This is a genomic window from Ruegeria sp., assembly GCF_965199275.1.
In the GTDB taxonomy this organism is placed as follows: Bacteria; Pseudomonadota; Alphaproteobacteria; order Rhodobacterales; family Rhodobacteraceae; genus Ruegeria.
In genome coordinates, this window is sequence record NZ_CBDAQX010000024.1 from 169709 (window position 1) to 223584 (window position 53876).

The 53876-nt window shown below is 65.3% G+C and carries 66 protein-coding genes (2 of these 66 running past the window's edge); 34 read left to right on the forward strand and 32 right to left on the reverse strand.

All coding sequences use genetic code 11. The annotated features are described in order from the left end of the window. From ACOERD_RS25675 to ACOERD_RS25750, 16 genes are all read right to left on the reverse strand, one after another. Positions 1 to 4701, reverse strand: the 5' portion of a protein-coding gene (locus ACOERD_RS25675) for a host specificity factor TipJ family phage tail protein (RefSeq protein WP_419740923.1). Its footprint begins 924 nt before the window's first position; 4701 of the gene's 5625 nt are visible here — the first part of the coding sequence; its start codon is at positions 4699 to 4701; its stop codon lies off the left edge, out of view. Beyond that, positions 4698 to 5162: a hypothetical protein gene (locus ACOERD_RS25680; protein WP_419740846.1), complete on the reverse strand. Its 465-nt coding sequence runs from the start codon at positions 5160 to 5162 to the stop codon at positions 4698 to 4700. The genes ACOERD_RS25675 and ACOERD_RS25680 overlap by 4 nt, the downstream gene beginning before the upstream one ends. A gap of 13 nt (positions 5163 to 5175) precedes the next feature. Continuing rightward, complete coding sequence (locus ACOERD_RS25685; RefSeq protein WP_419740845.1) at positions 5176 to 5679, reverse strand: DUF1833 family protein; 504 nt, start codon at positions 5677 to 5679, stop codon at positions 5176 to 5178. Continuing rightward, positions 5676 to 6080 (reverse strand): hypothetical protein, encoded by a 405-nt coding sequence (locus tag ACOERD_RS25690; protein WP_419737943.1) that lies wholly within the window; start codon positions 6078 to 6080, stop codon positions 5676 to 5678. The genes ACOERD_RS25685 and ACOERD_RS25690 overlap by 4 nt, the downstream gene beginning before the upstream one ends. After that, positions 6080 to 7393 carry a phage tail tape measure C-terminal domain-containing protein gene (locus tag ACOERD_RS25695; protein WP_419740352.1) on the reverse strand — a complete coding sequence of 438 codons (1314 nt, stop codon included), beginning with the start codon at positions 7391 to 7393 and terminating at the stop codon, positions 6080 to 6082. The genes ACOERD_RS25690 and ACOERD_RS25695 overlap by 1 nt, the downstream gene beginning before the upstream one ends. Positions 7394 to 7935: 542 nt before the next feature. After that, entirely contained in the window at positions 7936 to 8706 is a 771-nt protein-coding gene (locus tag ACOERD_RS25700; protein WP_419740353.1) for a hypothetical protein, read from the reverse strand. A gap of 147 nt (positions 8707 to 8853) precedes the next feature. Next, the gene (locus ACOERD_RS25705) at positions 8854 to 9381 is read right to left on the reverse strand and encodes a DUF6631 family protein (protein ID WP_419740924.1); all 528 of its coding nucleotides are present in this window, start codon (positions 9379 to 9381) and stop codon (positions 8854 to 8856) included. Positions 9382 to 9385: 4 nt separating this feature from the next. After that, positions 9386 to 10168 carry a hypothetical protein gene (locus ACOERD_RS25710; protein ID WP_419740186.1) on the reverse strand — a complete coding sequence of 261 codons (783 nt, stop codon included), beginning with the start codon at positions 10166 to 10168 and terminating at the stop codon, positions 9386 to 9388. 24 nt (positions 10169 to 10192) lie between these two features. Continuing rightward, on the reverse strand, positions 10193 to 10624 hold the full coding sequence (locus tag ACOERD_RS25715; RefSeq protein ID WP_419740925.1) for a phage tail terminator protein: 432 nt from the start codon (positions 10622 to 10624) through the stop codon (positions 10193 to 10195). Further along, a complete protein-coding gene (locus ACOERD_RS25720; protein ID WP_419737936.1) occupies positions 10621 to 11190 on the reverse strand; it encodes a phage virion morphogenesis protein in 570 nt (189 codons plus the stop codon). The genes ACOERD_RS25715 and ACOERD_RS25720 overlap by 4 nt, the downstream gene beginning before the upstream one ends. Next, the gene (locus ACOERD_RS25725) at positions 11187 to 11627 is read right to left on the reverse strand and encodes a phage protein Gp36 family protein (RefSeq protein WP_419737935.1); all 441 of its coding nucleotides are present in this window, start codon (positions 11625 to 11627) and stop codon (positions 11187 to 11189) included. Before ACOERD_RS25725 ends, ACOERD_RS25720 begins: the two co-directional genes overlap by 4 nt. After that, on the reverse strand, positions 11624 to 12148 hold the full coding sequence (locus ACOERD_RS25730) for a hypothetical protein (protein WP_419740926.1): 525 nt from the start codon (positions 12146 to 12148) through the stop codon (positions 11624 to 11626). The genes ACOERD_RS25725 and ACOERD_RS25730 overlap by 4 nt, the downstream gene beginning before the upstream one ends. Positions 12149 to 12160: 12 nt before the next feature. After that, the gene (locus tag ACOERD_RS25735; protein ID WP_419737933.1) at positions 12161 to 13216 is read right to left on the reverse strand and encodes a hypothetical protein; all 1056 of its coding nucleotides are present in this window, start codon (positions 13214 to 13216) and stop codon (positions 12161 to 12163) included. 57 nt (positions 13217 to 13273) lie between these two features. Continuing rightward, entirely contained in the window at positions 13274 to 14305 is a 1032-nt protein-coding gene (locus tag ACOERD_RS25740) for an IS110 family transposase (RefSeq protein ID WP_419737613.1), read from the reverse strand. Positions 14306 to 14551: 246 nt separating this feature from the next. Continuing rightward, a complete protein-coding gene (locus ACOERD_RS25745) occupies positions 14552 to 15121 on the reverse strand; it encodes a hypothetical protein (RefSeq protein WP_419740181.1) in 570 nt (189 codons plus the stop codon). Then, on the reverse strand, positions 15118 to 16536 hold the full coding sequence (locus tag ACOERD_RS25750) for a hypothetical protein (protein ID WP_419740180.1): 1419 nt from the start codon (positions 16534 to 16536) through the stop codon (positions 15118 to 15120). Before ACOERD_RS25750 ends, ACOERD_RS25745 begins: the two co-directional genes overlap by 4 nt. Positions 16537 to 16726: 190 nt before the next feature. Here ACOERD_RS25750 and ACOERD_RS25755 point away from each other — a divergent pair, with 190 nt between their 5' ends. Together ACOERD_RS25755 and ACOERD_RS25760 are read left to right on the forward strand one after the other, a co-directional pair. Beyond that, positions 16727 to 17371, forward strand: coding sequence for a holin-associated N-acetylmuramidase (locus ACOERD_RS25755; RefSeq protein ID WP_419737930.1), 645 nt, complete (start codon positions 16727 to 16729; stop codon positions 17369 to 17371). A gap of 11 nt (positions 17372 to 17382) precedes the next feature. After that, positions 17383 to 18081: a 3TM-type holin gene (locus tag ACOERD_RS25760; RefSeq protein WP_419739128.1), complete on the forward strand. Its 699-nt coding sequence runs from the start codon at positions 17383 to 17385 to the stop codon at positions 18079 to 18081. Positions 18082 to 18151: 70 nt separating this feature from the next. Here the strand turns inward: ACOERD_RS25760 and ACOERD_RS25765 are convergent, their stop codons facing one another. Beyond that, a complete protein-coding gene (locus ACOERD_RS25765) occupies positions 18152 to 18697 on the reverse strand; it encodes a hypothetical protein (protein ID WP_419740177.1) in 546 nt (181 codons plus the stop codon). A 112-nt stretch (positions 18698 to 18809) separates the two neighbouring features. Between ACOERD_RS25765 and ACOERD_RS25770 the strand changes: the two genes are divergently transcribed. Beyond that, on the forward strand, positions 18810 to 19292 hold the full coding sequence (locus tag ACOERD_RS25770) for a DNA adenine methylase (protein WP_419739073.1): 483 nt from the start codon (positions 18810 to 18812) through the stop codon (positions 19290 to 19292). Positions 19293 to 19324: 32 nt separating this feature from the next. On the opposite strand, the gene ACOERD_RS25775 is transcribed toward ACOERD_RS25770, so the two are convergent. Then, entirely contained in the window at positions 19325 to 19720 is a 396-nt protein-coding gene (locus ACOERD_RS25775) for a hypothetical protein (RefSeq protein WP_419737810.1), read from the reverse strand. Between the two features lie 40 nt (positions 19721 to 19760). Further along, positions 19761 to 21059, reverse strand: a complete 1299-nt coding sequence (locus ACOERD_RS25780; RefSeq protein ID WP_419740927.1) for a S24 family peptidase — start codon at positions 21057 to 21059, stop codon at positions 19761 to 19763. 465 nt (positions 21060 to 21524) lie between these two features. Between ACOERD_RS25780 and ACOERD_RS25785 the strand changes: the two genes are divergently transcribed. Further along, positions 21525 to 21755 carry a hypothetical protein gene (locus ACOERD_RS25785; protein ID WP_419738680.1) on the forward strand — a complete coding sequence of 77 codons (231 nt, stop codon included), beginning with the start codon at positions 21525 to 21527 and terminating at the stop codon, positions 21753 to 21755. A 44-nt stretch (positions 21756 to 21799) separates the two neighbouring features. Next, positions 21800 to 22081 (forward strand): hypothetical protein, encoded by a 282-nt coding sequence (locus ACOERD_RS25790; protein ID WP_419738681.1) that lies wholly within the window; start codon positions 21800 to 21802, stop codon positions 22079 to 22081. Between the two features lie 400 nt (positions 22082 to 22481). Here the strand turns inward: ACOERD_RS25790 and ACOERD_RS25795 are convergent, their stop codons facing one another. Beyond that, a complete protein-coding gene (locus tag ACOERD_RS25795) occupies positions 22482 to 22751 on the reverse strand; it encodes a hypothetical protein (protein WP_419737805.1) in 270 nt (89 codons plus the stop codon). Between the two features lie 273 nt (positions 22752 to 23024). On the opposite strand from ACOERD_RS25795, the gene ACOERD_RS25800 reads away from it, so the two are divergent. From ACOERD_RS25800 to ACOERD_RS25900, 21 genes are all read left to right on the forward strand, one after another. After that, a complete protein-coding gene (locus tag ACOERD_RS25800) occupies positions 23025 to 23762 on the forward strand; it encodes a helix-turn-helix domain-containing protein (RefSeq protein ID WP_419737804.1) in 738 nt (245 codons plus the stop codon). Next, positions 23759 to 24082, forward strand: coding sequence for a hypothetical protein (locus tag ACOERD_RS25805; protein WP_419737803.1), 324 nt, complete (start codon positions 23759 to 23761; stop codon positions 24080 to 24082). The genes ACOERD_RS25800 and ACOERD_RS25805 overlap by 4 nt, the downstream gene beginning before the upstream one ends. Then, positions 24079 to 24888 carry a hypothetical protein gene (locus ACOERD_RS25810; RefSeq protein ID WP_419737802.1) on the forward strand — a complete coding sequence of 270 codons (810 nt, stop codon included), beginning with the start codon at positions 24079 to 24081 and terminating at the stop codon, positions 24886 to 24888. Before ACOERD_RS25805 ends, ACOERD_RS25810 begins: the two co-directional genes overlap by 4 nt. Next, the gene (locus tag ACOERD_RS25815; protein WP_419740928.1) at positions 24885 to 26771 is read left to right on the forward strand and encodes a Mu transposase C-terminal domain-containing protein; all 1887 of its coding nucleotides are present in this window, start codon (positions 24885 to 24887) and stop codon (positions 26769 to 26771) included. The genes ACOERD_RS25810 and ACOERD_RS25815 overlap by 4 nt, the downstream gene beginning before the upstream one ends. Positions 26772 to 26788: 17 nt before the next feature. Next, positions 26789 to 27796, forward strand: coding sequence for an AAA family ATPase (locus ACOERD_RS25820; protein ID WP_419738683.1), 1008 nt, complete (start codon positions 26789 to 26791; stop codon positions 27794 to 27796). Next, the gene (locus ACOERD_RS25825) at positions 27793 to 27960 is read left to right on the forward strand and encodes a hypothetical protein (protein ID WP_419737798.1); all 168 of its coding nucleotides are present in this window, start codon (positions 27793 to 27795) and stop codon (positions 27958 to 27960) included. The genes ACOERD_RS25820 and ACOERD_RS25825 overlap by 4 nt, the downstream gene beginning before the upstream one ends. Before the next feature lie 52 nt (positions 27961 to 28012). Beyond that, positions 28013 to 28759, forward strand: coding sequence for a DUF3164 family protein (locus tag ACOERD_RS25830; protein WP_419737797.1), 747 nt, complete (start codon positions 28013 to 28015; stop codon positions 28757 to 28759). A gap of 24 nt (positions 28760 to 28783) precedes the next feature. Then, the gene (locus ACOERD_RS25835) at positions 28784 to 29005 is read left to right on the forward strand and encodes a hypothetical protein (protein ID WP_419738334.1); all 222 of its coding nucleotides are present in this window, start codon (positions 28784 to 28786) and stop codon (positions 29003 to 29005) included. Next, on the forward strand, positions 29002 to 29673 hold the full coding sequence (locus tag ACOERD_RS25840) for a hypothetical protein (protein ID WP_419738333.1): 672 nt from the start codon (positions 29002 to 29004) through the stop codon (positions 29671 to 29673). The genes ACOERD_RS25835 and ACOERD_RS25840 overlap by 4 nt, the downstream gene beginning before the upstream one ends. Continuing rightward, positions 29670 to 29975 carry a hypothetical protein gene (locus ACOERD_RS25845; protein ID WP_419738332.1) on the forward strand — a complete coding sequence of 102 codons (306 nt, stop codon included), beginning with the start codon at positions 29670 to 29672 and terminating at the stop codon, positions 29973 to 29975. The genes ACOERD_RS25840 and ACOERD_RS25845 overlap by 4 nt, the downstream gene beginning before the upstream one ends. Then, positions 29972 to 30334 carry a hypothetical protein gene (locus ACOERD_RS25850; RefSeq protein ID WP_419738331.1) on the forward strand — a complete coding sequence of 121 codons (363 nt, stop codon included), beginning with the start codon at positions 29972 to 29974 and terminating at the stop codon, positions 30332 to 30334. Before ACOERD_RS25845 ends, ACOERD_RS25850 begins: the two co-directional genes overlap by 4 nt. Positions 30335 to 30369: 35 nt before the next feature. Next, positions 30370 to 31179, forward strand: a complete 810-nt coding sequence (locus ACOERD_RS25855) for a phosphoadenosine phosphosulfate reductase family protein (protein ID WP_419738330.1) — start codon at positions 30370 to 30372, stop codon at positions 31177 to 31179. Beyond that, the gene (locus tag ACOERD_RS25860) at positions 31180 to 31461 is read left to right on the forward strand and encodes a hypothetical protein (RefSeq protein ID WP_419737720.1); all 282 of its coding nucleotides are present in this window, start codon (positions 31180 to 31182) and stop codon (positions 31459 to 31461) included. Then, a complete protein-coding gene (locus ACOERD_RS25865; protein ID WP_419737721.1) occupies positions 31451 to 31705 on the forward strand; it encodes a hypothetical protein in 255 nt (84 codons plus the stop codon). The genes ACOERD_RS25860 and ACOERD_RS25865 overlap by 11 nt, the downstream gene beginning before the upstream one ends. Before the next feature lie 49 nt (positions 31706 to 31754). Beyond that, complete coding sequence (locus tag ACOERD_RS25870; protein WP_419737722.1) at positions 31755 to 32183, forward strand: DUF2730 family protein; 429 nt, start codon at positions 31755 to 31757, stop codon at positions 32181 to 32183. Further along, positions 32180 to 32479, forward strand: a complete 300-nt coding sequence (locus tag ACOERD_RS25875; protein WP_419738329.1) for a hypothetical protein — start codon at positions 32180 to 32182, stop codon at positions 32477 to 32479. Before ACOERD_RS25870 ends, ACOERD_RS25875 begins: the two co-directional genes overlap by 4 nt. A 1-nt stretch (position 32480) precedes the next feature. Next, positions 32481 to 33050, forward strand: coding sequence for a phage protein Gp27 family protein (locus ACOERD_RS25880; RefSeq protein WP_419737724.1), 570 nt, complete (start codon positions 32481 to 32483; stop codon positions 33048 to 33050). Then, on the forward strand, positions 33047 to 34474 hold the full coding sequence (locus tag ACOERD_RS25885) for a hypothetical protein (protein WP_419738328.1): 1428 nt from the start codon (positions 33047 to 33049) through the stop codon (positions 34472 to 34474). Before ACOERD_RS25880 ends, ACOERD_RS25885 begins: the two co-directional genes overlap by 4 nt. Positions 34475 to 34477: 3 nt before the next feature. Next, positions 34478 to 36049, forward strand: a complete 1572-nt coding sequence (locus tag ACOERD_RS25890; protein ID WP_419740929.1) for a phage portal protein family protein — start codon at positions 34478 to 34480, stop codon at positions 36047 to 36049. A 172-nt stretch (positions 36050 to 36221) separates the two neighbouring features. Next, entirely contained in the window at positions 36222 to 37448 is a 1227-nt protein-coding gene (locus tag ACOERD_RS25895; protein WP_419738687.1) for a phage minor head protein, read from the forward strand. Next, positions 37433 to 37903 carry a hypothetical protein gene (locus ACOERD_RS25900; RefSeq protein ID WP_419738326.1) on the forward strand — a complete coding sequence of 157 codons (471 nt, stop codon included), beginning with the start codon at positions 37433 to 37435 and terminating at the stop codon, positions 37901 to 37903. Before ACOERD_RS25895 ends, ACOERD_RS25900 begins: the two co-directional genes overlap by 16 nt. 278 nt (positions 37904 to 38181) lie before the next feature. On the opposite strand, the gene ACOERD_RS25905 is transcribed toward ACOERD_RS25900, so the two are convergent. Then, positions 38182 to 38388, reverse strand: coding sequence for a hypothetical protein (locus ACOERD_RS25905; RefSeq protein ID WP_419740930.1), 207 nt, complete (start codon positions 38386 to 38388; stop codon positions 38182 to 38184). Here ACOERD_RS25905 and ACOERD_RS25910 point away from each other — a divergent pair. From ACOERD_RS25910 to ACOERD_RS25920, 3 genes are all read left to right on the forward strand, one after another. Beyond that, entirely contained in the window at positions 38381 to 38740 is a 360-nt protein-coding gene (locus ACOERD_RS25910) for a hypothetical protein (RefSeq protein ID WP_419740931.1), read from the forward strand. The two genes, ACOERD_RS25905 and ACOERD_RS25910, sit on opposite strands and share 8 nt — an antisense overlap. Before the next feature lie 16 nt (positions 38741 to 38756). Then, positions 38757 to 40094 carry an IS1634 family transposase gene (locus ACOERD_RS25915; RefSeq protein WP_419740932.1) on the forward strand — a complete coding sequence of 446 codons (1338 nt, stop codon included), beginning with the start codon at positions 38757 to 38759 and terminating at the stop codon, positions 40092 to 40094. A 403-nt stretch (positions 40095 to 40497) separates the two neighbouring features. Beyond that, complete coding sequence (locus ACOERD_RS25920) at positions 40498 to 40854, forward strand: hypothetical protein (RefSeq protein ID WP_170377907.1); 357 nt, start codon at positions 40498 to 40500, stop codon at positions 40852 to 40854. On the opposite strand, the gene ACOERD_RS25925 is transcribed toward ACOERD_RS25920, so the two are convergent. The 6 genes from ACOERD_RS25925 to ACOERD_RS25950 all read right to left on the reverse strand — a co-directional run bounded on the left by ACOERD_RS25925 (position 40848) and on the right by ACOERD_RS25950 (position 45308). Continuing rightward, positions 40848 to 41486 (reverse strand): SDR family oxidoreductase, encoded by a 639-nt coding sequence (locus ACOERD_RS25925; RefSeq protein WP_419740933.1) that lies wholly within the window; start codon positions 41484 to 41486, stop codon positions 40848 to 40850. The genes ACOERD_RS25920 and ACOERD_RS25925 overlap by 7 nt on opposite strands. A gap of 3 nt (positions 41487 to 41489) precedes the next feature. Further along, positions 41490 to 41927 (reverse strand): DUF1178 family protein, encoded by a 438-nt coding sequence (locus ACOERD_RS25930; protein ID WP_419740934.1) that lies wholly within the window; start codon positions 41925 to 41927, stop codon positions 41490 to 41492. A gap of 127 nt (positions 41928 to 42054) precedes the next feature. Next, entirely contained in the window at positions 42055 to 43236 is a 1182-nt protein-coding gene (locus ACOERD_RS25935) for an ISNCY family transposase (RefSeq protein ID WP_419737631.1), read from the reverse strand. Between the two features lie 197 nt (positions 43237 to 43433). Continuing rightward, positions 43434 to 43895 carry an NUDIX hydrolase gene (locus ACOERD_RS25940; protein WP_419740935.1) on the reverse strand — a complete coding sequence of 154 codons (462 nt, stop codon included), beginning with the start codon at positions 43893 to 43895 and terminating at the stop codon, positions 43434 to 43436. A 121-nt stretch (positions 43896 to 44016) separates the two neighbouring features. Next, a complete protein-coding gene (locus ACOERD_RS25945; protein ID WP_419740936.1) occupies positions 44017 to 44760 on the reverse strand; it encodes an EcsC family protein in 744 nt (247 codons plus the stop codon). A gap of 53 nt (positions 44761 to 44813) precedes the next feature. After that, positions 44814 to 45308 carry a GNAT family N-acetyltransferase gene (locus ACOERD_RS25950; RefSeq protein ID WP_170554635.1) on the reverse strand — a complete coding sequence of 165 codons (495 nt, stop codon included), beginning with the start codon at positions 45306 to 45308 and terminating at the stop codon, positions 44814 to 44816. Between the two features lie 72 nt (positions 45309 to 45380). On the opposite strand from ACOERD_RS25950, the gene ACOERD_RS25955 reads away from it, so the two are divergent. Then, positions 45381 to 45986: a flavin reductase family protein gene (locus ACOERD_RS25955; protein ID WP_419740937.1), complete on the forward strand. Its 606-nt coding sequence runs from the start codon at positions 45381 to 45383 to the stop codon at positions 45984 to 45986. A 141-nt stretch (positions 45987 to 46127) separates the two neighbouring features. On the opposite strand, the gene ACOERD_RS25960 is transcribed toward ACOERD_RS25955, so the two are convergent. Then, positions 46128 to 47762: a SulP family inorganic anion transporter gene (locus ACOERD_RS25960; RefSeq protein ID WP_419740938.1), complete on the reverse strand. Its 1635-nt coding sequence runs from the start codon at positions 47760 to 47762 to the stop codon at positions 46128 to 46130. Between the two features lie 218 nt (positions 47763 to 47980). Between ACOERD_RS25960 and ACOERD_RS25965 the strand changes: the two genes are divergently transcribed. Then, the gene (locus ACOERD_RS25965; RefSeq protein ID WP_419740939.1) at positions 47981 to 48853 is read left to right on the forward strand and encodes an S-methyl-5'-thioadenosine phosphorylase; all 873 of its coding nucleotides are present in this window, start codon (positions 47981 to 47983) and stop codon (positions 48851 to 48853) included. Positions 48854 to 48855: 2 nt separating this feature from the next. On the opposite strand, the gene ACOERD_RS25970 is transcribed toward ACOERD_RS25965, so the two are convergent. Continuing rightward, positions 48856 to 49692 carry an alpha/beta hydrolase gene (locus ACOERD_RS25970; protein WP_419740940.1) on the reverse strand — a complete coding sequence of 279 codons (837 nt, stop codon included), beginning with the start codon at positions 49690 to 49692 and terminating at the stop codon, positions 48856 to 48858. Positions 49693 to 49859: 167 nt separating this feature from the next. Between ACOERD_RS25970 and ACOERD_RS25975 the strand changes: the two genes are divergently transcribed. Then, positions 49860 to 50489, forward strand: coding sequence for a LysE family translocator (locus ACOERD_RS25975; protein WP_419740941.1), 630 nt, complete (start codon positions 49860 to 49862; stop codon positions 50487 to 50489). Here the strand turns inward: ACOERD_RS25975 and ACOERD_RS25980 are convergent. Further along, complete coding sequence (locus ACOERD_RS25980) at positions 50486 to 50659, reverse strand: hypothetical protein (protein WP_170377890.1); 174 nt, start codon at positions 50657 to 50659, stop codon at positions 50486 to 50488. The two genes, ACOERD_RS25975 and ACOERD_RS25980, sit on opposite strands and share 4 nt — an antisense overlap. Before the next feature lie 324 nt (positions 50660 to 50983). Here ACOERD_RS25980 and ACOERD_RS25985 point away from each other — a divergent pair, with 324 nt between their 5' ends. After that, positions 50984 to 51523 carry an adenine phosphoribosyltransferase gene (locus ACOERD_RS25985; protein ID WP_170477435.1) on the forward strand — a complete coding sequence of 180 codons (540 nt, stop codon included), beginning with the start codon at positions 50984 to 50986 and terminating at the stop codon, positions 51521 to 51523. A 169-nt stretch (positions 51524 to 51692) separates the two neighbouring features. After that, positions 51693 to 52175, forward strand: coding sequence for a fasciclin domain-containing protein (locus tag ACOERD_RS25990; protein ID WP_419740942.1), 483 nt, complete (start codon positions 51693 to 51695; stop codon positions 52173 to 52175). Between the two features lie 36 nt (positions 52176 to 52211). Here ACOERD_RS25990 and ACOERD_RS25995 read toward each other — a convergent pair whose 3' ends face one another. Next, on the reverse strand, positions 52212 to 53627 hold the full coding sequence (locus tag ACOERD_RS25995) for an FAD-binding oxidoreductase (RefSeq protein ID WP_419740943.1): 1416 nt from the start codon (positions 53625 to 53627) through the stop codon (positions 52212 to 52214). Positions 53628 to 53665: 38 nt separating this feature from the next. Next, a protein-coding gene (locus tag ACOERD_RS26000) for an MBL fold metallo-hydrolase (protein WP_419740944.1) crosses the window boundary here: on the reverse strand, positions 53666 to 53876 show its 3' portion. It continues 626 nt past the right edge of the window; 211 of the gene's 837 nt are visible here — the last part of the coding sequence; the start codon falls outside the window, past its right edge — the gene reads right to left on this strand; its stop codon occupies positions 53666 to 53668.

Below are 53876 nucleotides of genomic sequence, written 5' to 3' on the forward strand. Positions count from 1 at the left end.
CCCGTCACGCCCGTTGCGGCCGGGGTCTCCCTTGTCCCCCCTGTCTCCCTTGCCGCCGGTATCGCCTTTCCTGCCCGGTCGCCCCTGCCGGCCGGTATCGCCGGTATCGCCCTTCCTGCCCGGCCGCCCCGGGGCGCCGTCGCGTGCATATCTGGTCCATTGCACCGGTCGGGAAAACGCCCCCCAGTTGCCGGAGGAGCCTTTGCGCTGGCTGGCCCAGAGATAGGGTCTGGCGGCGCTGACGTCAGGGGCATCATCAACCCAGCCCTCGGGCACATGATCGTCGAGGCGCCGCTGGGTGGCTGTTGTGCGCGGGGTGGCGGGGCGGATCGGGGTGCTGGTGGCGCGAAAGATGAACTCGACACCCGGACCATCAAGGCCCGGTCGCCCCTGCCGGCCGGTATCGCCGGTATCGCCCTTCCTGCCCGGTCGCCCCGGGGCGCCGTCGCGTGCATAGCGGGCCCAAAGCTCGGGTGGCGAAAACGCGCCCCAGTTGCCCGAAGAGCCGGTGCGGCGACTGGCCCAGAGATAGGGCGCGTCGCGCGTGATCCCGACGGGATCATCGGACCAGCCGGGGGGCACATGATCATTTGCCCTGGACTGCGCGGGCGTTGTCTGCGGTCTTGCGGGCGCCCGGCGGGTGGCGGTGCGCCGGAAGATCATCTCGACCCCAGCGCCATCCTGCCCGTCACGCCCATCCTGCCCGTCGCGTCCCGGCTGCCCGTCCTGGCCCGGGTCCCCGTCGGTGCCGTCGCGTCCCGGCTGACCGGCGGCCCCCGGGATGCCGTCGCGTGCATATCTGCCCAGGAGCGCGGGGCGCGAAAACGCCCCCCAGAGCCCCGCGCGCCCGCGCCGCTCGCTGATCCATTCATATGGCTGCTCCACGGTGACACCCAGGGGCGTGGCCGACCAGGGCGGGGGCGTGTAGCCGGGCATCTGGGCCGGATCTGCTGCCGCCCCTGTTGCCGCCACACCCGTTTGCGCGGGCGGGGTGAGGCTGAGGGTCATGGCGGTGACGGTGTCGCGGGAGCGCAGATTGTAGAAAAGCAGCCGGAAGGTGAAGCGCTCGCCGGCCCTCAGCGTGATGTCGAGATGATCATCTGCCCCGCGGCGCGCGGCATTGCCCTTGGCGCTGAAGATGGCCCAGTCGGTGCCCTGGTCGGGGGCGCCGTCCATGGTGATGCGCCAGGTGCCGGCGCGTCCCCGGGGTGCGGTGAAGCGGAACCATGTGGCGGTCCAGGCCGGGCCCGGCGGGTCGAGGCCCTTGAGGAGGGGGAAGATATCGAGCGCGCGGATGCCGAGCGGGGTGGTCAGGACATGGGGGTCCTCTTGCGTGCCTGAGCCGGTCAGTCCCGGCGGCGGTGGCGGGGTGGCATGGGCGGTGCGGGTGAAGAGCCGCTCGACGCTGGCGCCGTCCTGTCCATCCTGCCCGTCCTGTCCGTCCTGTCCGGGCCGGCCCTGCGCGCCCAGGGAGGACCAGAGCGCGGGGCTGCTCCAGCGGGTCCAGGGCCCGCCGCCGGTGCGGCCCTTGCGTTCGGTGATCCACTGGAAGGGGGCCTTGGATGTGAGGCTGACCGGTATGCGCTGCCATCCTGCGGGCAGATGGGTATCGCTGTCGCTGCCGCCAGGCCCCGGGCGGGCGGGTGGCGCGTTCTGCGTGGCGCTGGCGCGGAACGCATATTGGGTGACGGGCAGTTTGACCGCATCCGCCAGATCGACGGGGCCGGTGAAGGCGGCCTCTCCGGGCACGCCATCCCTGTTCAGGGCGGCGAGCGCAAAGCGCCAGCGCCCGGCGGGTGGCAGGCGTGTCTCGAGCGGCAGGGCGGTGATCCGGCCATGCAGGAGCGGGGTGAGCGCCTCCCATGTGGCCGCAGCGCGCGCGGGCCCGTAGCGCAGGGCGTAGCCGGCGACGCGCCCGTCAGGGGGCGGGGTGGCGGTAAAGCGGCGGGCGCCATCGCCCAGCATCTCGACCCCGAAGCCTTCGGGGGCGGCGATGGGGACGGTTTTGTCGCCGATGAGGGTATGGGTGGTGGTGAAGACGGGCCCGAGGGGGGCGGCGCGGGAGCCGGGGGTGATCTCGATGTCGATCTCGCGGCCGGAGGCATCATCGGTTGAGAAGATATATGTGGTGACGGCCTGCCGGTCGTCTGCCACGACGCGCCAGCCATGGCTGTCGCGGGCGCGGATGGTCGCGCCCTGCCAGGGGCCGGATGTGGTGAGCCGCAGGGTCACTTCGGTGGTTCCGTCGGCGCGCGCCCGATCGGTGATCGCGGCATCGAGCACGGCCGGGCTTTGGGGAGCGGGCAGCGGCAGGGGCGCGCTGAGATCGGCGGTGGCGGCGTTGTGATAGGCGGCCACCTCGTCGATGGCCTCGAGCCGGATGCGCGTGGCCGAGACCGGTTCAAAGCCCACGATGCGCAGGGGCGCGGGCGGGGCGTCACCGGGATAGACGCGCCAGAGCACATCCGACACCTCCGTCTCTTCGTGCTGCCAGTCATCGGGCAGGGCGCTGGCGGGGCGCACCAGGGCTCCGTCGGCGGTGATCGCGCGGGTGATGAGGCGACCATCGCCCAGGCGCAGCATCGCATACCAGCTCTCGTCTTGCGCGATCTCGAAGCTCTGGCCCAGGTCCCAGCGTTCGGGAAGGTTTCTGGCGGCGTCAGCCGGCAGGACCGTGACGAGCCGTCCGGTCTGGCCGCCATCGATGAGGGAATGGGTGAGGCGCACCACGTCGCCCCGGGCGATGGAGAGCCCTTCGGCGGCCATCTCCCATGTGAGACGGCGGCGGTGATAGAGCTGGCGGGCGGCCTGCAGATTGGCTTCGGTGGCGGCCTGAGCGGGCGTGGTGACGCCCGGCAGCGTGAGGGTTGCGGTGCGTTTGGGCGTGGTGACGCCCGGCATGGTGCGGCGCAGGGTCTGGAATTGCCAGTCGGCGTCCGGGTCGAGATAGCGCACGGCGATCTCATCGGCGGGTTTTTCGCCGGACCAGGTGATCTCGAGGCTGCCCGCTATGATATTGCCGGGGGTGATGAGCGCGGTGGCGGGGGTTGCGGGGTCGTCCCACACCACGCCCAGCTTGCCGCTGGCCCATGTGGGGCTGGCCCGCCCGCATTGGCAGATGGTGCGGATGATCCGGGCCGAGGGAACGGGGCGGTCGAGGCTGAGATTGCAGGTGAGGTTCTGCCTCTCGCACCAGGCGGCCCAGGCGGTGAAGGAGGGCAGGTCGATGCGCCGGTCAGCCAGTCCCAGCCCCCAGGCAAGGCGGCCCGAGACAAAGCCGCCGCGCAGGAAGGCGAGCAGGATCCAGGCCGGGTTGGAGGTGGCGCGGGGTTTGGCGCGGCGCGAGACCGAGCGGGGCAGTAGATGCCGGGTGATGGCGTGGATGGCGGGCAATTGGCCGGAGGCCTGGGCCGAGGCGGGCAGGCGCAGCCGCAGCCGGGTCTGGCCGCTATAGTCGGCGGTATCGGGCTGGAAGGAGCGCAGCGCGGCCCAGGCCAGCGCGTCGATCTCGTTATCCGCGCCCGAGGGCGCGGTGCGGCGGCGCACGCGGACCTCCCACTGCGCGGTCGCCCCGGGGTGGATGCGGATGGTGCGGCGCAGCCCGTCGCGGGGGCTGTCGCCATTTGCGCGCAGCGTGACGCGGCGGCGGGTCCAGCCCTCGCGCACGCCCACCCTGCGATAGCTGATCACGATCTCGCGGGAGAGAGCGTAGGGTTTGCCGGAGCGTTTGCGCAGACCGAAGAGCTGCCCGGTGATGTCGAGATCGAAGCGGTTGGTGCCGGGGCTTGTACGGCGCGAGATCAGGCGGCGGCCTTCGAGCTCTGCGCCCTGGATGGTGTCGACATTGGCAGGCCATGTGGGATCGGGCCCGCGCAGGATCTGCGCCTGTGCGCCTGGAAAGTCCGACAGCGGCTGGTTGCCGATGCGCAGGTCGGCGCGCTCCAGATGCAGGTTGCCCAGGCCGAATGTGAGGCTGAGATTAAGGAACTGCGCGTCATCCTCGAACTCGGTCCAGGGTTTTGCGCCGAGATCGGGAAAGACGCGGTGGCGTCCGAAGGTGAGCAGGAGCGGCGCGTAGGGCCGGGCCCGGTTGGCACCGCCGCTCAGCGAATAATCGCGGCGGGCGGGCGCGTCCTGGTCCAGCCCGTCCGCGTCGCGCACGGGCACCAGCGCGTTGATGATCAGCCCGCCGGCGGTGGAGATGGCGGCCCCGGCCAGGGCGCCGGCAACCTGTGCCCCCAGGCTGCCGGCCCCAAAACCAAGCGCGCCGCTTGAGGCGATGGCGGAGGCGGCCCAGCCGCCGATGGCGATGGTGGCGATGGTCAGGATGGCCGCAAGCGGGTTGGAATCATCGCCCTGAAGGGCTGCGCGCAATGTGAGGCGCTGGCCGGGGCGCAGGGCCGTGTGCGCCCAGGCCCCGGGCGGCAGGGCGATCCCGTCAAGGCTTACGTTTACCGGCAGGGACCCCCGCGCGGGCCAGGCGAGATCCAGCGCCTGGGCCACGCTCAAGGGTTCAGGTGGGGCGTCATGGGTGCGCGCGGGCAGGGGCAGGATGATCTCCGGCACCCGGGCCTGCGCGGTCAGCGGGTGCGGCCACAGATCGGCGCTTGCAAAGCCGACCTGAGAGGCCGTCACAGGGGGTTTGAAGGGCGTTTGCGAGGGTGTTTTTGAGGGTGTTTTTGAGGGTGTTTTTGAGGTCATGATCCTGTCTCCCAGCGATAGAGCCCGACCACCACAAGCCCGCGTGCGGGCAATATGCGCAACCGGTGCAGCACCGTGCCCAGCCCCGGTTGCCAGTGCAGGCAGGCCGGCTCGGTCATGTCGGCATAAAGCCCGATGTGATGGCCCAGCCCCGCGCGGCGTCCGCGCGCGCGCATCAGCACCCCGTCCCCGTCGCACGCCCTCTCGCGCGCACCCAGGCGCCGGGCGATCCCGCCTTCGGTTGCGCGCCCGGTTGTGCATCCGGTTTTGCGCCCGGCTTCACACATGAGCGCGTCCCGGATGGCCGCGTCATTGGCGCGGATGCCGCCCGGCGCGGCGGGCAGGGCGATGTCGGACCCGAACTCGACGCGCAGCACATGCGAGACCAGCGCGGCGCAATCTTCCGCCCGATGCCCGATCCAGCGCTCTGTCCAGTGCGTCTCCATCAGCTGAGCTTCCATCAGAACAGCCCCATCAGAACAGGCCGGGAGAGGTGGCGGGATCGTGGCGCAGGGTTACACCCGCGCGGCCCAGGAGCGGATCAAAGCCCAGCCGGGCGGTCACCTTGCGGCTGGTGGCGGTGATCTGCAGCACATCCATGGTGACGTCATAATCGGGGGTGGCAACGGGGGTATCCGCGCGCGCGGTGACGATCATGACCCGCACGGTGATGCCATGGATGCCGCTGGCGGTGGCGCGCGCCCCATCGATCCAGGCGGTGAGCTCGCGGCCCACATTGTCAATCGCCAGTTCCGCCGCCGGCACCCGGTCGGGTGCGTCCGTGGCGATGCGGGCCTCAAAGCCCAGGGCGATATATTTGCGCCCCCCGACCACCCGGTCGCGGCTCTGGCCGTCATTGATGATGCGCACCCGGGCGGAAAGCTCCGGGTGCGCGATTTCCAGCGCCGCCAACTGGCTGTCTTTCGGGCTTGCGGCAATGCGCGCGCGGGCGCGCGCGGCGTTTTCGGCTTTGCTCATGTGGTTTCCAGCTCCATCTCAAGTTCCCAGCTGCGCCGCCCGGCGGGCGCGACATGCGCGCGGTAGCTGATGCCGCCATCCCCGCCCACCACGCGCATCATGACCCGCGCCCCGGTCTCGTCGGGAAAGCGAAACGGGCGATGGGCATTGGCCCCGGCCCAGGCGCGGAACCGGATGAGGTCTTCATCGGGGCTGCGCGTGATACCTGCCTCCCGGCTGCCCAGGAGCCAGGCGCGGATCCGGCGGCGGGCGGGGGTGGCGGTAAAGCGGCGCACCTGGCGTATCGCGCCATCGTCGAACCCGGTGCGCTCGACCACGGTGACGGGCAGGATCTGCCGGGCCGGGTCGATCCGTGCATAGGCGGGCCATGCGGGCCTTGTGGGAGAGAGGGGGGCGGACATCAGTAGGGGCTCTCCCCGGTGGTGGTGCGGACGGCCTGGCCGATGGGGCCGTTTGTGAGGATGTCCTCGACGACGAGGCCGATCACCCAGCGATCGGGGCTGAAACTGGCGTGCGCCTCCACCGCCCGCTGCGCGGTGCCGCGATTGTCGATCGAGATATCAACGCGCGGTCCCGGCCCGGCCCCTGATGCCTCTGAACCGCTGCGCCCCGGCAGGCGCAGGCTGGGGATATCGTGGCCGCGCAGCCCCGGCACGCCCGGCACACCGGCCACGTCGCCGGCATGATAGCGCGCCGCCTCGCGCAGGATCTCCTGGGCCCGGGCCTGATCGGGGCCCTGGGCTACGCCGCCCAGGACCGCGCGCGATTGCGCCGGGGTCAGCACCGCCTCGCCCTCCATCAGCACCGCCGGCACCTCACCGGGAAGAAACGCGCCCGCAAGGCGGTCGGCGGGGGAGGCTTTCGGCACCCCGCCGATATGGAAGGGGCGGGCTTTGGGTCGCGGGGAGCTGCGGGGGGCTGCACCGCCCCCGAACACCCCGCCCAGGGCATCGGCCAGCGGCCCGGTGATGTTCCGGCGAATGGCAATGCGCGCCAGATCGGCGATGATGGAATTGGCCAGGTCGCCAAAAGACGCCTTGCCGGTGGTGACAAAGCGGGTGAGGGCGTCTTCCAGCCCCTCAAACCCCGCACCCCAGGCCCGTCCCACCTCGTCGCGGCTCTCGATGGCGTCTTTGGCATAGGTGCCCAGCGTCCGCGCCAGCGCGGTTTCCAGCTTGCGCGCCTCTTGCCGCGCCTTTTCCATCTCGCGGCGCAGTCTTGCCGCCGCGCGGGCGGCCGCGCGAGACCCCGCGCGCTCGGCGCTGCCTGCCGCACGCAACTGCGCCCCGAGCCGGGCGGTCTCGGCTGCCGCCTCCGCCGCAGCCTCCGCCGTCTCGCGCAAACCCCTTGTGCGCGCCCGCGCTTCCTCGGCCGTGAGGCCACCTGCCACATAGCCCTGTTCAACAGGCGCGATCTCGCGGTCAGATCTTTGCAGGCTGAGCGCGCGCGCCAGCGCCGCCGGATCGCCGCGATGCTGCAATCGCAGCCTGGCCTCGTCCAGGCGCGCATCGGCCGATCTGCCAAAGCGCTCCATCTCGCTTGCCGCCTGCCGCAACCGCTCGGCCAGGCGGTCGGCCACGAGAACCCCGCTTTCCAGCCCCGGCGCGATCTGCGCGCCGGCACCGGCCAGCGCGAGCACCTGGTCCTCGGCCTCCAGCACCTTGCGGATAAAGGCCTCAAGGGCGGCGCGCTGGGTCTCGCTCTGGCTCCGCACTGTCGCCCCCGTGGTGACGAGCGCTGCGCGCAGCGCCTCAAAGGCTGCCCTGCGCGCCGCGCCTCTTCCCCCTCACCCGCCCGCAAGCCCCGGAAGGCCTCGATCACCCGGGCGGCGGCCTCTTCGGTGAGACCGAAGGCCCGGGCCAGCTCTGTCTGTGCCGCGCGCGCCCGCGCGCCCAGATCGTCAATGTCGCGCGAGGCCCGCGCAAACGCCTCCGGTTGCGCCTGAAGGGCAATCTCCTCCAGCAACGCCTCCACCGTGACGCCGAAGCGCTGCGCCGCCGCGTCGAGCTCGGGCCCCTCAAAGATCTGCGCCAGTTCCGCCTGCGCCGCTTCCCGTGTCTCGGTGACCTGGCTAACCAGGTCCTCAAGCGGGCCGGAAAACGCCGCCCGGGCCCGGGCGGCCAGATCTGCCAGCAGCGCCTCTTCATCGGCTCGTGTCCGGCGCGTGGCCGCAAGAGAGGCCGGGCCAGCCGCATCCTCCAGCTCTCCGATCACCTCCGCAACGGCCCGCGCCGCATCGCGCCGCGCCAGTGCCTCCTAGGCGGCAATCAATCCGCGCGCCTGGTCGGCGGCGGCCCCGTATCTTTCCGCCAGCGCCTCGACGTCGCGCGCCAGGGCGCGCAGGGACCGCAGCCGCTCGGCGGCCTCCGCCAGCCGCTCGGAGGCCTCACCCGCCTCACCCGCCTCTTCGCCCAGGTCAAAAAGCGCTCCCGCCAGCGGCAGGCCCACCGCGACCACGGCCCCCAGAACCGCCCCCAGGGCGCCAAAGCCGCCCAAAAGCTGCGGCAGGTTCTGCGCCAGCGCCACGCTGGCGGCTGTCCCGGCGGCGGTCTGCACCGCGAAATCCTGTACCTGGAAAGCCACGTTCTGTATCGCCGCGCGGCTGGAGCGGCCTGCGCCCGCAAGCGCGCGGTTGGCATTGGCCGCGCGGCTGGCAGATGCGGCCTGCATGTCCATCGCGCCCGCCGCACGGGCCGCGGCGCGCGCCGCCGCCTGCGTGGCACCTGCGGCCTGAACATTCGCGCGGGCTGTGCGCAGGGCGGCGCGGGCCAGCCGGTCCTTTGCGCGCGCGTCCTCCAGCGCTGTGCGCGCGGCGTCGGAGTGTTCGCGTCCAACTTCTGCCTGGGCGCGTTCCAGTTCATGCGCGGCGCGCGCCGCCACAACCGCCGATTGCGCAGCGACCGCATTGGCGCGCGCCACCTCCCGGCTTGAGCGTTTGATCACCCCGCCCAGCCGTTGCACCTGCGTCGCGGCCGCTTTTGTATCCGCCGTGATGCGCAGGGCCAGCTCAAGCGTGTTACCCGCCATCTCCGCCCCCTCCTCCGCTCTCTCCTCCGCTCTCTCCTCCGCCCCCGCCCATGAGCGCCGCCGCCATCATCCTCTCAAGCCCGCGCATCCGCTGCCGCTCGGCGGCGCGCCCGTAAAGCACCATCTGCCGCCAGGTGAGGGTCGCCATCAGCTCGTCGGGGCGTCCATGTCCTGCGCTGGCAAGAAGGCTGAGGAGCTCAGCGAGGCCCAATATGCGCTCATCGTCTCCCGGCCCAGGTGCTGGCCCAGAAGACGCGCGGTAAAAAAATCGGTGTTGACCTGCCAGACCGCCATCGTGAGCATCCCCGCCCAGGGCTCGCGCAGCGCCGCGATCCAGCCCGTCTCGCGACCCGTCGAGATCGCACAGATATCCGCCCAGAGATCGGCATGTGTGCCCAGAACTTCCGCCACCCGCGCCGGCGTCATGCCCTCGGGCTCCCCCAGAAGCGAGGCCAGGTCCTCGATGAGCCCCCGCGCGCGGGCCTGCACGTTCAGCCCGTCCATAAAGCGGAACTCGCGCACGGTTACGCTCACCTCCGCGCCGGTTTCGGGGTCCTGCAGCACCAGTTCCATGTCCGGGAGCAGAACCGCCGCCTCACACTGGCGCGGATCGGGGGTCCCGGGTTCCGCTGTCCCGGGATCTGTCTCTGCGGTATGTTTGCGGGTTTTGCGCATCGGATCAGCCCTCCGGTCCGTAGATCACCAGCGCCGCGCCCGCATCTGGTTCGAGAATTTCCACCTGCAGCGGGATGCGCTGCGCCTGGGTCGGGTTTTTCAGGGCCATCTGCCCGTTGGGCGACACCGTGCAGCGCGGCGCAAAAAGGCGCTTGCCCACGCCCTCCACCGCATCCTCGATATAGCGCAGGCCGAACTCGCGCAGCTGTGCCTCCGAGGAGGTCGCGCGGGCCAGGGTCTGTGCCACCGGGGTGTAGCTCACGCGCACCGCCTTGGAGGCGCCGCTGATGGGCTCGAGATCGGTGAAGAGGATCCGGGCCCTGCCATGATCGATCCTGTAATGCGCCGCGTCCAGGGCGGTGTTGCCGCTCGCGCCTTGTTTGACCGTCACCGCCGGGGTGGCGGCGATGGCCGAGACCCCTTCGGGGCGCGCGCGGCTCACGCCCAGCTGGTACCAGACATCTTCGCGCAAGGCGGAGAGCAGCTCGCCTTCCACCACCTGCGCGGATTGCGCATCACGGCCGGTTTCGCCGAGGATGAAGAGCGCGAGGTTTTTTGCGCTCATATCCTCCAGTTCGATATCCATCCGCCGCGTCACGCTGCGGGGCTTGTGCACCAGGCGGCGGCGCACAGGCCCGTTGCTGCTTTCCACGGTGATATACTCGCTTGTCACGGTGACGGAACAGGAGGGCAGTTCGCCCAGGTACCGCTCACCGCCTTCCGGCTCGATCAGGTAGAGCCAGCCGGCCCCCACCACGATCTGGTTTTTATGGTGCTCCTCGCGCATCGCGTCTTTCCTTCCATGTGCTGTTCAGGTCTTCACCCACCAGATGAGATCAAACCCCTCCTCCCAGACCGCGCGCGACGGGGTCAGTTCCGCCAGGCGTCCCTCGCGCCAGATGAGCGGCTCTTTGGCGCCGGGCGGGCAAAACGCCGCAAGATGTGTGCGGATCGTCTCCAGGATCGGTGTCAGCTGCAATCTGGCCCTTGATCCTCCGGGATCGTTGCGCAGCGGGATGGCCACAACCACGGCCAGGCGGGTGATGATCCGGGCGGCAGCGCTCTGCCGGTTCACCGGATCGGCGCCGCTTTCGCGCAAGGTCAGCACCGCGATCACGGGTTTGCCCTTCATCTGCGGCACTCCGCGCAGGCTCTCGCAGATCTCGACACCCTCAAGCCCGCCCACCTCGGAAAGCCGCTCCACGATGGCCCGGGGCGCCTCATGTCCCGTCACCCGGCTCATGGCAGCGCGGCCTCAAGCCAGTCCTGCATCACCCCGGCAAGGCCCAGGCGATCCTCCGCGTCGATCCCGAGAAAGGGGCGCGCGGGCAGTGTGATGCGCCGCGCGCCGATCTGCGCGATCGCAATGGGCACACTGCCCGTCTTGCGCCGGCGCGTGCTCTTGCGCGCGGCAAACCGCCCCTGCCCATCGAAGGCCAGAACCTGGGTCCGCGCGCTCTGTTCGATCTCGCCGCCGAACTGGTGAATGGCGGCGTATTCCACATTGGTGCCCACCAGCACGCCATCGGCCTCAACCGACCAGGTGATCGAGTGCTGCAAACGCCCGGTATCGGTCAGTGTCCTGCCGCCGCGCGCCCCGGCTTTTGCCCGTTCGCTTTCGACCCAGGGGGTGCCGTCGGGGTCTTGCGCGGCAATGAAGCGCCGCTGCACCCCGTCGGCCAGCAGCGCCCCGATTGCGTCATGGAGATCGGCGCGCTCGGCAGGCTCTCCAAGCCGTCCGGCCAGAGTGCCCAGCGTGGCGCGCAGCGCGCTGCCTTCCAGCGCGATCTCGATCCGCGCCCCGCTCATCGCCCGCGCTCCGGGCAGGATGTGTCGCCAAAGCCGTCCGCGACCGGGCCCTGCGGGGCCGCGATGCGCGGGGTTTGCGCCCGCCGTCTCACCGCTTTGCCGTCCGCGCGCACCAGAACGGCCTGGCCCCCGGCCAGGGCGCCAAGCTGCGCCCGCGCCCGCCGGGCGGCGTGTTTGACCGTATCGGACATCTCGTCGTCATAAAGACGCGCGCGGGCCAGATCACAGGCGATGGCGCGCAAAAGCGGGTAATCGCCCTCCGGCAGGGGCAGATCATAGAGGCGGGCAAGGCGCGCATCGATCGCCGCCGCCGCATCCGCCAGCACCGCCTCAAGCCGGCCGTCATCGGGCCGGCCGTCAGCGTCCTGATCCAGAAGCTGGTCGATCTCGTCCGCGCCAAAGCGGGCGCGCAGATCCGCTGCCGCCGCGTAGCTCATGTGGTGTCTCGCCCCGTCTCTCGCCCTGTCTCTGCCCCCGTCTCCGCCCTGCCGCCTTCTGCGGCCTGCGCGGCCTCCCAGGCCGCATCGCGCTCCGCCGCGCGGATGTCGCGCAGCCCGGTGATCTGAGCCAGCGCGCGGACCTCGGGCTTGCCGCCCCGCGTCCAGTGATCGGGATGGCCCGGCTCCAGGGCGGCCATCGCGCGGATCAGGGCCGCCCTGCGCTGCGCGGGCTCTGTGCGCTCCGTGCGCTCCGGGTCGGCAGGGGGAGCAGGGGCATCCGGGCCGGGCGGGCCGGGCGGGGCATCCGGGTCAGGCAGGTCGGTGTCGGCCCCCGCGCCGGGCACCACCGCATCCCCGCCCGCGATGAGCAGCTCTGCGGCCGCGCGCGGCCAGGTCACGACCGCGCCCGCCGGGTAATGCAGCCCGTCATGTTTGACCGCGCTCAAAAGCCGGATCTCGAGATCACCTTTCTGAACGGCCGGGGTGGGATGTGCGCCTGCGTGTTTGGTCTGTGTCATGCGCCCCTCCTCTCACGCCACCGCGTTGCGGAAGAAATACCCCGCCAGTTTCGCAACCATCGCCTCGTCGCAACTGTCGACCACGCGCACCACATAGGTGCCGCGCACCCCGATGCGCGGATCGAACCCCACCATCACCTGGCGGCCCAGATAGGGGGCGGTGAAGCCCAGGCTGGGCGGGCCTTTATAGTCGGTGTTGGGATCGCGGCGATAAAGCAGCGCGTGCTTGCCCCAGCAGCGGGCCAGGTTGGCCGCCTGGCCGGGCCGGGCGGTGTTGACCCGGGCTGAGCCGACATGGATGCGCAGCATCAACACCCGCTCCATCGCCTCGCGGCTGGCAATGCCGGAATCCCCGTCATTGGCATGGGTGGCCTTGAGCATGCGCGGATGGGTGCGCAGGGCGGCAAAGACCTCCTCGCCCATGGCGATATCGGTGGGCTTGACGATCATGCCGGTCTGCGCCGCAACGATATCCCTGAGCGGGTTGCTGTCGGCATGGGTCCATTGCGAGCTGCCCGACAGGGTGATCTTGTTGGTGTCGGGGTAATGGGCCGGATTGAACACCAGTTCCGCCACGCGCAATTCGCGCGCGATCATCAGAAGATCGGTCAGCACCATCGACGCGCGGTCGATCGGGTTCATCGCGGTGGGGGCTGTGTTGGTCACGTCATCGGCCGGGATCGCGTCATCCAGCCCGTAATCCTCCACGGACCGGGTGTCCTCGGCCGAGCTCAGATGCACCATGGCAGGCGCGGAGCGGCGCCCCACCCGGGTGGGCGGCACCGTGAAATGCTCCTCAATGGGATAGCGGTTGAACCGGTATTCGCGGCGCATCAGGGCCGCGAGGCGCGGCAGGATCAGATCGGCGATATATTCATCATTGGCATAGCCCACGGCAATGCCCGAGCGATGAAAATCCACCGGATAGGGGCTGGGCGCGGGACCGGCGGCAAAGCGCGCGCCGGGCGGCAGGTTGCCCTGACCGGGCGGGGTCGCAAAGAGCGCGGGGCCCGGAAGGCCCCCGCCCTGAATGGGCTGCCCCTGCGCGCCCCCGGCCGCAACCGGCATCAGCTACGCCGGATCGGGATGTTGAAACTGGAACATGACTGCCTCCTATGATGATTGTCAAGCAGGGCATTGATTTTGTTTGATTTTAAATTCGGCAAAATCGTCGAAGACCCAGCCGTTCTTGAGCGTGTCATAGATGATCTTGAGCAGCTTGCGGGCCGTGGCTATGATCGCCTTGCCCGCGCCACGGCGTTCCTTGATGCGCCGATAATAACTGTTGAGATATCCCGAATAGCGGATCGCGATGAGCGTACATTGCACCAGCGTGGTGCGCATGAGCTTGTTGCCGCGCTTCGTGATCCGCCCGTGATGTTCGGTTTCGTTCGAGTTACTCACCTTGGGCACGATGCCGACATAGGCGGCCAGCTTGTCCGCGTCGGAGAAGTCTTCAACCCTGCCGATCCCCGCCAGCAGGACCGCGGCAGATCGCGCACCGATCCCCTTGATGCTGGTGAGCCCCTCAAAGCCTTTCATGGCCGAGGCGGCCTCCTCGATGGCCTTGTCGATACGGTTCAGGGTCTCGGTCAGGCCGAGCGCCTGGTCCCGCAATGCCGCCAGTTCGACCTGCTCAAGCGGTGTGAAGCGGCTGAGATCCAGGTCGCGCAGGCGCTTCTTGCTGGACAACCCTTCCTTCTTCAGCTTCATGCCGTGACGGACAAACATCGCGTGGATGCCGTTCAGCAGCATGGTGCGCTGTTTGACCAGCATGTCACGCGTCCGGGTCAGCGAGGCCAGTTCGCTTTCCTGAGTGGACTTGAGCCGGGTTTCCGGCAGCATGTCCTTCGACAGGAAGAAGGCCAAAGCGCGCGCATCGTTCTTGTCGGTCTTTTTCACCGATGTGCGGATCACTTTAAACTGGCGCGGGTTGACCACAACGATCCGGCCGACACAGGGTTCCACCTCACCGCAGAACCAGGCCGTGTTGCCGGTGGCCTCGACCGCCAGTTCGTCATCCGCATCAAGGCTCTGACAGAACCGCTCAAGCGCCTGCGCGGACAGATGAAAGGTTTGGAATGTTTCCGATCCGTCCGTCTCACGCCGACAGATCGTGAAGGAATTCGTATGAAGATCGACACCTATGTAAGCCATGGCTATACTCCCTGCTCAAGGAGGCGGAGCCCCCAATGGGGCGTGAACGGCCAAACCAAGCTCCTATGCAGGATCACCGGCCAAAACCGGGCCCTATGGGGGCTGTTCGGAAACAGGCGAAAGCTAAGCTCCTCAACAGGGTCACAATGCCCTAAGACACAATTCAGCCTGAGACCTATCCGCCTCCCCGAATCCTCTAACAGATTCAGGGCGTTTGGCCGATCACAAATCATTCATACCCCCTCCTCAGATCTGTTGCGGCACGATCAGAACCCGGATCAGGTCCCCCGGCGCGTGCGCGGCTTGCAGGGCGATGCCCACCGCATGCGCGCGGGCCTGCCAGCTCACCAGAAGCCGGTCCCCGGTGGTCGCCACCGATATGCTCAGGCCCGCATCATCCGTGAGGGTGGCCTGGCCCAGGCGGTCGGCATAGCCGTCTGCCAGTTCGATCACACCGACAAGCCTGTCAGAGGCCCCCAGACCCGGGACCGCAAGGGCTGCATTCGCCGCACCCCCGTCCACGACACGCTGATGCAGACCGCCGCGCGGGGCGCGAATGCCCCGGCCTTTCGCATCGCCGCTCACCAGGGTGCCGGCGCTGAACGCGCCCCCCGCCTCCAGCATCGCAATGCCCGCAAGATGAATGTCCACCGCCCCGCCGGTCCTGGCGCCAAGATCGGCGCTGATCCCGAGCGGCAGGAAGCCCGGACCTGCCGCCTGAACCGCTTCCGCGTCGGGATCGGTGATCCGGCAGACCCGGCGCGCGGCAACACCGGCACCGGCCTTGAAGCTCTTTGTGAGCAGATACTCCATCATTGCGCCGTCTCCCCGTTTGCGGCCCGGTGGATCGCTGTGGGCAGATCAAGCGCACCGCTCTTGTCCGCCGCCATCAGCGCCCGCGCCCGGTTGGCCAGATCCTGGGTGGCCGCCGTGAACTGTGCCTCCGGTGAAACCTGTGCACCCGGCCCGCCCACCTGCGCGAATGCGGGGGCAGGGACATGCGCGGGGTGCAGGGCTGTGCCCTGCCCCAGCGGCACCCGTTGCGGCAGGGCCGAGATCAGCCCATCCAGCACCTGGGACGGGCTGAGCGCCATCGGCCGCCCGTCCACACCCGCCATAGTGATCTGGCCGCCGCCCTGATCGAGCGCGCAGAACAGCGCCGCATAGGCCTGCGCTTCCGCCGGCAATACACGCCCGGCCTGCACATGCGCCGCCACACGCGCGCTTGCGCCCCGCTCGCGATCCATGCCTTCGCGCGCCAGGCGTTCGGCCGCGATCTGCTGGCGCTCGGCAAAAAGCAGCTGGCGTTCCGAGGCCAGCTCGGCCACTTCCGCCGCATCCCGGGTCTGGGGCCCCGTCACACCACTGGCCCCCGGCGGCAGCGCCCCGGCGGGCGGCGCGGCCGCAAAAAGCGGCGGGACCGCACCCTGCGGCTGTGAGACAGGCACAAACTGTAGAGCCGGCTGCCGGGCTTGCTGAGGGGTTTGTTGGGGGAGCTGGGCCGCCTGCACCGCAAATTGCGGCGCCACATCCTGTGAAAGGGGATGGGCCTCAAGCGCACCACCCGGCTGTGCTGGCATCTGTCCTGCGGGCTGTACTTGCATCTGTTCTGCAGGCTGGGCCGTGAACCGGGCCGCCCCCGGGTCCATCACGGGCTGCATCACGGGGCTGGGTTGCGCGTCAAGCGGCAGGGCCGCAGCCTGCGGCGGCACCCTTGCGCTGGTGAAAACGGGTTGGTTCATCACACCCTCCGGTTGGGGACAGGAAAAGACAAGCACGCCATCGGCGCGCGCGGAAAACTGCGAAGGTGACAGACCTTCAATGGCCGGGCGCGATGCGCCCAGAAAGCCCAGATGCCGCAGGCGCCAGCCCGTGGACAGGGGCGCAAGCGCCACCGAGCGCGGCCCATAACGCCCCGCCTCCACCGCCGCCCGAAACCCCGCATCCAGGCGGCTCAGACGCGCCTGCAGACGATCGCCTGTCACCCGCAACCCGCTGACCCAGCCCATGGCAGGCCCGTCCGTGTCCGGATGGCCCAGCACCACAGGGGCCGGGTCGGCCCCGGCATAATCACCCACGATCGCGGCCAGATCGCCTTGCGTCCAGGTCGCGCGCCGCCCATGGGCATCGGTATGGGTGCCCGCCCGGAAAATATCGATCCACCCGTCCAGCGCGGAAAAGGCGGCAGAGGCAGCGGATGGGGCTGCGGCAGGGGCGGCGGAAACTCTCATGAGGCCCAGGCTATCAGCCACAGCCCTGCGCGTCAGCGGACCATGGTCCGCTGACGCAAGAGCCCAAACCGCGCTACCCTGAAGCGCAGACACATATACCCCGAGCGCGCCCGCCGACAGGCGCGACCATATCGGGGGGGGGCCGCTCGCGGCGGGGCGGCCCCTCCCTCCCATGTGACGAAAGCGCGCCATGCAACACCCGGAGCAACACCCGGAGCAGACCACAGAGCAGACCCCGGAGGCCATCGCCCGCGAGATCGTGGCCCGCGAGGGCGGCTATGTGGATGACCCGGACGATCCCGGCGGGCCCACCAAATGGGGCGTGACGATCCACACCATGCGCACCCTCATGCTTGATCTTGACGGCGACGGCGATGTGGATGGCGAAGATGTCAGGTGCCTCACCCAGGAGATGGCCGTCGATATCTTCCTGCGGCACTATTTTCGCGCGCCCCGCATCGACTGGCTGCCGCAGGCGCTGCACGCCAGCGTCTTCGACATGCAGGTCAACGCGGGCTCAAACGCCATCAAGATCCTCCAGCGCCTGCTGCGGCTCTGCGGCCAGGACGTCAGCGTCGATGGCGCCATCGGACCCCAGACCGCGCGGGCAGCAGACGCGCTGGCCGCACAGGGCGCGCCGCTCGCGGACGCCTATGGCATCGCCCGGCGCGATTATTACTTCCGCCTCGCCGAGCGCCGGGCGCAGTTCCGCAAATACGTGCGCCGCCGCGATGGCGGCAAGGGCGGCTGGATCCGCCGCGCGGAAGACTTCATCGCCCCGCGCTTCCATCTCTCGCAGCGCCAGTTCGAAACCCGCATTGCCACCTGGACCTGAGGAGGCCCCACATGTTCCTGCGCATCCTCTCCGGCCTCTTCGGCGGCACCCGCAATGTCGCCACCGAGGTGATCGAAACCTTCCGCCCCAATGCGGAAAGTTCCGCACAGCGCGCCGCCGATGCCAAAGCCGCCGCCCTGGCGCAGTTTGCCGCCGAGTTCGCAAGCCCGCCCGCCGGAGCCTTCGACCGCGTCGTCAACGCGCTCAACCGCCTGCCACGCCCGGTCATGGCGCTCGGCACCATCGCGCTTTTTGCCTTCGCCATGTGGGACCCCCAGGGCTTTGCCATCCGCATGACCGCGCTCGAGCTTGTTCCCGACAATCTCTGGATCATCCTGGGCATGATCATGAGCTTTTATTTCGGGGCACGCACTTTTGAGAAAATGCGCAGGTCCCGCCCGCCAAAAGACGTCGCCCGCACCCTCGAGACCATGGCCGCCATCGAAGGGCTGAGACCGGCTCAGGATCATCCATCGGGCGAAACGGCATCAGGGAAAGTGGCAGGGGAAACAGGCGCACATCACGACACCCCGGCAGAGCCCGAAGGCCACGGCACGTCAGCGGGCACTCCCGAAGCGGACAGTCGAGGCGCGACCGCCGAACCGCGCGTACCCGGCACCGGGGCAGGCACCGCCAGGCGCGAGGCCCAACAGCCCCGCAAAACCACAGGCAATGCCGCCCTTGATGAATGGCTGGCCGGAACGGCGTGAGAAGACACGATTGAGGCGGCCGACCGGTTCCTCGATGTCCGAGCGGCGGTCTGTGATCTCGACGTGAAAATCAACTGTCCGATTCAGAAATGTGCGAACTGCTTTGTTCACTTTGCAGATCTGGAGCGGACCTTTCCTGTTCGACAGCGTCCATGGATAGCAATGAAAATGCTTCCAGCGCGATAACATCCTGTACTGTCTCGATATCCGTGCCGTTTTGATATGCAGTTTCCTTGATCGCCAATTCAGTTTCGCGCGGCGGCTCCCATTCCAACTTCACATAATCGAAGCACATTTGCTGAACGTCGTAGTTCGTCATTTCCTCCGTGATTTTGTCGCGGAGTTCGCCGAGAAGTTTGGTTGCGATCACGCTTGCCTCAATCTCCTTGAAAAGCCTCTCGCCAAATGGCGTCAACTGCAAAGGGCTTCCCGGTGCCACCCCTCGCGGCGGCGGCAGCCGTGACAGAATGTTGTCCAGCTTATCCCTGACCTCCGCCATAAAGGCTTTGAAGGACTTGCGGTCTGCATTCACGGAGCCGATCCATATGCCCGCGCCGCAAAGGAAGGCCAGTAATGTAACGCTGACAGCTATCCATGTCGGATCAAAATCGCCCATCAATTTCTCCTTCCGATTCAGATTCCCCCACGTTTACAGCTTATGTCCCCGTGAATCTCACCGCAACCATCGCCCGAAGGGGCCAACACTTCGCCGTGAATGTCAGCGGACCATGGTCCGCTGCAAGACGGGCGGCGCGCGCTTTCTCTACCTGCAGCGCACAAGCTTTGGCGGCAAGGTCACCGGGCGCAGCTTCGGGGTCAGCAAGGAGCGGCCCGCGCGCTTCAACCTCACAACGCTGGAGCCCCTGCTGGAAGACCTGCACACCCGCCTGGCAGGGGTCGTGATCGAATGCCTGGACTGGGAGGCCTTCATTGCCCGCTATGACGCGCCGGGCACGCTCTTCTATCTCGACCCGCCCTACCTGGGCCATGAGGGCGATTATGGCCCGCACATGTTCGCGCGCGCCGATTTTGCGCGCATGGCGGAATTGCTGAAAGGCATCAAGGGAAGGTTCATCCTGTCGATCAATGACCGGGCAGAGATCCGCGAGATCTTCGCATGGGCCGATTGCGAAGAGGTCGAGACGCGCTATTCGGCCAATGCAAAGGCCAGCAAGCGGGTCAGCGAGTTGCTGATCTCAGGCGGCGGGTGAGGCACTGCTGGAGTTCAAGCCATTGATGAAGGCTAATTCGCGCGGCACTCAAGACGCCATTGATACTTGCAACCGCCCGCACCATCGTCTGTGTCGTCGAGAAATATCTGCGTCCACGGGCCTTTTGCAGACGATGTGCTCCACCCGCTACAAGTTTCCGCTTCCGGATATTGAGGCTTGCACTGATTTGGTGATTTAGCCACCTCCCGAAAACACACCCTGCAAGCCTCAAGCTTCGGTGCGATCTTTTTGTCGAAATCGCTGATGACCTGTTTCATCTCTCGATCAGATACCGCGCCCAGGGCTTCAGCCATTTTGCCGTTGGACAATAAATTTGCGGCGGCGGTGAGCAGCCCAAAAAACACCGTTGCCAATACTGCACTTATCGCGCCGTTAATAGCGCCGTTAATAATTCGGTTGCTGTCCATATCCCCATCCTCATCACTGATTCGCCGTTTGATCCTATCATCACCCCCCCACCACAACGGCCTTCTCCGGCCCGAACCAGATCACCCGGCCCAGGATGTGATCCCCCGGCCCGACCGGGCGCGGCGGGTAGCCCTCAGGGTTGTCGCTGGTCATGATCCATTCCCCCGTGCCCCCGTGCCCCTTCTGTCTGAGCCGCTTGACCACAAGACCGGTCCCGGTGCGGATTACGAAAGCCGTGCCCTCGCGCGCCTCCCGGTCGCCGTGATCGATCACCAGGATATCGCCCGAGCGAATCGTGGGGTGCATTGATGTGCCCTCGGCGCGGAGCGCAATGGCGCGCTCGGGCTTCAGGCCCGGTGGCAGGGCCTCGCTCGGAATGCTTAAGTTCATTTCCGTTTCCTCGAACACCTCTTCGCCCGCACCCGCCGCCGCGCGCACGTCGCCGGCAAAGGGCAGACTGATTCGGGTCTCGTCCTCGTCCGGTGCGGGCGGCAGGCGGGCGGCAAGCGCATCCAGCTTGGCTTCCAGATCGTCCTTCAGGGACCGCGTCTCGGACTTGAGCGCGCGCGCCACCTTCCGCTCCAGCGCCGCCACGGGCGTGGCATGGGCCGTGCCCCGGGTGGCAATCTTTGCCTCCATCGCTTTCAGCACCGCATCCGCGCTTGCGCCCTCGGGCAGGCCCAGCATGTCGGTGATCGCCTTCGGCACCCGCTCCACAGGGGCGACATTTGATCCCTCGGGTGGCGCGGCGGGGGCAGGCGCTTTCGGGTCGGGGATATATTCGGCCCCTTCCGTACCCGGCTTGCCCCGGAACACCGCCACCACCGGGTAGACCTCGCGGATGCCCGCCGGCAGCCGCTCCTCGTCAAAGCTCTGCTGCTCGCCGTCGCGTTTGGGAAGCCAGCCCCGGAGCTTGAGGGAACCGGTTTCTGTCTTTTCCACCAGACGCTTGATCGCCGCGCGCCCCTGAAAATCCAGTATCCAGACCCGGTCCCCGTCCCGCACCTCACGGCCCGGCGAAACAAGACACACGCAGCCCCCGTCGATGCCTTCGGGGATCATCGACTGCCCCGTGGCCGAAACCCAGAAAGCGTCATCGTCCATGATATCCTCCGGTCTGGGCAGGGGGTCGCGCAAGGGCTGGCTCTTCGACCAGCCCTGCACCGAGCAGGTGGCCAGCCCCCGGTGCGGCAGGGTCGCCTCGGTGAAGGCGCTCCAGTTCGGCGCGCGCGGCAGGCCGACAGGCGCACCATCGCGCGGCGGGCCGATCTGAAACTGAATACCGAGAGCATTACAAATTTGTTCTACGCGTGTCAGCCCTGGGTCGCGCCCATCCAAAACATTCTGAAGGCTTCGCACTGGAAGACCGGCACGAAGAGCCGCGCCTCTAACTGATTCATCATTTTGGGTTAGCGCCCCTCGTATTTCTTCAATCAAAATCGTTCTTGCATCCATGAGTGCATTTTCTGGCACGGCTTTTATGAGTCGCCAATGTGCAATATATGGCCTATTGACATACTGGCCAAATTTAGCACATATAGGCCATATGTTGCACACAACGATATGCGAACTGATTGAGCGACTTGCCGCTCATCGAGATCTCAGCCCACACACTGTCGGGCGGTTAGCTTCTGGTTCCGGTGACTTCTACGATCGTCTGAAACGCGGCCACGATCTGACCACCCGCCGCGCCGCTCGCGTCACCCAGTGGTTTTCCGACCACTGGCCTGCGGACTTGGCCTGGCCCTCTGACATCCCGCGCCCCGCACCGACGCCGGGCTCGCCTGCTGCGGAGGCGGCTGCATGAGCGGGCGCTGCGATCACTGCGGCGGCGGCCCTGCGGGCGTCTACGAGCTGGCGCTGATCCGGGTGGATGATCACCTGATGGAGCCCGACGCCGTGGCCTGCGCGCGCATGACAGCACTTTGCGCACCGTGCCGGGACGCGCTGGCCACCCGCGTGGCGGGCCTCTTGCCGGTCTGGGAGGGCGGCGGGGACGGCACGCCCGGGCCGCAAGCGGAGGGCCTGTCATGATCTCCCCCACGCCCGCCTCCCGCTATGAACAAGGACAAGACTGCATGATCACCACACTCTTCGACAGGCAACAATACATCTGTGGCGTGGATGTTCTGGCAACCCGGAAAGACCCGGTGGAACGCCTTGCGACCCGCAAGGTCATCGCCGCCTTTGCCACCGCATCTTCGGACCTTGGCGTGTTCTGGATTGAGTACGATCTCTCCGGGGCGGGTATCGAGATAAACGACTATGATCGTGCGTTCATTCGCCGGATCGCGGGTTTGCCCACTGCTCAATCGTCCCGCGATCCTGATCCTCATTCCGGCCCGGGGGCAGCAGCTTAATGGCGTCATCAACAGAAATCGCGCCCGAAAGCAGGCCTGCCCTGACCACAGCCATGAGGGGGCGCATAATGCTCATGATCGTTTCAAAATCCCGATTGCCGGCCTCACTTATACGCCGGTCGATCTCCGTCATTAACATGTATTTTTCCGCATCCATTTATCTCTCCATCGGTTGGTTTGCATCTCCGATGGAACCGGCGGCGGGACCAGGCGTTACGCCCGGTCCTGCCAAAGCGGAGGGTCTGTCATGATCCGCCCGCCCGACACCCCTGCAGCAACGAGGTAACGGCCATGCATAACCATCCTACTCCGAATCTTGACGAGATTGCCGATCCGGCTGATCGGCTGATCAATGTGCTCGTCGACGAGATGGATTGCAGGGGGCCGATCGCCGCCGCGCTCAGGGTGACGTTTTCTCGCCGCCAGAAACAAGATCACGAATTTGATCAATGAGGCTGATCGTGACCCTCATCTCCAGTTCATCCCAGGCGTCTTCGGGGCTGACGCTCCGAATGGTGCGCTCCATATCGTTGAGTTTTTCCGCAAATACCTCCGCTGATAGCGCGCCGCTGTCGATCAGGGAGGCAATCAGCGCGATCAGTAAATGGTGTGTGCTTCGGGCTGAGCGGCTTGCGACCTTGGCGATTATTTCGGCGTTATCTGGATCCATCTTTTCCTCCATCGGTTGGTTTGCATCTCCGATGGTACCGGCGGCGGGGGAGGGCGTCACGCCTGACCCGGCCGCCACCCCTGACCGGTTACTCCCTGGCTCTGCGCGCCCGCCTGTAGCGCGCAGCACCTGCCCCCACGGCCCTGTCCGTGGAGGCCTTCTTGCCCGGCTCGTCCGCGCCCTGGACGATCACTGGCTGAGCGATCTCATTGGCGCGGTCTCGCTGTTCGGGGCACTCTGGGTTCTGCTGGTGCTTGCCTGGGCGGTGAGCCCATGAGCGCCGCCTCCGATTTCCGGCAATTGCGCCGCGCCCTTGCGGAGGCGGGCCGGTCGATCGGCCCGGCCGAACCCTGCGGCCGCATGGATGCCCGCACCGCCAAAGCCACCTTGGGCGGACTGCGCAAGGCGGCGGCCCTTGGCGCAGAGCTTGAAGCCTGCGGCGCGATGGCCCGCGCAGAGGCGGCGCTCACCGGCGTGATGGCGTTTGAGACGGGCGACAGGATCGGGCGCGAGGCGGACGACAAGACCGCCCCCGAAACACTCCCCGAGATAACCCCGGAAACATCCCCTGCGACGGGGCACGCACCCGTCCCGCAAAGCGACACACCGCCCCTTTCGCGCGCGGAGCTGCGCGCCCTGCTCAGCGAGCTTGCGCCGCTGCCGCATCTGCCGGGCGGGCAGGACCGCGCGCTGGCGCGGATTGTCCTGGTGAGCGCCCATGTGGCCGGGCTGGAGGCGGATGCGCTGCGCGGGGGTTTCAAGGATCGGGAGGTTGCACAGGCGCGGCAGATGGCCATGTGCCTGTGCGCTGCCCTCACGCAAGCCACGTATGGGCGCATCGGTGCGGCCCTTGGCGGGCGCGATCATAAGGCGGTGACCCGTGGCATTGCCCGGGCGCAGGCGCGCATCGAGGCCTGTGATGGGGCGGCGCTGATGGTGGCGGAGGTGCTTGCGCATCTCAACGAGACCCCTGCGGGTGGCGGTGCGCCCTGTGGGGGAGGGCGCTCATGATGCATGCGGCGCGCCTCTCCCGCTCCCCGCGCCTGCAGCGCCTGCACGCGTTTTTGCGCGACGGGCGGGAGCACTCGACGCGCGAGATCGTGACGGGGGCGGATGTCTGCGCCGTGAATGCGGCCGTGGCGGAATTGCGCGCCAACGGCGCGGAGATTGCCTGCCGCCAGGGTATCGATCCGATGACGATGGAGCGCATCTTTCTCTACCGGCTTGTGAGGCCGGTCCCGCCACCGGCTCAAGGGGCGCCCGAACGCGCCCCCGTGTTGCCGGAACCCGAAGATCAGCAAGGCCACACTGGAAAAGAGGACGCGCAATGATTGAGCCCCGCGAACAGATAGAGGCGCGCCTTGATGCCGAATGGGAAGAGAAGGGTCTTTCGATTGTGGCGCGCGAAAGGGCGTTCGACCGTGGCCTTGACGGCATTGCCTGGGAGATGGGTGACTGGGTTGCCGAGCGCCCGACGGCCTATGGCGACATGACGCGGCTGGCGGAAAAGCTGGACGTGCCTTTGGGCACATTGAAGAACCGCGCCTCGGTGGCGCGGCGGATCGAACCGTCCCGACGCCGGGACGAACTGAGCTGGTCGCATCATGCCGAAGTGGCGGGGCTGGAGCCGGAAGAGGGCGACGCGGTTCTGGCCGAGGCCTCGCTTTACAACTGGTCCGTGGACCGGCTGCGCGGCGTGATGGCGGAGCGCTCCGCAAGGGGCCGTGCCGAGCGTGAAAACGCGCGACTGAAGGCGGAGATCGAGGCGCTGAAGGCCGAGCGGGCGGGGCCCGATGCGGCGCGGCGCGTGGTTGATGGTGTGCGCGCCGATATCGAGGCAGGCCTTGATATGGTGGAGGAGGGTTATCGCCGCATTCTCGCTGCGACGGAATCGGAGGATCTTGCGGTCGCGGTTGCAAGTCTGCACGGCAATGCACGCCGCCGCCTGGCCCCGTCACTGGAGGCCCTGATCGGACGGGCGCTGGAGGAGAGGGTTACGAAGCTGGCCGGAAAAGTCAGCGCGTCGCTCACCCGCCTGGCGACGGATGCAAACCGTCACGACGCCATGACGGTTGATGACGCCACCCCGGAACAAGCCGGCCCCTTGCCGGCAGGGATTTCAGGCCATAGCCCATGACATTCGCACCACCCAAACCCGCCATATCGCCAAACCCGCCCCCTGCAGCACCCCTGCAAGGCGCCCGCACGACCCCCTGCCTGTCCAATTCAAAACCCGCTAAAGGGGCTCTCAAGGCCCCCTCAAAGACCCGTTCAGGCACGGTGCCTTCCGCCGGTCTTCCGTCTCGTTCAGACGCACCCCCGAGCGCACCCCGCTCGTCTGCCGCACTGGCGCAGGCGCGGATGCGGCTCGATGCGGTGGCGGCCTCCGAGCGATTGATAGCCACAGGGATAGCGCGGGCGGATGCGGATGCCCGGGCCGCGCGCGAGGCCGGGGTGACAGGTGACACCGTGCGCCGCTGGCGTTTGACCTGCCAGGGCCTGGCACCCGAGGCGCGGCTGGCGGTGCTGACCGACCGGCCCGGGCGCGGGCGCTGCGGGCCGCTCAGTGACGCGCAGATGCGCGACTGCGCCCTTGCGCTGATCCATGAGCACGGGGGACACCTGACCGCCTCCCATGTGCAGCGGGTGCTGAAGGCGCGCTATGGCAAGGCGCCGTCCTTGCGCGCGACACAACGCTGGCTGAAGGCCTGGCGGGGCGATGCGGAGAACGCCCGTGCGCTCTCGGCCGTCTCTGATCCTGACGGGCATCGCGCGCGGCTGGCCCCTGCGCTTGGGTGCGCGGCGGCGGAAGTGCGCGCGCCCAACGCGCTCTGGGAACTGGATTCGACGCCTGCGGATGTGATCTGCACCGACGGGCGGCATACGATCGTGGGGGCCATTGATGTCTGGGCGCGCCGGGCGAAGGTTCTGGTGGTGCCCACCAGCCGGGCAACGGCGATCTGCGCGCTCCTGCGGCGCTGCCTTGTCGACTGGGGCGTGCCGGAGGTGGCGCGCACCGATGAGGGCCGGGACTACACCTCGCGCCATCTCACCCGGGTGCTCTCGGACCTGGGCATCCAGCATGACATCTGCCCGCCCTATACGCCCGAGGCAAAACCTTATATCGAGCGCTTTTTCGGCACGATGACGCGCGATCTCTTTGCCTTCCTGCCGGGCTTTACCGGCCATGACGTGATGGACCGCAAGAAGCTTGAGGCAAAAAAGTCCATGTCCCAGAGACGCGGCACGGACGCGGCCGAGACCTTTGACATCGCGCTTTCCGGGGCGGAGCTGCAGCGCAAATGCGACATCTGGGTCGAGGCCATCTATGGGCGCCGCGCCCATGGCGGCACCGGCGGGAGCCCTTTTCAGCGCATGGCGGCTTGGGCGGAGCCGCTGAGAAAGATCAGCGATCCGCGCGCGCTTGATCCGCTGCTGGCCGAGCCGGTGAGCCGCTCGGGAGACGGGCCGCGCCGCACCATTTCCAAGCACGGCCTTTCGGTGGGGGGTATCTGGTACATGGCCCCGGAGATGGGCACCCGCGTGGGCGAGCGCGTGGAGCTGCGCTATGACCCTGCCGATCCCGCGCGTCTTTTCGTGTTTTCGCCTGAGGGGCGGTTTCTCTTCATGGCCGAGGACCCCGCGCGCACCGGGGCTGATCTGGCTCGTATTGCGGCGCAGGCGAAAACCCGGGCCCGCAAGGCCGACAGGGCCGCCCGCAAGGACGCCCGCGATCTGGCCCGCGCCCACAATCCCAAGGGGGCGATGGAGGATGTGCTCAGCGCGTCTGAGGAGGCGGCGGGCAAGGTGATCGCCTTTTCCAGCACCGGGGCACGGGCGGATCAACCCCACGAGACGCCGGCACTCAAGGAGGCCGGCAAGGCGGCCGAGGCGCGTGATGGCGCAGGCGCAGGCGGGTCTGCGGGCAGCGGCCCACCCAAAGCCTCCCGCCGGACGGCCGGGGGCGCCAGCCCCGCGCTGGAGGCGGCCGCGAAACTGTTTCTGGATGAAGACATCTGAGAGAGGAGAAGCCCCCGATGGAACCGGCAGAAAACATCACACCCCTTGCGCGTGAGGCGCGCGGGAAGTCTGCGAACCCCGATCCCGCTTCTGCCGCCCTCGATCCCGCCCCCGCCCCGGCGGAGCTGCGGGCGCGGGTGGAGGCGGAAATGGCCGCCTTTGGCCTGTCGCGCGCCAGGGCTGCGGCCGAGATCGGTCCCGGGGTCAGCGCCCCCACGCTCTCAAGCTGGCTGAACGGCAGCTATGGCGGCGACAATGACGCCGTGGAGGCGCGGATCGGGCGCTGGCTTGATACCCGCGCCGAGCGCGCCGCCCATGCCTTTGGCGGGGCCCGGCTCGATGCCCATGCCGAGACCTGTGCCACGCGGGCGGTCAGTGCCGCCCTGGCCTATGCGCAGGCCGCCGGCGATCTGGCGCTGATCCACGGCCCCTCGGGGCGCGGCAAGACCTGGGCGGCCGAGACCCATTGCGCGGGCCGGGCGCAGGCGATCTGGCTGCGCGCCTCGCCGACGCTCACGACCCTGCCCCGGCTGCTTTCGCGGCTCGGCACAGCCCTTGGCGCGGGGGCACGCCCGACCCATTCCATGGAGGCCGAGCAGGCGATTGTGGCCGGCCTTGAGGGGCGCGGCGCGCTCATCGTGGTCGATGAGGCGCATCATCTGCGCGCACCCCTGCTTGATGAGCTCCGCTGCATTCGCGACATGGCCGGCTGCGGGCTGGCGCTCATCGGCGATGACACCATCCGCATGACGCTGGCGCGCTGTCCGCAGGTGACGGGGCGGATCGGCATGCGGGTCGATCTCAAGGCGCTGGCCCGCGACGATGTGGCCGCCATTGCCGCAGGGCCCCTGGGACGCAAACCGGGCGCCCGCGAGATGAAACATCTGATCGCCGCCGCCGCAGGCCCCGGCGGGCTGCACGGGTTGCGCCGCCATCTGGCGCGGGCCTGGATGATCGCGCGCGGGGCCGGGCGCGAGGCGATCTCCGAGGCGGATATCGAAGCGGCGGCGGGAGAGCTGTCATGAGCGTAGAGGAGCTGATCGAACGGCTCTCTGAGCTGCCCGCCCATGAGGAGGTCTGGATCGCCGACATCCCGGGCGGCTTTCACGAGATCGAGGCGGTCGGGCTGGAAGACGGGCTGCCGGCGATCTTCGCGCATGTGGATTTTGAGGACGCGGCCGAGGGCTGACGGCGGATGCAAAAGACCCCCTGCAACAGTCAACACATCGAAAGGACATGTTATGGCACAGACAAACCCGCATCCCGACAGGGGCCCCGAGGCCCGGATCGACCAGGGCTGTGACCCGGAGAGCGAAGCCGGTCCCGTATCTCTGGGCCTGCCGCCGCTGAACTGGATCGATGCGGCCACGGTGGACATTGATGGTGCGCGCTACATGCGCGACGCACAAGGGCGCCTGACGCCGCTCGAGATGGTGCGCCCGCAGGACCAGTTGCAGGATGAGATGGTGCGCCGGGTCATTCATTTTGCCGGTGATCTCTCGGGGCAGATCGGGCGGTTCCGGTCCCATTGCTTTGATGAGATCGGCGGGTTTGATGCGATCCTGGAGGCCGAATATGGCGGCCATAGCCGCCGCTCGGTCAAGGGCAACCGCACCTATATGTCCTATGACGGCACGATGAAGGTGCAGGTGCAGATCGCCGATCGCATCGCCTTCGGCCCCGAATTGCAGGTGGCGCGCGACCTGGTGGAGGAATGCCTGGCCGAATGGGCCGAGGGCAGCCGCGCCGAGATCCGCACCATCGTCTCCCACGCCTTCCAGGTCGACAAGGAGGGCGAGATCGCGCGCGCCGGCATCTACAGCCTGCTGCGGCTCGATATCGCGGACGGGCGCTGGCGCAGGGCGATGGAAGCGATCCGCGATGCGATGCGGGTGGTGGGTTCGAAAACCTATATGCGCTGTTATCGCCGCGCCACCCCCGATGCGGCCTGGGAGCCGATCAGCATCGATCTGGCCAAGGCGGGCTGAGCGGTGGCGGTCTTTGGCACCCGCATGACGCGCGACCCGCTCTCCGCCGAGGCGCGCAGGCTCATCGACGCGGCGGTGGCGGCCGGGCGGATCAGGCATATCCCCGAGGGGGTCTCCGGTCTGCCCGTCACGCACCTGCCGATGAAGGCGCCCGAACACAAAGCGCAGCGGATGCGGATCGCGCGGCGGCAGAAGAGGTTCGAACGCGCGGCGCGCAAAGCGCAGGGCGGGGCGGCGGTGACATGACCCGCACCCGCCGATATGCCGAAGGGGACTGCGCCCGGCTGATGCGCGGGGCGCACGGGGCCTGCCGCGCCCTCGGGCTCGATGCGGACGCACGCCATGATGTGCAACTGGCTGTGACCGGCAAGGCGTCGATGCGGGACATGTCCGCCCGCGACCTGGTCCTGCTGCTGGCCCATCTCAACACGCTGCAGGGTGAGGCGCGGTCCGGTGCAACCGGTCATCCGTCCAGTGGACGGATGAAGCGCCGAACGGGCGGAGCCCCGGATGGCACAGGGGGCGGCCACAGGGGCGGAGCCCCGGATGGCACAGGGGGCGGCCACAGGGGCGGAGCCCCGGATGGCACAGGGGGCGGCCACAGGGGCGGTCAGAAGGGCGCCAGCGCGGCCCACCGGGACAGCCACAGCGGCGCAAACCCCCACCCCAAAGCCAAAAGGGGCGACGTGCGCCTCATTCACGCGCTCTGGGGCGAACTGGGGCGCCGGGGCGCGCTGAAACGCCCGGGCCGCGCCGGGCTCAACGCCTTCATCCGCGCGCGCTTCGGGGCGCATTGGGCCTTTGTGCCCCTCGATGTGGATGCGCTGACCGATACGGGCTGCATCACCGATGTGATCCGGTCGCTGCGCGCGATGCTGGCCCGCTCCGGGCCCGCACCGGAGGAGGGCGCATGACCGGGTCGCTGCATGTCACCGATCACGCGGTGCTGCGCTGGCTCGAGCGCAGCTGGGGTGTGGATGTGGAGGGGCTGAGGGCGCGGATTGCGGCGCAGGTGCCGGGCGCGGAGGCCGCCATGCGCACCTTTGGCGAGGGCGCGGTGATCCGCGAGGGCCTGCGGTTTCATCTGCGGCGCACGGCAGATGGCACGGTCGCACTCGTCACCATAACCAGCGCCCAGGCCGGGCCGATCTCGAACCGCGCCGAACGGCTGAGCCTGCGGCACCAAAGGAGCGCCCACCGGAGACCTGACCATTGACCCGCCCGCATCAGACTTGCGCATCCGCGCCCCTGCCGGCCTCCCTGGCCGAGATTGCCGATCACGCCGGGCGCGAGGCAGCACTTGCCATCGCGCTGGAACATGGCGGGCGGAGCTGGCGGGTGCCCGCGCGCGATCAAAGCCCCGAGGGCCAGGCCCTGATCGCCCTTCTGGGTCACGCACCTGCACAGGCGCTCATGCAGGGCTGTGGCGGTCATGTGCTGGAGGTGCCGCTGGCGCGCCGCGCGGTGGTGCTGTGGCTGACAGGGCGCGGCCTGGGAACAGGCGAGATCGCCCGCGCCTTGCGTATTGCAACCGGCACCGTGCGGCGCTACCGGCGCGAGGCGCGCGCGCGATGAATGCCCCCGATCCCTTCCGCCTGCCTGAAGGCCCGGTGCAGATCGCCTTTTCCGGCGGCCGCTCCTCGGCCCTGATGCTGCATCATATTCTTGAAAACAATGGCGGGCTTGACCCCGACCACGTGCGGGTGATCTTCACCAACACCGGCCGCGAGAGGGAAGAGACGCTGGATTTTGTCGCGACATGCGGCACCCGCTGGGGCGTGGAGATTGTCTGGCTGGAATACCGCTATGGCAATGGTCCTCGCGCGGTCGAGGTTGATCACGCAACCGCGTCGCAAAACGGCGAGCCTTTTGAGGCGCTCATTCGCCGCAAGCGGCATCTGCCCAATGTGGCCGCGCGCTACTGCACCGCCGAGCTCAAAGTGCGCACCGCCAAGCGCTGGCTGGTGGGTCAGGGCTGGAAAAACTGGACGACGGCATTGGGTATACGAGCGGATGAACAATCGCGCTTGAAATATGATCCCAAAGAAAGATGGCAAAATTGGTATCCGCTGGCCGGGGCCGGCATTGCCCGGCGCGACGTGGCCGCGTTCTGGGCCGCGCAGCCTTTCGATCTGGCGCTGGCAGGTGAGGACGGGCGCACACCCCTGGGCAATTGCGATGGCTGCTTTCTCAAGTCAGAGGCCGTGCGCGCCGCCCTGGCCCGCGATGACCCCGACCGCTTTGCCTGGTGGATAGAGATGGAAGCGCTGGCCTCGCGCCTCAGCAACACCCCCTCAGGCGCATACTGGCGCAAGGATGGAAGCTGCGCGGAGCTGGCCGATTTCGTGGCGCGCCAGGGGGACTGGATATTTGAGACCGAAGGCGCTCTGTGCCAGGCGGAAGCGGGAGAATGTACCTAGATGAAGGATATGGATATGGAAGAACAGGACAAAAACGCCGATCCCGGCACCACAGCCCGCACCGCCCTTCTGGAGCGGCTTTCGGGGATGGAGGATGTGGAGACGATCACCGAGGCGGTAACCACGGCGCTCATCGAGACCGGGGCAAAGGTGGAAATCCCCCAGCTCGCCTGCGGCATCGTGGAAATACAGCTTTACGGCCTCGTCGCCCACGGGGGCGATCTGGGTGCGGCCTGTCTGATGTGGCTGGAGGCGGCGCGGGCGGTTCACAGTGAAGACTGAACGCCGCCAGCCCTGGCTTCCGGGTTTGACGCCCCCACCCCGGATGCGCCGCGTGATGATGCATGCCGATGACCGGGGGCAGGCTCCGGGCCTGATGCCCGGCTGGCGCACCGCAAAGGGCGGGCATTTCACATGTGGCCGCTGCGGCCATGAGGCGGGCTGGCTTTTTGACATGACCGACAGTGAAGTGCGGCGCGGTGTGCCCTGTCCGGTCTGCAACGATCCCGCACCGCCCCGGGTATAACCAGAGCAGCGGACCATGGTCCGCTGACTGATGTGGCGCAAAGCCGCTAATGTGGGCAGGACCCTTTTGCCCGCATATCTTTCCCGGAGGCCTGCTGATGATGCCCACCCCTGAAGACTGGCAGAGCTTTGCCGCGCTCCTTGCGATCCTGGGCCTTCTGGGCGGCGCCGTGGTGGCCCTGCAGCGGCTGGGTCTTTTGCGGCGCAGCGCCTCCCCGCACCCATCCCGATCCGAACCCGGGGCAGATGTCACCGACCGGCTCGACCGCCACGCCGAACGGCTGACGCGGCTGGAAGGCGCGGTGGCCGGACTGGCCAGCCGCGAGGACATTCACGCGCTGCAGCTTGCCATCGAACGCCAGGCGGGCGCGGTCTCGGAGTTGCGCACCGCCATGGAGCGCGATGCCAGGGCCGTGGGCACCCTCTCGGCCGCCATCACCCGGATCGAGGACCATCTTCTGGGAGAGAGCCGCAGATGAGCTATGCCGCAACACTGGACGCCCACCGCCGCCTGGCCATCCTCACCCATCTTTCGGCCTGTCTCGAATATGCCTCCAACTCGGAGATCCTCATGGATGTCTGCAATTGGCTGGGCATTACCACCTCGCGCGACCGGCTGGTCTCGACGCTGGCCTGGCTCAGCGAACAGGAGCTTGTGACGCTGGAGGACCATGAGGGCTTCGTTCTGGCCTCGGCCACCGCGCGCGGCGTGGATATCGCGCAAGGCCGGGCCCTCCATCCCGGCGTGAGGCGGCCCGCACCAAAGGGGCCGTGACATGCCGCGACGGCGCAAGATCGATCTTCTGCCCTCGGCCATCCGTGACTGGCTGCGCGAAGAGCTCGCCGCGCAGGGGTTTGCCGACTATGACACGATCACCGACGCGCTCAATGACCGCCTGGCCGAGAAGGGGCTGCTGGTCACGATCGGGCGCTCAACGGTGCAGCGGTTCGGCCAGGAACACCGGGAGTTCTCGCGCCTTCAGCAGGAGGCCACCGGCTGGGCGGCGGGGTGGCTGGACGAGATCGGGCTGGAAGAGGAAGCCCGCCGCCAATCGGTGCTCTTCGAGATGATCACCACCGTGGCCTTCAAGGTGATGAAAGCGCAGATGACCCGGGAGGCCGGGGAGATCGATCCGCGTGATCTGCATTTCCTGGGCCGGATGATGAAGGATGTCATGAGCTCATCGGGCTTGCGCGAGGCAATGGCCGACAAGGAACGCAAACGCCTGGCCGAGGCCGAGCGCCGCGCCGGGGGAGAACGGGCCGGGGCGGCCGCGCGCGGGGCCGGTCTCAGCCCGGATGTTGCCGCCCTGATCCGGCAGGCGGTCGAGGGTGGTGATGCATGAGGACCCTTCTGCCCTATCAATCGGCCTGGGTGGGGGACCCCGCCCCGCTGGCCGTGATCGAGAAGTCCCGCCGCATCGGGATCAGCTGGGCCGAGGCCTATCACGCGGTGATGCATGCAGGCACGGGCCGGGGCGATATCTACTATCAGAGCTACGCACGCGACATGACGCGCGGCTTCATCGACGATTGCGCGGGCTGGGCCGAGGACCTCGACATCGCGGCCGGGGCGGCCGGCGAGGTTCTGATCCATGATGAGGGCCGCGACATCCAGGCCTTCCGGATCGCGCTGGCCTCGGGCAAACAGATCCTCGCCATGACCTCTTCCCCACGCGGGTTTCGGGGCAAGGGCCGTCCGGGCGATGTGGCGGTGATCGATGAGGCCGCCTTTGTCGACACGCTCGACGCGGTGCTGAAAGCGGCGCTTGCGTTTCTGACCTGGGGCGGCCGGGTGCGGATCATCTCCACCCATAACGGCGAGGCCAACCCGTTCAACACGCTGGTGCGCGATATCCGGGAGGCTCGCCAGCCGGGCACGCTCCACCGGGTGACACTGCGTGACGCGCTCGCTCAGGGGCTCTATGGGCGGATTGCACAGCTTACCGATCAACCGCTCACGCAGCCGGCCGAAACCGCCTGGGAGGCCGCCATCCGCGCCCAATATGGCCGCCACGGGCCGGAAGAGCTCGACTGCGTGCCTTCGGCGGGCGGCGGGGCCTGGCTGCTTTATGATCTCATCCGCGCCGCCTCACGCGACGCGCGCGCCGGAAACCCCGACCATCGCGGCTCCGGTCCCTGCTATATCGGTGTTGATGTGGCGCGCCGTCGCGACCTCTGGGTGGCCGCCGTGCTGGAAGATGATGGGGGCACGCTCTGGCTGCGCGAGATTGTCACACTGGACAACAAAACCTTTGCCGAACAGCGCGCCGAAATGCGCCGTCTTGCGCGCGCGCACCGCCCCTTGCGCATCCTGGTCGATCAGACCGGCATGGGCGAGGCGGTGGTCGAGCAGTACCAGGAAGACCATGGCGCGCTCACCGTGGAAGGGGTGCTCCTGTCGGCGGCCCGCAAGCTCGATGTGGCCGGCGCCCTGCGCGAGGCCTTCGAGGATCGCCGCATTCGCATTCCCGCCGATCCCGCGCTCTGGGATGATCTGCATTCCGTGCGCGCCGAACCCTCGGCCTCCGGGGCGCCGCGCCTTGTTGCCGACCGCAAGGACAGTGACGGGCATGCCGATCGCTTCTGGGCCCTGGCGCTCGCGGCCTTCGGAGCCGCCTCGGTGGCAGGACCCTTCGAGATGCGGCCGGGTCCGCAACTCAGCTCCGCCGGGCTGGGCGGCGGGCCAGGCGCGGGCGCGGGCTACCGCGCCGATCCCGATCTTGACATCATCCGCTCGCCGCTGGCGGGCCCTGTTGGCTGGAGGTAAGCCATGGATCCCCGTGACAGCGATGTGCCCAAGCGCCCCGATACCGCAGAGCGGGCCGCACCGGCCCAGACCGCCCGGCTGGGCGGAACCGGCATCTGGGGTCAGACCGCAGGCTGGCTGGAAGGTCTGGGCAGCGCGCTGGCCGGCGGGCCGGGCGGCTTTGGCGCTGTCCCGGGCGATGACGCCGGACTGGACGCCGCCGAGATCGCCCTGACCGACAGCAAGGCCACCGCCGTGCTGGGCCAGCGCATCGACGGGTTGCTGGCGGCCCCCCTGACAATCGAGCCCGGCGGGACGCGCGCGCGGGACGTGGCGGCCGCCGACGATCTGCGCTTGCAGTTGGGCGGCCTCGACATGAACCGGGTCAGCCGGGCGCTTCTGCACGCGATCTGGTATGGCTATGCGATCTCCGAATGCCTTTGGGCGGTGGAGGGGCACCGCGTCCGGCTGGTCGATATCCGCAGTCGCGATCCGCGCCTCATCCGCCATGACCGGACCACGCTCGAGCCGCTGCTGATCACCCGGAGCCATCCGGCCGGGATCCCGCTGCCGCCAGCAAAATACATCCTGCACCGCACCCCGCCGCGCCATGGCGGGCAACCCTTCGGGCTGGGGGCCGCGCATTGGTGCATCTGGCCGGTCTGGCTCAAGCGGCAGGTGCTGCGCATGTGGTCGGTGGCGCTGGAGAAGTTCGGGGCGCCGGTGCTGGTGGGCAAATACAGACAGGATGCACTGCAACCGGAGATCGATGCGCTGCTGGCAATCATGGGACAGGCGGTGACAGCCAGTTGCATCGCGCTGCCCGAGGGCCAGTCGGTGGAAACGCTGGCCGCCGCCCGCTCCGGCGGCTCGGGGGGCGGGGCCGGCTCGGGGGGCGGAGACTTCCGCTCCATGCTGTCCGCTCTGGACCGCATGATCGCCGAAGCGGTGGTGGGCCAGCACGCCACCTCCGAGATCGGCCAGCATGTGGGCACAGCCAGGGTCCAGAATGAAACCCTTCAGGCCCTCATCGCCAGTGACGAACATCGGCTTTCCGAATGCCTGCACGCCAGCGTGGCCACATGGCTCACCCACTGGAACTTTCCCGGGGCTGCCGTGCCCCGGCTTTACCGCGATACCGCGCCACCCGAGGACCTCGAGATCCGCGCAAAACGCGATTATTACATCACCCAGGCCTCCGGCCTGCGCCCCGCGCGCAGCTATATCGAAGAGACCTATGGTGGGGTCTGGGAAGAGCCGGCCCCCCGGCCCGACAGGCCGCCCGACATGTCTGATCCCACCGCAGAGTTTGCCGCGCCGCCCGGCGGCGCCCCGGGTGATGCCATCACCGGGCTGGTCGGCCATCTCATCGGCCCCGATATTGCCGCAGAGGCCGCCGCTGCCACGCTCATTCCCGTTCAGGGCGCACTGGATGAGGCGGAAACGCTTCAAGCGTTGCGCGACCGGCTGGCGGAACTGGCCACCCACCCAGCCGCCGAAGCGCTGGCCGGGCTTTACGCGCGCGCTGATTTTGCAGCCCAGCTCGCAGGCACCGCCGATGCGCCGGTGATGCCCGAAAGCGATCCGGAGGCGTGACCCCATGGCTGACCCGATCGATCTCACGCCACTGGCCACCGCCACAGCGCTTCAGCCCCGGGAAGCCATAGAGTTCTTTCGCGCCAAGGGCTACGCCCCGCCTGAAGGGCGCTATTCCTGGCGCGACTGGTGGGGCGCCTCCCATGCGCGCGGCTTCGTGGTCGCCAAGGCGATGCAGGACGATCTGCTGGCCACGATCCGCGAAGCCGTGGACGAGGCCATCGCCGGGGGCTGGACCATGGAGCAGTTCCGCGCGGCGCTGGAGCCAAAGCTCAAGGCCGCCGGATGGTGGGGCCGCAAGAGCATGACCGATCCGCTCACCGGCGAGACCCGCATCGTACAGCTTGGCTCGAAACGCCGCCTTGCCGTCATATTCGACACCAACCTGCGCACCGCATATGCCGCCGGACGCTGGATGCGCATCCAGCGCACCAAAGAGGTCTTTCCCTATCTCGAATATATCCAGCTCCAGCGCGCCAGCCGCCGCGCGGCGCATCAGCCTTTCCACGGGCTGGTTGTGCCGGTCGATCATATCTGGTGGGCCGCGCATTTCCCGCCCAACGGCTATTTCTGCGCCTGTACCACCCGCCAGCTCTCCGCCCGCGCGCTGGAACGCCGGGGCCTGACCGTCGCCACCGAGCCACCAATGGAAACCCGCAGCCTGACCGATCCCCGCACCGGGCGCAGCCTTGAGGTTCCCAAGGGCATCACGCCGGGCTTTGAGACCAACCCCGGGGCCACATTCCTCGCCGAGCAGGGCCGCCATGATGCCATCGCCGAGGGCCTGGACCCGGTGGCGCGCGGCATCGAACTGGGGCTGATCCACGAAGCCCGCGCACGCGGCCTCAGAACCGGCAATGAACATCTCGCCGCCATCGATCTCGACGCCGACACCCCCGTGCGTGGCGGCAATGCCGCACCCGTGGAATGGGTGGAGGGCGCGCGAGACCGGGTCGACTTGTCTCCGGAGATGCTCGACATATTGAGAGACCCGGCCCGCCGTATCGGCGTCGTGCACAATCATCCCGATTCCGCAGCCCTGTCATCTGTTGATCTTGAGCAGCTGGAAAAGCGACCCGGCCTCGTGCGCGTCGTCGCCGTGGGCCATGATGGCTCGCTCTTCCGCGCCACCGATCCCCGCCCCGGGCTTGGCCACACCGCCAATCGCCTCTGGCAACTGGCCACGCTGCGCATCAACGAGCAAGCGGCCGGTCTCGACATGAACGCCCCCGCCATGCAGCGGCTGGCCTCCCATGCCGCCGCCAGCGCACTGGACCGCGCAGGCTACGTCAACTATGCTCACGCCATCGCCGGGGGCAGCCGCGTCAACCTGATGCGCTTTGGCGAAGACCGCATGGAGCAACTGATCGCAGGACTTCTCGAATGGCTGGTTTCCTGACATGGGAAGACCTCGAAAGGCACGGTCTCACCGAGTGCGACCCACGCGATCGCGAAGAGCTCGATGATCGGCTGTTCGGTGATTTCCTCTACGATCATGAGCCAGGGCAATCCGTGGACTGGCTCCGTCAAACACTCAAATCCGGCAAACCGACCTGCGGCGCCGGATTCGCCGTGGAACTGAGATGCTCCATCGGGGCTGTCAGAAACGGCCTGCGGTTCCCCTGGGGTGCGGGCCTGCCCGAACCCGCAGAGATTCACCGATTGCGGGATTGCGTCCGCGAGGCCATTGCGCAGATCACCGCATGGGTCGAGGGTCACGGTATCGACCGCCTTGATACCCCTGAGGAAGAGGCCGCAGCCCGGCATGGATGGCCTGATGCCGTGGGCAAGGCCTGGACACCGCAATGGGACATCCTCGGGATCGAACCACCCAACTGGTGGGCCCGTTCCTGAACCGCCCCAACACAGGCCCTAAACGCATCTTCAAAGCCCCGTTAAACGCCAATGCCACGCGCTCTGACCGATCGGCGCAATCCGGGTGTTCTGGCCTGCGCAGATCGTGGAAAATACGCTCGATTCCGGGCCCTGAAATGCGAAGAAAAAACCAGCGTTTTCCGGCGATCTGAACCACTGAGCGGTCGAGATTGGGCAAATCACTGTCGCAAGCCCGATTTTGAGCCCTCATCGTCACGCCTCCTCAAGCACCCGAAAAACCCCTTATTCTGCGCGGTTTAACGCCCCTCATCCCAGATAGGCCCGGATAGGCCCGGATAGGCCCGATTGAGCATTAATTCCTGACTTCCGACCTTTTTGTTGATCTGACTGGGTTTTTGGTTTGTTTTCAGGTGTGGTTGCTCAGAGGCGCGTTGTAGTGCCCCATTATTATAAAAAGTATTGACATGGGCCTTCAGATGGCTAACCTCTTCGCCCATGTTCATCCGCACCAAACATGACGCAAAGCTCAACCGCACACGGATCCAGATCGTTGAATCCGTCCGCACCGGCTCCAAGGTACGCCAGAAGATCCTGCGCCATGTGGGTGTGGCCCATAACGACAGCGAGATTGAGGATATCAAGCGTCTGGCGGGCCGCTTGATGGAGCAATTACGCATTGATCGCTCGCCGCAAATGGAACTGTTCACGCCCACGGAATATGCCGATCTGCAGGCGCTGGTGCGCCGCGCTCCGCGGCCGGACAAGCTTGGCGTTGATCTTGCCGAGTGCCGTGAGGAGGCGCGGGTCTCTCTGGGTCTGACTGGGTTGGGGGGCCCTTCTGGGGGCGGCGCGTAAAAGTGCCAATCGCATTGTGAAAGAGCTGGTTATGGCGCGGATCGCACAGCCCGAGAGCAAGCGCGCGACCGTGGAGGCGTTGGAGAACCAGGCAGGCATCACGCTCAATCTGGACGTGGTCTATCGGAGCATGGATTACATCAATACGCCGGTGATAGACGGGATTTGCAAAACCTCTCACGCGGCGGCAGAGAAGTTGCTGGGCGGGCCAGTGACCGTGCTGTTCTACGATTGCACGACCCTGGCCTTTGACACCGAGCGCGAGGACCCGGCCGAGGATGCGGACGGGGTCGAGCAGGATCATCTTCTGGCCAAGGGCTTCAGCAAGGATGGCAAGCATCACCGCGCTCAGGTCATGCTGGCGCTGATCGTCACCTCCGATGGGCTGCCTGTGGGCTATGAACTCTTCCCGGGAAACACCTGGGAAGGTCATACGCTGGAAGCTGCGCTGAAGGCGTTGGAGGGACGCTTCGACGTGGCCAGGGTCACGTTCGTGGCCGATGCCGCCATGCTCAGCAAGGACAACCAGCAGATGTTGCAGAACAAGGGTCTGCCCTACATCCTCGGCTATCGCATGAAGTCCGCCCCGGCCGCCGTGAAGGCGAACATTTTGAGCCCGGAGGGACGCCAGCCTTGGGCTGGACACGGTTCTGAAGAGGCAACCGAGAAGGGCTGGTACAAGGTGATCGACCAGGAGGGAGCGCGGGTCATTGTGACCTGGTCACCCACCCGGGCACGCAATGATGCCCACAAGCGCGACAAGGCAATCGAAAAGCTGCACAAGAAGCTCAAGCGCTCTCGCAAACCCGGCAGCTTCAGCAGCCGGGGATATGGCCGCTTCCTGGCCTTCCCCGACAGCGGGGACGTCACGCTGGATGATGCAAAGATCAAGGCAGCGGCACAATGGGACGGGCTGCATGCCATTGTTGTTCATGGTGCGGACGAACTGGAGGCACAGGACGTCATTGCCCGCTATCACCAGTTGTGGGAGATCGAAGCCTGCTTCCGCACCAACAAGCACGATCTGAAAATCCGGCCCATCTATCACTGGTCGCCGCGTCGGGTCCGGGCCCATATCGCCATCTGCTACATGGCCTTCTGCTGCCTGCAGCACCTGCGCAAGCATCTGGACCTGCTCGGACACCCGATGAGCCCGGCTCGTATCCGCAACGAGTTGAACGCATTGCAGCTCTCGATCCTGCGCCACAAAGGCACCCCTGACCGCTACGGCATGCCAAGCCATGCCACGGTCGATGCCAGACGCATCCTCACCTGCGTCGGCCTGACCTGGAACGAAGCCCCTTTCAAGATACCCCCCGGGCGCACCCGAAAAACTGGCCAGACCAAAGCCTGAGCTCCCTCAACACTCCGAAACAATCGCTGGCGAAAAAAGTCCGTGTAGTGCCTTTTGGCAACCAAGGCATAATAATATCAATGACTTATACGAAAAAATGTCGGAAGTCAGGTGACCGATCGGCGCAATCCGGGTGTTCTGGCCTGCGCAGATCGTGGAAAATACGCTCGATTCCGGGCCCTGAAATGCGAAGAAAAAACCAGCGTTTTCCGGCGATCTGAACCACTGAGCGGTCGAGATTGGGCAAATCACTGTCGCAAGCCCGATTTTGAGCCCTCATCGTCACGCCTCCTCAAGCACCCGAAAAACCCCTTATTCTGCGCGGTTTAATGCCCCTCATCCCAGATAGGCCCGGATAGGCCCGGATAGGCCCGATTGAGCATTAATTCTGTCGTGGCACATCATGCTTCGTTTCGCAACCGTACTTGCCGTGATCGCATCCCCAGCCCTGTCCCAGCAGGCCAGCGTGGCTGGCACCGATGGACAGAACGCGCTGGGTACGGTTCCCTGCGCCGGCAGAGCCGGTGATCCGCTGCAAAGCTGCAACGCCGAGCTGCGCCGCCGTGATGATGGCACCGCAACATTGGCCGTGATGTTGCCCGGTGGTGATGTTCGCAGAATTTACTTCACCGATGGCATTCCGGATTCCAGCAGCTCGCCCTCACCGATCAACCATGAAGTTCGGGGCGACATCATGGTGATTTTCATCGAACCCGGCGAAGTGTATGAACTGCCCAAGGCCGCACTGAACACTCAGTAGGCGTGAGGCTTCCCGTCGTAGGTTTCGAAACAACCTGTGTTGTCCAGCGACAGCGCATCGAAACGCTCCATCAGGCCAGCGACGGCCTGATCCACATGGATGTCCGCCGCTGAGCCACCCATGTCGGTCTTCACCCAACCGGGGTGATAAATGCCCACTGCAATCCCATCCGCCTTTAAGTCGGCCGCCAGATTACGCCCCAAATTCAAAGCCGCCGCCTTGGAGGCGCGGTAGATGTAACTGCCGCCCGGCGCGCGGGTGTGCGAGGCCATCTGAGACGACATGATCGTAATCCGTCCGCCAGCCGCGCGCAGATGGGGCAGCAATGACTGCACAGTCAGAAAAACGCCAGTGACATTGGCCGCAAAACTCTGCGCCCACATCTCGGCGGGGTAGTCATCAATGCTGTGACCTTTGTCCAAATAAACGCCCGCATTGCAAATCAACAGGTCGACGGGCTGCCCTTTTAGCTGGTCAGCCATGGCCGCTTGATGCGCCGGATCGGCTACGTCTAATTGAACTTCGGCACTGCCATCCCGCGCAGTTCCCGTAACCTCATGACCCTGCGCGCGATACCGCTCTGCCAGAGCCCGTCCAATTCCCCGATTGGCTCCGGTAATCACGATATGCATAGGTCAGTTTGTCTTTCTGCTGGGAATAAAGGGCAGTGGCGCAACCGGCACCCCGTCTTCGATCAGGGATTTCGCCTCATCCGGTTTCACTTCGCCATAGATCGAGCGTTCTGGCGCTTCGCCCAGGTGCATCTTGCGCGCCTCCGAAGCGAAGTCATGGCCCACATAGTCCGAGTTTTCTTCGACCTTGCGGCGCAGTTCGGCCAAGACACGTTCAACTTCAGTAGGGGTGCTGGTCACGTTGATATCATCCGACAACGGTTTTGGCATTTGCGCCGTCTTCTGGGCATCCCGCGCAGGCCGGACACGCGGAGTCATGATCGCCTTTTCAACATGCGCACATCCACATACCGCGCATGTCACCATGCCCGAGGCTGCCAGCTTGTCGTAGGCTTCGGCAGATTGGAACCAGCTGTCGAAACTATGGCCTGTCGAGAACATTCTGAATTGTCCGGTGTAGGTAACATGCCAATTGTCCGCTTCAGTTGATTGCGCGGTGGCCCAATTCGGAGGGAGCCGTAGGCGACCGTAGATTTGGGCCACCGCGTTCGCGCCACGTCGAAGCGGGTCACGCGACTTTGTGTTTGCTATCCTCCTGTGTGATGGGTGATCCGTCAGGCTGGTAGCGGCCAATGCATCTCGGGCCGTGGAAGATGACCAGTTGACCATCGGGGTATTCGTGGACCCTGACCTTCGCCTTGACGAAATGATGACGGTGCCTGTCTGCCGCGATCTGCATGACCAGGCCCTTGTAGCGCACCGTATTGTCGTTGCCGACGACGCGGTCTTCCTGCACACACAGGGTGTCGCGCACATTGCCTGTAAACGGCACGAAGGCCGAGGTCGTATCCTCCGGCTCCTTTGCAAACAGGGCATTGTGTTCGGGAAGATAGACCTCTTTCAGGAACTGATTGGCCTCTTCAATGGTTGTGATCCCATGGGACCGCAGTTCCTGCGGCAATCGGTTCTGGAACGTGCCAAACATGCGTTCAGACCGTCCACGGGCCTGCGGTGAATAGGCCGGGATCAGCTCAATGCCGAGTTGCTGCAAGGCGCGCCCGACCTGGGTCAGATTGTCCTTGTCCACTTTGCCGCCCGCTTCGGGCGTATGCCAGTAATGAGAGCCCCGATCGGCATAGAGCGAGCAAAACAGACCTTGCGCCTCGATCACCTCTGTCAGCCCCTGAAAACTGCTCATCGTCCCTTCTTCCTCGACAAAGAATGCCGAATAAACCCGGTTGGTGGCATCGTCCATGGTGACGATCAGATCCCACCACTGACCCGGAACCCATTCATGGCTGGAGCCGTCCTGATGCAACATCATGCCAACCATCGGACGGCGGGGCCGCTTGCGCCGATGGGCACCTCGTCGGGGTGCTGCCTGAACCCGGCCGTGGCGCTGCAGTGTAAGCCGCACCCAGTTGTAGCTCTGTGTGAAACCATGGTGGGCCACCAGCTTCTCGTGGAAATGCTTCGGCGTGTAATCCCAGTACTTGGTATCAAACAGTTCAAGCATCTCCATGACCTTATCCGTGGCAACACGATTGTTGGCCAGTTTGCCAAGCCGACGGTCGTACAGACCTTCTGCACCATCCGCCTCAAATCGATCCTCCCAACGCCTGACGGTGCGCACGGATACACCCAGTATCTCAGCCGCCTGTTCTTGCGTCAGCTTGTTCGCGCTTCGCCGCGAATACACATCTTCAAACTTCATCAGTCGAACTTCCTGTAACACTTCTGCTCGGTTCATAACGCCTCCTCTCAGAGACAGAATAGAACCGGACAGATCGCATGTTACATACACCGGACATATCGCGTGTTAGCGACACTGTCGAAACTATGGCCCTTGCTGCACTTTAACGCGTACTGAATCATGGTCCTTCCAAAATGTCGGTTGGCGAATAGATACCGACCGAAACTCCAATATCAAGTCTCTCAATATTAAGTTTAGTGTATTCGGGGCGCAAATTTGCGCAAAATATCGGCAAGATCGGGCGAGTTGACTTTCGATGCGGCCTTTTGAAGCGTACACCATTTGCGTTTCCGTTGCCCTATCTCAGGAAAACGACTCTGAACCTGATCCACATGCAGCGGGTAGACTTCCACCGCACACAGAACCGGACCACGCTTAGCGCAGGTTTTGGCCATCGAGAACTGGCCAAGCTTGACCGGCACACATGTGCCAATCACACCCGCCTCTTCCCATGCCTCCTGAGCCGCGGTTTCCGAGGCGCTTAACCCATCAATCAACCAACCCTTCGGGATGATCCAGCGCTGCGCCTTGCGGGAGGTGATCAAAAGAACCTCAGTATGACCCCGCGACAGGCGATAGCACAAAGCGGCTGCCTGAGGCAGGACCGGCACCTGCCCCATATTGAGGTCTAGACTGGACGCCCGAGAAACTTTCATCGCGCCACACTCACTTTCGCATCAGATCAGTGCCTGTATACCGCGTCTTCTGTTAAGCTTTTATATCGCGGCCTGTTAAACTTAGTATACCACATGATGCGGCAGCGACCAAATTTAACCGCTACAAACGCGCGCTGAGCCTGCGAACCAGAACATCGTGCGAGATATCTGCGTCCATCGCCAGCCGGCGCAAACCAAAATGCACATGGGCGATCTGCTGGTAGTAGCGGGTGTAGATGTAATTCGTCCCGCCCCCCGCAAGCGCCCCCAGAACCGGTACGGATTGCGCCGCAAGTTTCTGACCCAAAACAACCGATAGCTTCGGAGCCACGGCTGCAATCAATTTCTTCATCGCGGGGCCTGTCAGCGTGAGGCGCACGGAAAAGAACCCCAAATCGGCTCCGTCATCGTGTGACAACGGACCCGCTGCCGCCAACACCCGAACACAGTCGAATTTCACGTTTTCTTCAGCCGGATCAAAGCCTTCGCGCGCTGCCGCGCCCTGGATTGAGCGCAACAGCATGGCCGTGGTCGCCGGCAACTCGACCAAGGCGGTGGACAGGCCACCCAATCCGCCCGCAGCGCCCATCGCCGTTGTCACGGCAGTGTTCACCCAAGGGGCCTGATCGGGCACGACCTGCCGCGATCCTTGTGCCGCCTGCATCGCCATCCAAAGGGCTTGCTCGGTCGCTCCGGTCAAGCCGTCGCGCAAGGGTTCGGGCAGTTGGTCCAGCAGCGATTCCGCGGACCCGCCCAAAGCATTGAGCAGTTTGACACCCGCCCCACCGGCCGAGCGGTAGTGTTTCGCCAAGCGATCCAATTCCGCATCAGCGTCGACACTGTCGATCAGTACAACATCCTGCATCCGAACCCTCCGTTCCTTGAAAGATCGGTATTTCGGCGCGGTGTTTCAATAGCTCAGCGCGTCCAGCGGGTTACGGCTCCGGCAATATTGTCCCACTTTCCGGGGCTCAGAGCCATGCCCAATACACGCTCTGGGTTGGTTGGCGGGGGCATCTCAACCCCCCTCAATGGCGTGAAACCAAAACGGGCGTAATAGGGCGCGTCGCCGACCAGCATGACCCGGTCCCAACCCTTTTCCCGCCCCGTTTCGACGCCGGAATGGATGAGGTAGCCGCCAAGTCCCTCGCCCTGATGCGTGGGGTGAACTGCAACAGGACCCAACAGCAAGGCGTCATGATCACCGACATGAACAGGCCAGAACCGGATCGCTCCGGCCAGAATTCCCTGCCCATCGCGCGCAACCAAAGACAAACCGGCCACCGGAGGTACATCATCGCGCAAACGGTAAGAGGAAAGCGCCTCGCGCCCCGGCGCAAAGCACAGATCATAGAGGGCCTCGACCTCCCACCAATCCTGCGGCTCTTCCGGCCTGATCGCGAAGTGCTGCACGCCTGCCCTCTTTTCCTAGCTGGCAATCGCCCTAGCACTTCGTTACGCCTTGGGCAAACGCTTGGAGACCATATGTTCTATCGCCCCGAAGACGGCCACGGCCTGCCGCACAACCCGTTCAACGCCATCATCACCCCGCGCCCCATCGGATGGATTTCATCGCGTGACGCAAATGGGATCAACAACCTGGCGCCTTACTCATTCTTCAACGGGGTCGCCTACACCCCGCCCCAAGTGATGTTTGCCACAACCGGAACCAAGCACGATCAGGACGGCGGCAAGGACAGCATCGCCAATATCGAGGCAACGGGCGTATTCTGCGTGAACATCGTAGCCTTTGCCCACCGGGATGCGATGAACGCCAGTTCAGCCGGACTGCCAAAGGAAACCGACGAATTTGCCCATGCCGGCCTGACGGCGATCGAGTGCGAAACCATCGCTTGCTCACGCGTTGCAGATGCGCCCGCTGCGCTGGAATGCAAGCTGACCGAGATCACGACCTTACCCGGTGAGGCAAACCGCGTTGTCTTCGGCGAAGTGACCGGGGTCCATCTGCGCGATGACTGCCTGAAGGATGGTAAATTCGACGTGACGACCTTCCAGCCTTTGGCGCGGCTTGGCTACCGAGACTATGCCGTTGTCACCGAGTTGTTTTCACTGAACAGGCCTGATGATTGAGGCCTTCCCCTAGGGGGCGCTGCCCCCCGCCGCCCTGCGGGCGACCCCCCCGTGGTATTTCTAGCCAGGTGAAGCAGAGGGATCCTTCATTCATCTGGCCAACAAATATCTCGGAGCGCGAGGCAGAGCCTCGCAAATACCTCAGTGGCCGCCCAGGATGCCGGTACGGACCGAGTAGTCCACCGCCAAGCCGTAATCCGGGTCATCGTCGCTATCGACCATCAAGTGGCCCGCTTTGTTCAGCAGCTTATGGCAGTCGTGGCTAAGATGGCGCAGCATCACACGTTTGCCCGCAGCCTCGTATTTTGCAGCGACGTTTTCGATGGCCTGCAGGGCGGATTGATCGACCACGCGGCTTTCGGCGAAATCCACAATGACCACGTCGGGATCGTTCGGAACGTCGAACAACTCGACAAATCCGTCAGACGAGCCAAAGAACAACGGCCCCTGAATTTCATAGACTTTCGCACCCTTTTCCGTCTCAGAGTCGCGGGTGACGGCATGAATACGCTTGGCGTTATTCCAGGCATAGGCCAGAGCCGAAACGATCACACCGACGACGACCGCAACCGCAAGGTCTTCCATCACCGTAACGACAGTCACCAGGACAATCACGAAGGCGTCCATCAAAGGCACCTTGCGCATGATCTTGAATGAGTTCCAGGCGAAGGTCCCGATCACCACCATGAACATTACGCCAACCAGCGCAGCCAGCGGGATTTGCTCGATCAGCGGCGAGGCGAACAGGATGAAGATCAGCAGGAACAGGGCAGCCGCGATACCCGCGATCCGAGTACGACCGCCAGATTTCACGTTGATCATCGACTGGCCGATCATGGCGCAACCGCCCATGCCTCCGAAAAAGCCGGTGGCGACGTTTGCGACACCCTGCGCAATGCATTCCTGCGAGGCTCCGCCACGCTTGTTCGTGATCTCGCCCACAAGGTTCAGAGTCAGCAGGGATTCAATCAGGCCAATGGCGGCCAGAATGACAGCATAGGGCAAGATAATCTCGAGCGTTTCAAAGTTCAGCGGCACCATCGGGATGTGGAAGGCAGGCAAGCCGCCCTCGATCGAGGCTAGATCACCGACGCGTGGCACGTCCAGACCAAAGCCGATCACAAGCGCTGCAACCACCAGAATACCCGCCAGAGGGGCCGGAATGATGCGCGTGATCCGCGGCATGATCCAAATCACCGCCATGGTCAGCGCGACGAGGCCCAACATGGTATAGAGCTGCATGCCCGAAAGCCACTCGCCCGCGCTCATCCCGTGGCCGGTGTTTTCCATGGTTCCGGGGACCTTGAACTGGCCCATCTGCGCCAGAAAAATCACGATCGCCAGACCATTCACAAAGCCCAGCATAACCGGATGCGGCACAAGGCGAATGAAACGCCCCCAATGCATCGCGCCGGCAATCACTTGCAGAATGCCCATCAAAACCACGGTTGCGAACAAGTACTCGACCCCGTGCTGCGCGACCAGCGCCACCATCACGACCGCCAACGCGCCCGTTGCGCCCGAAATCATGCCGGGGCGACCTCCGATCAGCGCAGTGATCAGGCCGACCATGAAGGCCGCGTAGAGACCGACCAGAGGATGCACGCCCGCGACAAAGGCAAAGGCCACAGCCTCGGGCACCAGCGCCAGGGCAACGGTCAAACCTGACAGCAGCTCAATCCGCAGGCGCGATACGGTCAGGCCCTCATCGGGCACCCAACGGAGATCGGGCTTGGCAATACGGTTGGCAAAGCTTGCCAGCATGGCTCGGGGCATGGGACGGTCCTGTGGGTCTTTATGTTCGCGCGAAAGAGGGCCTTTTACCTGTCAAAGCACCCAAGAGATACCGCGACCAGCGGGACCCTGATATGCGTCAACCGCATAGCTTGACACCACAACTCGCGACGAAACGGTGCAAATGGCTGAGACCACTTGCCAATTTCGCCTGCGACCCGCAGAGTTTTCCCGCATGGATTGAGCAGCGGAGACCCAATGTGACCCAAACAAAAATCGCCGTCATCGGCGGATCAGGCATTTACGACATCGACGGGCTGGAAAATGCGGAGTGGGTCCGGGTCGATACGCCATGGGGGGCGCCCTCCGATGAGGTGCTGACCGGCTCATTGGACGGGGTCGACATGGTGTTCCTGCCGCGCCATGGGCGTGGACACATCCATTCACCGACCGAAGTCCCCTATCGCGCCAATATCGACGCTCTGAAGCGGCTGGGGGTGACGGATGTGATCTCGGTCTCCGCTTGCGGATCGTTCCGCGAGCATATGGCGCCGGGAGATTTCGTGATCGTGGATCAGTTCATCGACCGGACCTTTGCACGTGAGAAAAGCTTCTTCGGAACCGGCTGCGTCGCCCATGTCAGCGTGGCGCATCCAACCTGCCCGCGCTTGTCGAATGCCTGCGAAGAGGCCGGAATAGCCGCTGGCATCACCGTGCATCACGGCGGCACCTATCTGGCGATGGAGGGGCCGCAGTTTTCGACCCTTGCCGAGTCCAAGATGTATCGCGAACAGTGGGGTTGCGATGTGATCGGCATGACCAACATGCCAGAAGCGAAACTCGCCCGCGAGGCCGAGCTTTGCTATGCCTCGGTCGCGATGGTCACCGACTATGACAGCTGGCACCCCGATCATGGCGAGGTCGACGTGACCTCGATCATCGCAACCCTCACCGGGAATGCAGAAAAGGGCCGGGCCTTGGTCAAAGGGCTACCGGCCTTGTTGGGCCCGATCCGCACACCCTGCCCGCATGGGTGTGACCGAGCCCTGGACCACGCGATCCTGACGGCCCCGGAAGATCGCGACCTTACCGTGCTGGCTAAGCTGGACGCGGTGGCGGGCAGGGTTCTGTAGCCTTACTGTGGGGACAGATTGTCCTGTACGGTCTGCCACAAGCCATGCGACCAGAGATCATTGTGAGTGCCGCCCTCGATCATGAACAATTGCACTTCACTTCCTTCGGCAAGCGCTGTTCCGTGATGCGGCGGGACCACAACGTCCTCGTTACCGTGGAAGATCAGCGTCGGCACCTCGATCTGGTCGATAATGTCGCGTGTGGCGAACTTGTCGTGCATGAGAAGTGAGACGGGCAGCCAAGGGTAGCGCTCGGCCGCGACATCAACGGTTGCGGTAAAGGGTGCTTCCAAGACCAGCAGTTCCGCATCGGGGCGCTGCGCAGCAACAGCCGCTGCGATGCCGGTTCCAAGGCTCTGACCGTGGAGCACAACCGATTGGCCCTGTGCGATTAACTGGTCATAAAGGGCCAGACCGTCAGCGACGAAAGCGGCCTCGGACGGAGTGCCATCGCTGCCGGGGAACCCTCGATAACTGGGCGCGAGCAGACCGAAGCCGCTGTTCAGGATTTCACGCATCCGGTCCGCGCGGTCCCCCAGATTACCGCTTTGCCCGTGGAAAAACAGAACGGTCGGCGCACCCTCAGCCACTGCAGGCGCGGACCAAACCGTCAGGTCGGTGCCATCCGACATGGGCAGCGACAGAACCTCGACATCCGCCAAACCGACCGAGCTGGGTTCAGGCAATACGCCGGATGGTTTGAACAGCAGATCGCGCTGATTCACATACATATAAACCACGGCCAACACATAGAGCGCCGCGATCACAGCAATCAGGACAAACGCGCCTTTTCTCAGCCGCGCTGTGTGGTCGTGCGTTAGGTTCTGAGTCTGCTCCATCAAGGCCTCCGTTCATCCGTCTTATCAGTGTGGGCATCGATGCGCGGGATTCAAGAGCGATGTATCAGGCTTAATCCGGCCTTTAGAATTTCTGGGCGAGGCTGAAACCGCTTGACGCCTGCTCCGTGTGAGGGCTTGCTGCGAGGCGAACAGGAACAGGATGACCCATGTCTTTAGAACTCTGGCTGGCTTTCGTGGCCGCATCGACCGCGTTGCTGCTGATCCCCGGACCGACCGTGCTGCTGGTTCTCAGCTATGCGCTATCAAAAGGGCGCAGCGTGGCGGTTGCCTCGGCCACCGGGGTTGCCGTTGGTGATCTTGTCGCAATGACAGCGTCTCTGTTGGGGCTGGGCGCATTAGTTCTAGCATCCGCGACGTTGTTTTCCGTTTTGAAATGGATCGGGGCTGCCTATCTGATCTGGCTGGGTATCAAACTGTTGCGCAGCGCGCCGTCGGGCGGGTTGGACCCACTTGAAACAGGGCGAGACGTCACCGCGAGTGGAGTTTTCGGGCATGCGGCGGCAGTTACCGCCTTGAACCCGAAATCGATCGCCTTTTTCATCGCCTTCGTCCCGCAGTTCCTGCGCCCAGCCGAGCCGTTGGGCCCTCAATTCACGATCCTGATCGCGACCTTCGTGGGTCTTGCTTGGCTTAACGCTCTCGCTTATGCGCTTTTGGCTGATCGACTGCGGCTCATGATCGGGCGCGCTGGTGTGATCAACGCAATGACACGGTTCGGAGGTCTGGCTCTGATCGGAATGGGTGTTGCCACGGCTGTTCTGCGGCGACCCGCCTAATCGTCTGCGTGTTCTTTCATGAATCCGCGGATAAAGCGGCGGATTTCGCGTGCAGCTGACGTGTCCAGCTCTTTGCACAATTCGACAAAGGCATCACGTTCGTCCTTGTCCAGACGCAACACCAACTGACTGTTTTTCTTGGTAGAACCCTTACCGTCTTTCTTCGCCACGCGCCTTAATCCCGCAAACTACTTGATTCTCTCCGCGATGCAATGTATATACATAGCATATAGGATGTAGATATCGGGCACCTAACAACAAAAAAAGGATTTTGGCAATGAACCTTCATGCGGCTCAGGCATTTCTTTTGCGAGACCAGCGCAATTGGCGCAAACCTCACCTGTCGTGGCTGCCCGCCACGCTGTACCGGTACTACGGGCTTTCAAAGGCCGTCCCGAACCGACGCAGATAGGCGCAGGCGGCATTCTATCCTTGCAAGGCTGACCCCAATGGGCCAAACACCCCAGCGTGTTCTGATGTCAAAGGGGTGCCTCATGTCTAGAAACAACTCGGTCAAAGATTACATCCGAACCATCGTCGATTTCCCTCATGAAGGGATCATGTTTCGCGACGTCACCACCCTGTTTGCCGATCCGCGCGGATTTCGCATGGCCATCGATCAGATGCTACACCCCTATGCGGGCGAGCGGATCGACAAGGTCGTCGGGCTTGAGGCGCGCGGTTTTATTCTGGGCGGCGCAATTGCACACCAGTTGAGCGTCGGTTTCGTTCCCATCCGCAAAAAGGGCAAGCTGCCCGGCACCACGATCAGCCAGGACTACAAGTTGGAATACGGTGAGGCGATCGTCGAGATCCATGATGACGCCATCCAAGCAGGCGAGAAGGTCTTGGTCGTCGATGATCTGCTGGCAACCGGCGGCACCGCGGGTGCTGGCATCAAACTGATCGAGCGGCTGGGGGGTGAGATCATCTCTTGCGCGTTTATTGTGGATCTGCCCGAGCTCGGTGGGCGCAAAGTGCTTGAGGATATGGGCATGGATGTTCATGTCCTATGTGAATTCGAAGGTCTGTGAGCCGAAAAAACTCACATATTATTGTATTGAAATTTGAAATAGCGCTGGCTTAGCGCTGTTTAGCAACTGTTCAAGCCAATTCTTTGCGCTCAGGACGTGATCCGAACGCGTCGCGCGCCGTACCCCGATTGATGCTGCTTGAAGCATTTCTAATTTGGGAGACCACAAAATGTTCCGCAAACTCGCAGTCGCCAGCGTCGCAACAATCTTGTTGGGCACGTCCGCAATGGCAGATGGCCATGGCAAAGACATCGTCGATACCGCCGTCTCGGCCGGTAGCTTCGAAACTCTCGTCGCCGCCGTTCAAGCCGCCGAACTGGTAGACACGCTGAAAGGCGAAGGTCCGTTCACCGTGTTCGCCCCGACGGATGAAGCCTTCGCAGCTCTGCCCGAAGGCACAGTGGCCGATCTGTTGAAGCCCGAAAACAAAGACCAGCTGGTTGCAGTTTTGACCTACCATGTGGTGCCGGGCAAAGTGATGTCGGGCGATCTGTCCGATGACATGACCGCAGCCACGGTGCAAGGCGGCGATATCACGATCGACCTGGATTCGGGCGTGATGGTTAATGACGCCAACGTCGTTCAGGCCGATATCGAGACATTGAACGGCGTGATCCATGTGATCGACAAGGTCATTCTGCCCGCGTCGTAAAGCAGTCAGACACGGTCCGAACCGTCCGGGCCGTGTCTACGCCTTCAGGATGGCTCCGGTATTCATGATCCCTTTTGGGTCCAACGCAGCCTTGATCCCTCGCATCGCCTGAAGTTTGACGGGATCGCCATAGCGCTCCAGGTCCTCGACTTTCAACCGCCCTACCCCGTGTTCCGCGCTGACCGAGCCGTCAAACGCGTGAACCAGATCGTGAACCGCACTCTTCACCGCTTTGCGGTGATCATCAAAGGCATCGCGGCTCTGCCCCTTGGGCGGGAAGACGTTGTAATGAAGGTTGCCATCGCCCAAATGCCCGAAACAGTTGATACGGAACGGACCTAACGCACCGATCACCTCGGCCCCTTGCCGAATGAAGTCGGGAATGGTCGAAATCGGGACCGAGATATCGTGGCTTGAGACGGACCCGATCAGGCGATTGGCCTCAGGGATACGCTCACGAACAGCCCACAGCGCGCGGCGCTGCGCCTCGCTCTGGGCAATCACGCCATCTTGGACAAGGCCCCGAGGCTCCGCAGCAGCGAAAATCGCCTCCAAACGCTCAGACGCGGTCTGTCCGGCCGCCAATCCAAGCTCGATAAGCACGCTCCATTCGGGCGGAGTATCGAATGGCTGGCGAACATCGGGCAGCACCTCGGTCAGGAAATCCAACCCTTGCCGGTGGATCAGTTCAAACGAACTGACCGTCTCGCCCACCAAATCGCGCGCAAGGGCCAGCAGGTCGATCGCGGCCTCGGGCGAGGCCACTTGAAACATCGCTGTCCCTACCTCAGCCGGACGTGGAAACAGCTTAAGGGAGACGGCGGTTATGATCCCCAGCGTCCCCTCGGACCCGATCAACAGATTGCGTAGATCATAGCCCGTGTTGTCTTTTCTCAACCGGCTCAGCCCATGCCAGATTTCACCGCTGGGCAACACCGCCTCTAGCCCAAGGCACAGATCACGCGCATTGCCATATCGCAGCACATTGACGCCCCCGGCATTGGTCGCAAGGTTGCCTCCGATCCGGCACGACCCCTGCGCGGCCAGAGAAAGGGGAAACAGCCTGTCCGCCGCCTCTGCTGCGGCCTGTACATCCTCGAGAACGGCCCCAGCCTCGGCAATCAGAACGTTTTCAGTTGGATAAACCTCGCGAATGGCGGTCATACGCTCCAGCGAGACCAGCAAAGGTGCCGGACCGGAGATCATGACCTGACCGCCCACCAAGCCCGTGCCGCCGCCATAGGGCACAATCGGCACGCGCGCATCCGAGGCAAGCCGTACCAGCGCCGCCACGTCCTGCACGCTACGCGGCAGGGCCAGCAGCCCAATTTCGCCGGCAAACCGGTTGCGCGGCTCTTCCAGGTAACGTTCAGAAACCGGACGCAACGCATCATCGCCCAATTCAGCGCGAATAGCGTCAGCAAGCTTGGCATCTGCGGGGTTCAAATCCATACGCCTTCCTTGCCCAACATGCGCGCGACCGGCAAGCCCTATTCCAGATCGATCAGATATTGCGGCTCTAGCACGACAACTGTGGGCCGGTCCGGCAAACTGCGCAGCGAGACGGTCAGCTCTGACACACCATCGCGCACAACCGGGAAGTCATTGCGAATATCGACGAGAAAGCGATCCAGCGAGAACCCCGAGAACCAATGCATTGGAATAATCACCGAGCTTTTCAGCCGCTTGAGGACCGAGATC

Coding starts and splice junctions, on each gene's coding strand:
- ACOERD_RS25680 (WP_419740846.1), bottom strand. CDS start 5,162: ATGGAAGCTCAGCTGATGGAGACGCACTGGACAGAGCGCTGGATCGGG.
- ACOERD_RS25685 (WP_419740845.1), bottom strand. CDS start 5,679: ATGAGCAAAGCCGAAAACGCCGCGCGCGCCCGCGCGCGCATTGCCGCA.
- ACOERD_RS25690 (WP_419737943.1), bottom strand. CDS start 6,080: ATGTCCGCCCCCCTCTCTCCCACAAGGCCCGCATGGCCCGCCTATGCA.
- ACOERD_RS25700 (WP_419740353.1), bottom strand. CDS start 8,706: ATGGCGGGTAACACGCTTGAGCTGGCCCTGCGCATCACGGCGGATACA.
- ACOERD_RS25705 (WP_419740924.1), bottom strand. CDS start 9,381: ATGCGCAAAACCCGCAAACATACCGCAGAGACAGATCCCGGGACAGCG.
- ACOERD_RS25710 (WP_419740186.1), bottom strand. CDS start 10,168: ATGCGCGAGGAGCACCATAAAAACCAGATCGTGGTGGGGGCCGGCTGG.
- ACOERD_RS25715 (WP_419740925.1), bottom strand. CDS start 10,624: ATGAGCCGGGTGACGGGACATGAGGCGCCCCGGGCCATCGTGGAGCGG.
- ACOERD_RS25720 (WP_419737936.1), bottom strand. CDS start 11,190: ATGAGCGGGGCGCGGATCGAGATCGCGCTGGAAGGCAGCGCGCTGCGC.
- ACOERD_RS25725 (WP_419737935.1), bottom strand. CDS start 11,627: ATGAGCTACGCGGCGGCAGCGGATCTGCGCGCCCGCTTTGGCGCGGAC.
- ACOERD_RS25730 (WP_419740926.1), bottom strand. CDS start 12,148: ATGACACAGACCAAACACGCAGGCGCACATCCCACCCCGGCCGTTCAG.
- ACOERD_RS25735 (WP_419737933.1), bottom strand. CDS start 13,216: ATGCCGGTTGCGGCCGGGGGCGCGCAGGGGCAGCCCATTCAGGGCGGG.
- ACOERD_RS25740 (WP_419737613.1), bottom strand. CDS start 14,305: ATGGCTTACATAGGTGTCGATCTTCATACGAATTCCTTCACGATCTGT.
- ACOERD_RS25745 (WP_419740181.1), bottom strand. CDS start 15,121: ATGATGGAGTATCTGCTCACAAAGAGCTTCAAGGCCGGTGCCGGTGTT.
- ACOERD_RS25750 (WP_419740180.1), bottom strand. CDS start 16,536: ATGAGAGTTTCCGCCGCCCCTGCCGCAGCCCCATCCGCTGCCTCTGCC.
- ACOERD_RS25755 (WP_419737930.1), top strand. CDS start 16,727: ATGCAACACCCGGAGCAACACCCGGAGCAGACCACAGAGCAGACCCCG.
- ACOERD_RS25760 (WP_419739128.1), top strand. CDS start 17,383: ATGTTCCTGCGCATCCTCTCCGGCCTCTTCGGCGGCACCCGCAATGTC.
- ACOERD_RS25765 (WP_419740177.1), bottom strand. CDS start 18,697: ATGGGCGATTTTGATCCGACATGGATAGCTGTCAGCGTTACATTACTG.
- ACOERD_RS25770 (WP_419739073.1), top strand. CDS start 18,810: ATGGTCCGCTGCAAGACGGGCGGCGCGCGCTTTCTCTACCTGCAGCGC.
- ACOERD_RS25775 (WP_419737810.1), bottom strand. CDS start 19,720: ATGGACAGCAACCGAATTATTAACGGCGCTATTAACGGCGCGATAAGT.
- ACOERD_RS25785 (WP_419738680.1), top strand. CDS start 21,525: ATGAGCGGGCGCTGCGATCACTGCGGCGGCGGCCCTGCGGGCGTCTAC.
- ACOERD_RS25790 (WP_419738681.1), top strand. CDS start 21,800: ATGATCACCACACTCTTCGACAGGCAACAATACATCTGTGGCGTGGAT.
- ACOERD_RS25795 (WP_419737805.1), bottom strand. CDS start 22,751: ATGGATCCAGATAACGCCGAAATAATCGCCAAGGTCGCAAGCCGCTCA.
- ACOERD_RS25800 (WP_419737804.1), top strand. CDS start 23,025: ATGAGCGCCGCCTCCGATTTCCGGCAATTGCGCCGCGCCCTTGCGGAG.
- ACOERD_RS25805 (WP_419737803.1), top strand. CDS start 23,759: ATGATGCATGCGGCGCGCCTCTCCCGCTCCCCGCGCCTGCAGCGCCTG.
- ACOERD_RS25810 (WP_419737802.1), top strand. CDS start 24,079: ATGATTGAGCCCCGCGAACAGATAGAGGCGCGCCTTGATGCCGAATGG.
- ACOERD_RS25815 (WP_419740928.1), top strand. CDS start 24,885: ATGACATTCGCACCACCCAAACCCGCCATATCGCCAAACCCGCCCCCT.
- ACOERD_RS25820 (WP_419738683.1), top strand. CDS start 26,789: ATGGAACCGGCAGAAAACATCACACCCCTTGCGCGTGAGGCGCGCGGG.
- ACOERD_RS25825 (WP_419737798.1), top strand. CDS start 27,793: ATGAGCGTAGAGGAGCTGATCGAACGGCTCTCTGAGCTGCCCGCCCAT.
- ACOERD_RS25830 (WP_419737797.1), top strand. CDS start 28,013: ATGGCACAGACAAACCCGCATCCCGACAGGGGCCCCGAGGCCCGGATC.
- ACOERD_RS25835 (WP_419738334.1), top strand. CDS start 28,784: ATGACGCGCGACCCGCTCTCCGCCGAGGCGCGCAGGCTCATCGACGCG.
- ACOERD_RS25840 (WP_419738333.1), top strand. CDS start 29,002: ATGACCCGCACCCGCCGATATGCCGAAGGGGACTGCGCCCGGCTGATG.
- ACOERD_RS25845 (WP_419738332.1), top strand. CDS start 29,670: ATGACCGGGTCGCTGCATGTCACCGATCACGCGGTGCTGCGCTGGCTC.
- ACOERD_RS25860 (WP_419737720.1), top strand. CDS start 31,180: ATGAAGGATATGGATATGGAAGAACAGGACAAAAACGCCGATCCCGGC.
- ACOERD_RS25870 (WP_419737722.1), top strand. CDS start 31,755: ATGTGGGCAGGACCCTTTTGCCCGCATATCTTTCCCGGAGGCCTGCTG.
- ACOERD_RS25875 (WP_419738329.1), top strand. CDS start 32,180: ATGAGCTATGCCGCAACACTGGACGCCCACCGCCGCCTGGCCATCCTC.
- ACOERD_RS25880 (WP_419737724.1), top strand. CDS start 32,481: ATGCCGCGACGGCGCAAGATCGATCTTCTGCCCTCGGCCATCCGTGAC.
- ACOERD_RS25885 (WP_419738328.1), top strand. CDS start 33,047: ATGAGGACCCTTCTGCCCTATCAATCGGCCTGGGTGGGGGACCCCGCC.
- ACOERD_RS25890 (WP_419740929.1), top strand. CDS start 34,478: ATGGATCCCCGTGACAGCGATGTGCCCAAGCGCCCCGATACCGCAGAG.
- ACOERD_RS25895 (WP_419738687.1), top strand. CDS start 36,222: ATGCAGGACGATCTGCTGGCCACGATCCGCGAAGCCGTGGACGAGGCC.
- ACOERD_RS25900 (WP_419738326.1), top strand. CDS start 37,433: ATGGCTGGTTTCCTGACATGGGAAGACCTCGAAAGGCACGGTCTCACC.
- ACOERD_RS25910 (WP_419740931.1), top strand. CDS start 38,381: ATGTTCATCCGCACCAAACATGACGCAAAGCTCAACCGCACACGGATC.
- ACOERD_RS25905 (WP_419740930.1), bottom strand. CDS start 38,388: ATGAACATGGGCGAAGAGGTTAGCCATCTGAAGGCCCATGTCAATACT.
- ACOERD_RS25920 (WP_170377907.1), top strand. CDS start 40,498: ATGCTTCGTTTCGCAACCGTACTTGCCGTGATCGCATCCCCAGCCCTG.
- ACOERD_RS25925 (WP_419740933.1), bottom strand. CDS start 41,486: ATGCATATCGTGATTACCGGAGCCAATCGGGGAATTGGACGGGCTCTG.
- ACOERD_RS25930 (WP_419740934.1), bottom strand. CDS start 41,927: ATGTTCTCGACAGGCCATAGTTTCGACAGCTGGTTCCAATCTGCCGAA.
- ACOERD_RS25935 (WP_419737631.1), bottom strand. CDS start 43,236: ATGAACCGAGCAGAAGTGTTACAGGAAGTTCGACTGATGAAGTTTGAA.
- ACOERD_RS25940 (WP_419740935.1), bottom strand. CDS start 43,895: ATGAAAGTTTCTCGGGCGTCCAGTCTAGACCTCAATATGGGGCAGGTG.
- ACOERD_RS25945 (WP_419740936.1), bottom strand. CDS start 44,760: ATGCAGGATGTTGTACTGATCGACAGTGTCGACGCTGATGCGGAATTG.
- ACOERD_RS25955 (WP_419740937.1), top strand. CDS start 45,381: ATGTTCTATCGCCCCGAAGACGGCCACGGCCTGCCGCACAACCCGTTC.
- ACOERD_RS25960 (WP_419740938.1), bottom strand. CDS start 47,762: ATGCCCCGAGCCATGCTGGCAAGCTTTGCCAACCGTATTGCCAAGCCC.
- ACOERD_RS25970 (WP_419740940.1), bottom strand. CDS start 49,692: ATGGAGCAGACTCAGAACCTAACGCACGACCACACAGCGCGGCTGAGA.
- ACOERD_RS25975 (WP_419740941.1), top strand. CDS start 49,860: ATGTCTTTAGAACTCTGGCTGGCTTTCGTGGCCGCATCGACCGCGTTG.
- ACOERD_RS25985 (WP_170477435.1), top strand. CDS start 50,984: ATGTCTAGAAACAACTCGGTCAAAGATTACATCCGAACCATCGTCGAT.
- ACOERD_RS25990 (WP_419740942.1), top strand. CDS start 51,693: ATGTTCCGCAAACTCGCAGTCGCCAGCGTCGCAACAATCTTGTTGGGC.
- ACOERD_RS25995 (WP_419740943.1), bottom strand. CDS start 53,627: ATGGATTTGAACCCCGCAGATGCCAAGCTTGCTGACGCTATTCGCGCT.